Consider the following 57,671-nt stretch of genomic DNA (forward strand, 5'->3'; position numbering starts at 1 on the left):
GTATCTGAACGACGAGCTTTCTGAAGAAGAACTGGCATCTTTCGAAACAGAATTAACAAACAACCCTGATTTGGCAGCAGAACTGGAGCTTTACAAAGACATAGATTCTGCCGCACAGGAAAACGATATCATGGGCCTTCGAGCCAGACTGGATTCCATCAGCAAAGATGTAGTTAAAGAAAAACGCAAAGAGCGCTCATTTGCAGCCATGCCGGCTTCACGGGTTGCCATTGCAACGATCGCAGCCTCGCTGATGTTGATCTTAAGTATTGCAGGAATCATCAGTCGCAGCCATAAAGCTGCCAACGAAACCGAATTGTACAGTCAGTACTACGAAGCATACCAGGCAACTGGGATCTTCCGTTCAGGAGATGCCACTCTGGATACCAAGCTAACAAAGGCTTTGCACAAGTTCAATGATCAGGACTATGAAAGTGCACTGAACTTGTTCAGCGAAGTACTTGAGCAAGACAGCAACAACCCGGTTGGTAACTTCTACTCAGGAGTAGCATTCCAGGAAACCGGTAAATTCAATCAGGCCATCGAATCTTACAAAACAGTTGTCAAAAACAAAGACAACCTCTTTGTAGAGCAGGCAGAATGGTACATTGGACTGTGTTACCTGCAAACAGAAAACAGGAAAAAAGCTTATAAACAGTTCAAAAAGATAGCCGGAAGCGATAGTTTCTACCAGGAAAAAGCATCAGCAGTACTGAGAAAAATAAAATATTTCGAATAAAATTTTAAACCTGAATTCTAATAAGAAAAATAATATAAAAGATTGTTAGCAAAAATGAACGGTTAATACTTACAATAATCCTTAGTTCAAAGTTCCTTAGTTCAATTATCATCGTTCAACGTTCATTTTTTTCACGGTATCTGAAATGAAATTCCAAATTATCCTTAACGTTCAGGAGTAGTAATAACGGATACCTTCCTTTGCAAATAAAGTTTTATAAAATAAATGGTTAATGGCTAAAAGCCCGGTTTACGCCGGGCTTTATTTTTGCGGTAAAATTGATCGACGATAAATAATATTACTAATCCAATGATTACTAAAATGAAGTAAATTTCCTTTCCAAAATACAATGGATCCGGATTACCAACCGCCACATAACCAAGCCAATAATGAGGATGAGCCTTTAATGGATCAGCTTTTTTAATATGTGCAAGTTTAGCTAATCGTAATGCTTCATTTTTTCCTTTTCCTTTTGAGATTAATCGATAGAAATCATGCATTATCTGTGCTCCTGATTCATCTTCAACCTCCCAGAGCGTCATCACAATTGAAGGACAACCAGCATATAAAAAGCCGCGAGCTAAGCTCATAACACCTTCTCCCTTTTGTAATTTACCACTTCCCGTGTTACATGCGCTTAAAACGGCCATACGAGCCTTTAAATCCATTGTGTATATCTCATTGGTATTCAACCACCCGTCTTCCGAATCTCCTGAATGTGGGCTTGAAAACGCCAATTTTGAAAACATTGGCAGTGTATCATTGATAATAGTGTGCATGGCCAGGTGTAAAATATCGTATTCAGGAGCTAACTTTTTAAACTCTCCTTCCAACGCCATGGAATCTCTGAACACATCTGCAGAAAGAAAATCCCCAATAGAAGCAACCTCCTTGTCTATACCTGGTATGGGTAGCAATGATGTTCGAACAGAATCTGAACTACCTGACGATGTGTAACTTGGAGCGAATGCTAATAAATCTTTTGAAGCCTGTTTGTCGTTTTCAAAATAATTAAACAACAAGGTCGCTGAGTAGGTATAACTTATAGAATAATCGTTAACCAAATATGGTAAATTCCTAAAATTCAATTTAGTAGTATCGGAAAGTGAAGAAAGCATCGCATCAAAAGGAATGTAAGATAATTTATCATCTGGCACTACAATGAGCTGTTTTCCTTCAAAAACTTCCGCTTGAGGTTTAATGAGTTCTGAATAAAGATTATAAGCCGATTTTACATACCCTTTGTAATCATTCAAACCTGTATACAAGTAATTAGGACTCGCCAGAAAGCTATATAGATACTCAATGTCTTCCACGAATCCATAATCAACGTTATTCGTAATGAAGTTTATATCATCTTTCGTGATAACAAATCTAAAAATCTGCCCTTTGTCGTCTCTGTCAATTGGCTCTCCTATTAAAAATTCTACAAGCGCTTCCTTCTCCGACAACCCCATCCTAACCTCTTCTACATCAACCACTTCATTCAAGTATTTAAATGAATAATAATTGGGAAAAGAATCTTCAAACAATTGTACCAATTGTTGATATTGCTCGCTCAACTGAAATATTTTTGAATTATAAAACGCAATTTGAGCTGAATCTGGATCATCATTTTGATTCTCTTCGAATAACATTTCTCGGTAGTTTGAAATATTTATCTTGAAGTAGTCTTCTCTATTTAATAAACTATCAGGAATACCGCCAAATTCTTTTGCTTTAGAGTCACGAGCTGCAGCCAGAAAACTAGCAGATTTACTTTTTTCCGCAAATTCAAATCCCTTCTCCGCATATGCCTGATCTCCGGTAAGTTGAAATAATTTGTAGGTAATATTAACGGCTTCAATAAACGTAGCATCCTGATTTTCAGCCAAAAAGAATTTACTATCTTCGGATACAAAACCAGTCCTTATTTGATGCACTAATTCTGTAGCTAATGAAATTGATTCCAGTGCAGACAAGTAATTATTTAAGGCTTCTTCCTTATTTGCTCCAGATAAATCCAAATCAGCTAAAACCTCAAAACTATGAGCCTTTTTTTTCATAATTTTCAATAACTGAATCTCTGAAATTGCAAGATTAATTGCGGGATTCTCATTAATATTCCGTGATTCAAAATTTTCCGTTGCAGAGATAATAGCCTCTTGGTAATACTCCATGGCCGTCAACAAATCCTCTCTCTTTTTGCTGTTAAAATCTTGAATACCTGCAGCTTCCGAATTTCTTGAAAAATAATAATCAGCATAATTAATCATCACATCACTATACTGCAAACTCTTTTTAGTGAAATATTTTTCAAGAATACCTGCAGACAATTCATTGTATTCAAATGCATCCTTAAAATCACCAATTGATAAAAGGAAGCTAGAATAATTAACATATTCAAGACCAAGTTCGTAGTGATCATCCCCTTTTATTTTCTTTAAAATATTTAGTGTCTTTTGATAATACTCATCCGCTAATTCAAGTTCATTCATCTCATTATAAATACGAGCTAACAAACTATAATAAAACGACTTAACCTCATCATCCACAAATTCAATATTTTTTTTGCAGCTCTGAATTGCACGATCATACTGATTTAATAAAAACAGCCCTTCAGCAATATTATAAGTAACGTTCTCGATTTGACTTTCATAGCGAATTGAGTCATTTTTCAAAACTCTCAAGGCAGCACGTTGAAATTCATTGCTTTTGACATAATCACCTTGAAGCTTATAGACTGTACCAAGATTAGTATATACTAACCCAAGCCGTGGATAATTCTCTGAGAAATTACTAATTAAAATGCTTTCAGCTTTAAGATAGTTTTCAATAGCTTTATCATATTCACCCAGATTTTTCAGTGGAATCCCAAGATTTATAAGCGGAGTAACAATCTGGGTGCTGTTTTCGCCAAAAATCTTTGTTGTATAAAAAAGACTTTTATTAAAAGAACTAATTGATTCTTCAAAATCTCCCTTCCTAAATGCTTGAACTCCTTTTCGGTTATATTCTAGAGACTGTAAACTATCCCTATTAAAGGTTGAAGTTTCATCAGACACACCGTAGGAAAAGAAAAATTTCAGAAAAAAAACAAAAAAAACAACAACACCCAATAATCTCTTTTTCAAACACTTACACATATTCGCCAAATTATTTTTACTTTTTTTTCATTTTTGGTGGGGTTACCTTTTTTCCTTAATCGGGATAAAGAAGCGAACAAAGGATAATTAAGGAATTTAAAAGTATTAACCATTAAAACTTAAAAGTAATGAAAACTTTATTTGCTAACAACGAAAACAACGTATTTGCTTCTTTTGAAACATTAACTAAAGAAGAATTAAGTGAAGTAAAAGGTGGTATTTCTCGTGATCTTGACACATTCGTAGAAGATTTTGAATAAACATCACTAAAGTTATCAAAACTATAAAACGCACAATATTTGTTGACTAAGCTCCTGTATGATAGGAATTAATGAGTCCACTGTGTATTTTATCATTTTCAATCGTTCTTTGAGCAGAGTTCTTGTAAAGAGAATCATGCAGAGCAGAAAAGCAAGGTGTATATAGTTAAGATAATAACAACAAAGTTTACTAAGAAGATTTTTTAGAGCCCTTATAAAGCTCATATTTTCTAAAGCTACATTGTAGCGAACCGTTAAGAAGAGGAATTTTTACCGTGGGTTTTAACCCAATTGATTTTAAACAGGCATTTGTACTAATCATCCAGGCAGTATAACCATTAAAATGGTGTTTCAAACGCTCGCCGATCATTGAGTAAAATGCTTCATCACCAGACAAAATTCGTTCTCCGTATGGAGGATTAAAAAGCAAAAAAGAAACGTCATTTTTCTTTTCTGCAACGCGAAAATCGGCAATATTAAGCCGTAAAATAGAATCAACATTAGCTTTTTCGGCATTTCTATATGCCAAATCAATATTTTCGCGGGAAATATCTGATCCATAAATTGAAAAATTCAACGACTTGTGATCTTTTTCATTTTTAATTTCTTCAAAAACTTCAGAATTAAAGTTTTTCCATTGCTGAAAAGCATATTTCTTTCGAATTTCACCAGGTAAAATATTTTTAGCCAACATTGCAGCTTCAATTGCAATTGTACCAGAACCACACATTGGATCCCAAAGTGATTCATTTTGATTCCATCCCGAAAGCTTAATCATACCAGCAGCAAGCACTTCACTAATCGGAGCTTCATGATTTCCTGAACGATACCCCCGTTTATGTAGAGAATCGCCACTACTATCAAGCGATATAGAACATTGATTATTAGAAACATGCAAAGTAATTACAACATCAGGATTTTTGGGATCAATTGAAGGACGCTTCCCGCTAACTCTACGAAACCGATCAACAATAGCATCTTTTACTTTCAATGAAGCAAACATTGAATTGCGAAACATGTCTCCAAAAACCTTACTCTGAACCGCAAATGTACGATTCGGATCAAAAAAATCTTCCCACCGTATTTTACCAGCCTGGTAATACAAATCATCAACCTTATAAATTTTAAAGTCGCGTAATGGAACTAAGATTTTCAATGCCGTGCGCAATGAGTAATTTGCACGGTAAACCATTTCCAGATCTCCCGAAAAATAAACAGCTCTGCGCGCTACTTCAACGTTATCTGCACTTATAGCAATAAGCTCCTCAGCTAAAACCTCTTCCAATCCAGCATAGGTAGTAGCAACAATTTGATTGTATTTTGTCATGATAATTTATATTCCAGCACCATCCGCAAAAGACGCCTCACGTGCTTTAAATTGAACAATTTTTGAATTAGGAGGTACATTATTTGTAACCCAAACGTTACCTCCAATGATTGAGTTTTTGCCAACAGTAATCCGTCCCAATATTGTAGCTTGAGCATAAATGATGACATTATCCTCAACAATTGGATGACGTGGAACTCCTTTTATTGGATTACCATCTTCATCTAATGGAAAGCTTTTTGCACCGAGTGTTACTCCCTGATACAGTTTAACGTTATTCCCTATAATACAAGTAGATCCAATAACAACGCCTGTTCCATGATCAATTGTAAATGCCTCACCAATCTGAGCTTTTGGATGAATATCAATTCCTGTTTCAGAATGTGCCATTTCACCAATAATCCGTGGGATTAACGGTACACCCAATAATAATAACTGATGCGCAATACGATAATTTGAAATTGCTCGAATTGCCGGATAGCAGAAAATTACTTCTGCCCTACTTTTAGCGGCAGGATCACCAACAAATGCAGTTTCTACATCACCCACTAACTTTCTGCGAATTTCCGGTAAAAATTCTATAAAATCAGATGCTAGTCCTTGTGCAAACCTGCTCCTTTCCTGAAAATCAACCTCCTCAGGTTTTTCGCAAGTAAAGCAGAGTCCGGCAAGAATTTGCTCGGATAGTAATTCGAAAAGTTCGTCTACATAGACGCCCATATAATGTTTTATGGTATTTGGACGAAGGCTCGTATTACCAAAATATCCAGGGAAAAGGATTTCCCGAATCATATTTACAATTTTTTCCAACTTATCAATTGAAGGAAGTGGCTCACCTAACCGATGCTCATGACATACCAAATCATAGCTACTAGGATTAGCTAATGCACCGACGGATTTATTAATTTTTGCTAATATTTTATTTTCAGATTGCATCTCTATTTTCATTAAATAAGGTTGTACTTAAATATCTCTCACCGGTATCACATATTACCACAACAATATGCTTTCCACTATTTTCTTTTCTTTTTGCAATTTCCAAGGCAGCATATACATTTGCCCCTGAGGATATTCCACAAAAAATACCTTCTTCCTTCGCCAACGCACGAGCCTGTTCGAATGCATCCTCATTCTCAACCAAAAATATTTCGTCGTAAATAGTTGTATTTAAAACTTTTGGAATAAAACCTGGCCCAATCCCTTGAATTTTATGAGATCCCGGTGCCTGTCCCGATAAAACAGCAGAATTTACTGGTTCCACAACGACACTTTGTACTGATGACTTCTTTTCTTTCAAGATTTCAGAGACACCAGTAATTGTACCTCCTGTTCCCGCTCCTGCTACAAAAATATCAACCAGACCGTCCGTGTCATTCCAAATTTCAAGCGCCGTTGTCCGACGATGCATTTCAGCATTCGCTTCATTTTCAAATTGCATGGGAATAAATGCCTTTGGAAGCTGAGAAGCCAATTCTTCACTCTTCTCAATTGCCTCACGCATTCCTCCTTTTGATGAAGTAAGAATTAATTCTGCACCGTATGCTTTTAAAATCAGTCTTCTTTCATAAGAAACACTCTCAGGCATTACAATCTTTAATTGATAACCTTTTACCGCACAAACCATTGCCAGACCAATGCCAGTATTTCCACTGGTTGGTTCAATTAAAACAGTGTCTTTATCAATCAAACCATCGCTTTCAGCAGCTTCAATCATCGCCAAAGCAAGTCGGTCCTTAACTGATCCGCCCGGATTTTGTGACTCTAATTTTGCATATACCTCGGCACAACAACCTTCTGTAACCTTATTCAGTTTCACTAGAGGAGTATTTGCAATCAGTTTTGTGATGTCAGATGCTATTTTCATGAGTCACGTTATAATTTTTTAATAATGTAATGATTGAGAATAAATATTGAGAGCTTTATATTGAAAGCAAAATTCTCCATTTTTTAAGTGAAATGCAAATGTAATTAAGCGCCGGTTTAAATAGAAACCTACTTTAATACTTTCTCGAATTGGTGAATTGCATTAATCGCACATTTTAAGCGATCTTCTCCTTCACCTGCAACTTCCATAAAACACTCTTCCCGTAAGGTTAGTTCTTGTTTATATCGATTAAATAATTTAATCCGTTCATCTCCCCCATTTTCACGCAATGGATCAGGTTTCCACTCGATATCCGGAAGACATAGCAGATACAAGTCAATTGGATTATTCGCTATCTCTTCTTCCAACCAATCGGGAAATTTATGATACACCCACTCAAACCACACTTTTGTTATAATTAACCAGGTATCGAAAAAAACATATTTCCCGTCAAAAGCTCTTGATTGCTGATACTGCTGAAGCTGTCCCCGAACGATATTCTCAACATCCTGATAGTTATAAATACTCATTTTCCTGCCATCCAAATATTCCCGAGCGTATTCAGGATAAAAGATACCACCAAAATGATCAGCCAACTGCTTTGACAAGGTACTCTTCGCTGTTGATTCAGGTCCAGTAACTGCTATTCTAATTTCATGACTCATTTGCGTTTCTCCAATCTCTTTTCCAACTGAAATAACCAAGCACTGCCATGATCGTGTACACTACAAAAAGGAATACCGTTGGCCAAAGTTCTTTCCAGGCATATAACACGGTAGACATAAAATCTACAAAAATCCAGATCACCCAATGCTCAAGATATTTGCGAGCCAACATCCAGGTAGCAACGATACTAAAAGCGGTTGTAATTGAATCTCCTACCGGAACTGGTGAATCTGTGTAATTTTTCAATCCGAAGATAAAAAGCAATACCAATAAAATACTAACGATTCCAACTGGCAAATAATATTTTTTTGGCATTTTACCAACCGGAATTTGCTCGCTGTTCTGCGCGTAACTGCCTTTTAGCCAGTGATACCAGCCATAAATACTAATACCGACATAATATACTTGCAATAGCATGTCGGCATAAAACTTCGCACTTAAAAATACATACACATACAAAGCCGATGTGAGTAGTCCGACTGGCCATGTGTAAATACTTTGACGAATTGAGAGAAATATATAAACGAGCCCAAGGACAGTCCCTGCAAGCTCAATGTAGTTTTCAGCTATCCAGCTCAAATATTGTTCAGGCATTTGCTATTTTTCAACAAGGAGTTTTTCATAAGCACTCTGATCTTTTAAAACTAAAAGTGCTTCTTTAATTACATCCGAATCATCATTTACAACCTCATAATAAAACCCTGGTCCGAACAAATCACGGGCAATAAGCGCCTTGACCTGCCTAATAATATTTGAACGTGCAAATTCCAAACTTTCCTCGTCCTTCTCAATTTCCTCTTTTTCACCTTCCGCAACCATCTTATCAATAAGAGAATCATCAACCTTAAACTTTTCACTAAAACTTGAATAATCAGCGTACTTTTTTGTCAGCTCATCTCTATTCATATCCAAATAATCCAGAACAACGGTATAAACTATATTTTTTCGAAGCAGTTGGTTGTAGTATTTATAATGAGATGAAGTGTCCATAGGAACAAAAATATCCGGCATCACACCACCACCTCCATAAACTGTACGTCCGTTTTTAAGCGTTTCAAAAACCTGGTCCTTATCAAAATGAACGCTATCTTCAGAGAACAACTCTCCGGTTTCAAAACGGTTCATGTAATCTTTCCGGTATTCTTCAACTCCATCTTCATAAGCTTTCTGAATACATCGTCCGCTTGGAGTATAGTAATGAGCTGTGGTAAGACGCACCATTGAGCCGTCATTTAAAAAATAGGGTTGTTGCACCAGTCCTTTTCCAAAAGACCTTCTTCCGATTACTACTCCCCTATCCCAATCCTGAATAGCTCCTGAAACAATTTCACTGGCCGAAGCAGATCCCTCGTCAATTAAAACGACCAACTTACCTTGTTCAAATTCACCTAAAGCAGATGCTCGATAATCTTTTCGGTTGCTATTCTCGCCTTCAGTATAAACGACCATTTTATAAGCACCTAAAAACTGGTCGGCCAATTCAATCGCTGCTTTTAAATAACCGCCACCATTTCCGCGCAAATCCAAAACTAAATTTTGAAGATTATTTTGCTTTAGTTCCTTGATTGCCTCAAAGAATTCATCAGTTGTAGTGGCTGAAAAGCGGTTCAGCTTAATGTATCCGGTTTCATCATTCAACATATATGACGCATCCAGGCTGTTAATTGGAATTTTATCCCGAATAATCAGAAAATCCAATAGATCGGCATCGCTTTTCCGCTTAATTTTCAAGTTCACTTCGGTTCCCTTATCGCCCCGAAGCATATCAAAAACATCACTGTTTTTTAAACCAATACCGGCAATATCTTTTCCATCCACGTTCATGATCCGGTCTCCTGCCCGCAAACCAACTTTCTCCGAAGGTCCGCCAGGGATTGTTGTCACCACCATCAAGGTATCCTTAAAAATATTGAAAGAGATTCCAATCCCTTCAAAGCTACCCTTCAAAGGTTCATTCATCTTTTCAACTTCCTCTTTCGAAATATAAACTGAGTGCGGGTCCAATTGTGTTAAAACTTCAACAATTGCCTTTTCGGTTAGTGACTCAATATTCGTAGTATCAACATAATAACTATCAATGAGGCGGAGTAGCCTGCCAAACTTCATGGTATTTTCAGTTACATCTTGTGCAAACACCGTAGTAACTGATGCCACCATAATTATTAATAGAATTAAGCCCTGCCTAATTTTTTTAATTTTATCCATCATCTTTCTCCTTAATAAATTTAACGCTTAAAGATATAACAATATGAACCGTTGCCCAAAAACACCTCTATTAATAAGTGTTAAAGACTTGTTTTCTTAAATTTTCAGGTAGGATTTTTCGGCTATTTATATAAACAAACAAATGGAGAAAAAGCTTAAAAACTAAAAACAAGGGAAATCCGTCTCCACCTTTTTGATTGCAATTCCTTCAATTTCGACCAACCAGGTAGGCCTACAAACCGGAGCATGCAAAATTACGTAGGGAATTTCAGGATAAAGCTTCTGCACCAACCGATCAACCTTTTCATAATCAGATTGATTTCGCAGGTACACAAGCAACATTGATAAATCGGCTACACTGCACTTGGCTTCTGTTAATAAAGCATTGATATTTTCAAATACGCGATAAGTTTGCTTTTCAACATCATCGAGAAAAATAACTTCACCTTGGGTATTAATACTGGCTGTGCCCGAAATATACACGTGTTTCCTATCCCCGTATATAACTTCGGTTCCCCGCTCAAAAGTAACACCATAACGATGAGTAGGACACATATTATCAGAAGCAAGCAAAAATCGGATTTGTTCGGGAAAAATTCCTGAAACTGAATAGGCATCCATCGTAACTTTCAAATCTGAATTTTCATGTTTGCCAGCAATACCTGTTGAAGCAATATAGTGAGTTTGCTCAGTAAGCCCCTGTTCTTCAAATATTCCTTTTCTTCCAATCACCACATCTGTGTAGTTATTGTCAATATCATCAACAAACAGCCAGGTTCGTATTGCATGATTATAAATATCTGAATCAGCTTGCTTTAAATAGCCTATATAATTATTGAAAATTGTTTCTGTTTGCTCACAAACATTTTGGTTCTCCTCACCCAGCATGTTGGCAATCCATATGTGCTTCAATCCGTTTGATTGAAAAACTTTGCCAAAACTATTTTGCTCAACCGACTGATTTCCTTTTACATCGTAAACCCATAAAACCATTCTTGCGTCAGACAATGGTTTCTGTTCTATCACGGAAATAAAATCTCGTTTTTCTTCGCCAAAATACTCAGGAAAGTTTGTTCTCAAAATTGGTAGCTGCCTTTCTGTATCGCTTAAAAGCAATCGCAAAAATAACCTGCAGCCCTTATTGAATCCATTTTTATACTCCAGTTCTTCAAGCTCTTGAATTATGGTAGTCCAGGAATCAACATCGTTCAAATTTCCCGAAGGATGAATGATCGCATGCAATTCTATGGATGAGGATTCATCCCCAAAAATTGCCAATTGAGACTTTACATTACTTTTTATGTACTCCTTTTTTGTTATTCCCTGAACATGTGTTTGGATTACATCACTTTCATCTGCCAAAAATTTGTCATCAAAACCTTTCACTCCACGTCAATTTTTTGGTCGCCAATAGGAGGCCAGTTTCTAAAAGTGTTCAAATATAAGTTTTTTATAGTGGCTGGAAGATATCATTTATCAGTTTTTGAAATCTTCACATTCAGACTGAGAATTGCCTAATTCCATTTTTCATTCTACTTTTGTCGCTGGGAAGATTGAAGGACTGATTAATTGATGGACTGAAGGATTGATGGTTCGAATTTGGAATTAAAAAAATGAAGAAAGTAGTTATAGGTTTATCTGGTGGAGTTGATTCGAGTGTTGCAGCATACTTGCTTAAGGAACAAGGGTATGATGTAACTGCTTTGTTCATGATTAACTGGCACGACCGCACCGGAACGCTTACCGGACAATGCACCTGGGAAGACGATGCGTTAATTGCTGAGATGGTTGCCAAAAAACTGGATATGCCATTTCATATTGTTGACCTAAGCAAAGACTACAAAAAGCGGGTGGTCGATTATATGTTTGATGAATACAGCAAAGGACGCACTCCAAACCCGGATGTGCTGTGTAACCGCGAAATCAAATTCGATATTTTCCTTGATGAATGCATAAAATTTGGTGCCGATTATGTGGCAACCGGGCATTATTGCAGAAAAAGCGAAATTGAAAAAGACGGAAAAACAATTCATCAATTGTTGGCCGGAGTCGACAATAATAAAGATCAGAGTTATTTTTTGTGCCAGCTCAACCAGGATCAGTTAAGCAAATCACTTTTCCCTATTGGGCATTTGGATAAACCTGAAGTACGCAAGATTGCAGCCGAACAAGAACTACCAACTGCCACTCGCAAAGATTCGCAGGGGATTTGCTTTGTTGGAAAAGTTGATTTGCCAACGTTCCTACAACAGCAACTGGAAGCAAAGACCGGTAATGTAATTGAGGTACCGGCCGGTTTCATGGAAAAGAAAAAGCAGGTTGATCAAACTCCAGACAATTTCAAGAAACTTTGCTTTGCCTATCCCTACAAGCCATGGAATGGGAAAGTGATTGGCGAGCATCGGGGTGCACATTACTACACGGTAGGCCAGCGGAAAGGCCTTAACATTGGTGGATTTCAAGAGCCTTTATTTGTAATAGGCACCGACGTAAAGCGCAACATTATTTACGTTGGCGAAGGGGCTGAGCATCCTGGCTTGTACCGTCCCGGACTGTTTATCTCGAAAGAAGAAACGCATTGGATTCGTACAGACCTTAAAATGGAAGTTGGTGAGATTCGAAAATACGATGTACGTATTCGTTACCGCCAGCCATTGGAAAAAGCCACCCTTTACCAATACGAAGAAGGTATCTACATGCTGTTTGATGATGAGCAACGGGGCATCACTTCCGGTCAATTTGCTGCCTGGTACGATGGCGACGAGTTAATTGGATCGGGAGTCATTGCCTAGATCGGAACAAGGAAAAGGGAGAAAGGAGACGGGAAAACGGAGAAATCAATCAATCAATCAATCAATCAATCAATCAATCAATCGTAATCATTTCACCTCATTTGACAACGTCATTCCGAACTTGTTTCGGAATCTCCGTCATTAAGTAACACCATATTAAATATTGAAAAACACGAGCTCCTGACACAAAAAAAAGCGGATGGCGTCCACCCCTGAATACCATCCGCAAACGATCGCTAGCACGATCGCGAAAAATCAATGAAACATTGATGACTACTTATGCCCTCACAAGAACTCCTAATTTTTCGAGTAATTGTGGTTTATCTGATAAAGCGATTTTTGAAATAGCTATTAAGTCACGGCAATAATCTTTTAATTCTTCCATTTTGGCATTTCTGTCTTGTGTTGCCTGCTGGGCCTCCCCTTCTTCAATGCTACGCTGGCTTTTCAATTGCTCCAAGGCATCCAATTCATCCATGCAGGCCTGCAAAACTTCTTCGGTTACGCCATACCTCGTTAGCAATGCAGTAGCTTTATTGTTCTTTTTCAGGTTGTCGTACATTTTATAGGCCGAAAGCTTCCAATCGTCGAAAGGAGTATAAGTCAATACCGAAGGAATCAGGTCTTGCAAGGCTGTATTTTGCCGAAATGCTACCCTGGCAAGCTTGCAAATACGGGTGTATTCATTTTCGGCCTGTTCCCTTAATTCAAAGAAACTGTCGTTTATTTCACGAACATCCTGCTGTTCTTTACTTTGAGCTGCAAAAAGGGCCAGTGTGTCCTGGTACAATGTTTCACCGCCTTGCAATTCTTCATCGGTGTAGCCAAATGGTGCCAACGCCAGTTTAATGTCGTTATCTGCCTGTGCATTTTGAACAGTAACACGGCAGTCTTCTAAAATTTCTGCTAATTTTTTTCCCATGAGGAGTGGTTTTTAAAGATTAAACATTTGTTTTTATTCTATTTAGGGTGAAAACGAGCAACTAATTTATTGATTAATAAACAAAAAGTCAATACCATTCACTAAATTCTCTCAGATAGGACAAAATAACGCCCGGCACCAACAAAATACCCCTCGGCTTCGCCTTAAAGGCATTGGGATTCGACCAAATACTGTTAAGCAACACAAAAATGCCATTCGGCTGGGAGAGAAAGGCACCCGGCGACAACGAACTGGCGTTGGGAACCGACAAAATATAGTTAAGCAACATAAAAAAGGCGTTCGGCGACGCCTCAGAGGTTCTCGGTGGCGACAAAATACCATTTGGCAACGACAGAATATAGAAAAGTCGTGAGTTGTGAATTACGAGTTGCTGGATGCTCGATACTGGATTTTGAACAACCAATCGAAGCTACGAACGCATGGTCACGACAGGTCGTGACCATATACTTTCTAATACTAAAAGTTTTATGGTTGTTATAAATGACAAACGAGGGGTAGCGGTTGGCAACGGGGTATCACTTCCGGACAGTTTGCAGCCTGGTATGATGGCGACGAGCTAATTGGCTCCGGGGTTATTGCCTAGATCGGGAACAAGGAGAACGGAGAAGGGAGACAGGAGACTGTCAATCATTGTCATTGGGTCATTTGTTGTCATTTATGGAAGATGAGCTCTGGGCACTGGGCGCTGGATGTGCGATGGAGAAAGGGAGAAAGGAGACAGGAAAACGGAGACCGCAATCAATCAATCAATCAATCAATCAATCAATCAATCAATCAATCAATCAATCAATCAATCAATCAGCAATCAATCAATCAATCAGCAATCAATCAGCAATTCAGTCCTTCAATCATTTGCATCAATCCCGGGGTTTAAACACCAATCTTAAACTAATTTTTTCCAAAGTAGTCGTTGAGCTCTTAATTTTTGGTAACCAGTTTGCTCCGGATTGAATAATCTGAATAGCTTCCTGATTATAAGCCTCATCTGTAGTTCGGAGAATCTCAAACTGTTCGGCTTCTCCATTTTCATTGACAATAAATGACAGTTTCACCACCACTTTACTGTCAGGCAATCCAATTTCAGGATTTGAACAGGCACTGTCTAAATAAGCTTGATAGTTTTTCCATCCTATTTTGGGCATTGCGTCTCTATCATTATCTCCCCTTTCGGCAGAGTCGGCGACCGTGCTTCTCTTCTGCACACCGTAACCAACGGCAACCACTTCATCCAAGGCGAGCTGAGAGGGCTCAAGACCAATAACCAGGTTGGAGTCGTCAGATGGATTAAATTCCTTTTCATCCATTCCAACAAAGCTGGCGACCAGCACACTGTCACTCTCATTCGCCAACTGGAGGGTAAAATTTCCATCTATGTCCGAAACGGTTCCATTTGATGTGGCCTTTTCAACAATGGTCACACCCGGAAGTGGTAAACTATCGTCCAATGAAATAACTTTCCCCGTAACCACCTTTGCATTCCCCTTTGCCATTTGCGGTTTATTAGCGGTCAGTTTAGCCTCAGTAACTGCTGACTCCGGAGTTTTGCGCAATGTGGCAGCTCGCTGGGCTATTGGTTGGCTGTCATTTTCGGCTGCAAAGTTTGCTTTTAGAGCAGTTGTCGTTTCTGCTTTGTCTTCCTGCATTTCAACCGTTTTTTCTTCAGCAATCATCAACTGAATTGCTTGTGCATCTTCCTCCGCTTTGGGAACAGGGGCAGACTTTAGAATTTGCGTTTTAACGATTTTCTTCTCAACCGATTCTTCAGCCATCTCATGACTTGCAGCGGCATCTTTCTCTCCAACGCCCTTCCGGGGCTCAGGAAGTTGGGGTTCAGCCTGCGAAGGTGGAATTTGCACTTCAGTCTTTTCAATTTTCTTACTCTCGGCCAGCTCCTGAACCGGTGGTTGTTCATTCAATACAAACCAGGAAACTCCCACAGTAATGAGCAAAAGCAGAATTGCTGCTGCCCGATACCAGCCGCTATTCCTTCGTTTTTTCGGAGCAATCTTTTCGGAAATATCTTTTAAATCATTGCTTAAATCCATTGGCGAAATTTGCTGAAGACCTTCCAGAGCTTCCGCTTCAAACGGATATTTCTGTAGCATCCGCTCAAAAGCGTTTCTTTCCGCATCGGTCATCTGGTTATTCAAATACCGCTGAAAATCTTCGCTACTGATATGTTTTTTATCTCCTTTCATTTTTTGCTTTCCAGGCAAATCTTCAAATTTCGTTTCCCATTCTGAATGAAACTTTTCACCTTCTTCTCTTCCATATTTAATTCAGAACAGATTTCGCGATAACTTTTGTTTTCAAAATAAAACGAACGAATACAATCTTTCTGTTCCTTTTTCAATCGTTCGATGCAATCTTTCAATGCGTCCTCGTTACGTTCGTCCGGTTCCTTGTCAATAGGATGCAATTCCACTTCATTTTCCATAAATCCGACTAGTTCATTTTCGTCACCCAACACCACTATCTTTCCCTGCTTGGATTTACGAAGTTCCATTAAACAATGATTCCTGGTAACCACGAACAACCAACTTTTAAAATTACGGATTTCGTGTTTATCAATTTCAACAACCAGTTTTTCGAACAATTGGATGAAAGCATCTTTCGATCGTTCACGGTCCTTGAAGTATTTCAGACAAACCCCATAAACCAGGTGCATGTAGCGCCCATACAACTCCCCGAGGCTATCCATATCCCTGTTCTCGATGAAATCTGCCAGTAAATTTTCATCGGATTGTTCTGCTTTCTTTTTGCGAAAAGGTATGAGTTGCATGGTTTTCGAATTCAAGCTAAAAATAGAAAAAAGAATTATTATGCAAATTTTTTATGGAATTTGACTTTGCCCTGCATCCTGTTACTGAAAAACAAATTCTAAAAAATAAATGTCATGAAAAAATTAATCTTGATTTTAGCCGTAATCATTGGATTTACAAGCTTAGCTTCTTCCAGAGAAATTTCCGGAACGGTAAAAGATGAAACTGGAAATGTAATACCGGGAGTTACTGTTTTGGTTGAAAACACAAGCAGAGGAACAGTTACCGATATTCATGGATTCTACAAAATCAGTGTTCAACCAGAAGACAAAGCACTGGTTTTCTCGTTTGTTGGGATGGATACGAAAAAAGTAAAAATTGGCTCTAAAGATAAAGTGGATGTTGTCTTAAAAGCTTTTAAATTGGGTCTTGAGGAATGTGTGGTGATTGCATATGGTACTCAAAAAGCCGCAATGGATGCAGCGATTTCCACGCCACCAGCAATGAAAAGGTCTTTCATTGCCCGCCAACCGGAATTCAATACAGAGAATTACAGCAGCATTCATGAAAATGGATACAAAGATGTTTTCAATCATCCGCTATCCACCTTTTCTATTGATGTGGATCAGGCTTCCTACTCGAATGTTCGTCGGTTTTTAAACCTCGGACAAATGCCTCCTATGGATGCCGTTCGGATTGAGGAGATGATCAACTATTTTAATTACGACTATCAACAACCTAAAAATGGAACTCCCTACTCCATTAATACCGAATTGACAAACTGCCCGTGGAATAGTGATCACCAGCTTTTAATGGTTGGCTTGCAAGCAAAGAAGATCGATAAAAGCATGCTTCCACCTTCGAATTTGGTATTTCTGCTGGATGTTTCGGGATCTATGCAAGCGCCTAACAAACTGCCGTTGGTAAAGTCGGCAATGAGAATGTTACTTAATGAACTTCGGCCAACCGACCGGGTAGCAATTGTAGTGTATGCAGGGGCTGCAGGTACAGCTCTATCGTCAACTCCAGGTAATGAAAAACAAAAAATAGAACATGCGATTCAACAACTGGAAGCTGGTGGTTCGACTGCAGGTGGTGCCGGCTTGCAACTGGCTTACAAAATCGCCAGGGAAAATTTTATAGAAGATGGTAATAACCGAATTATTCTGGCTACCGATGGCGATTTTAATTTGGGTGTTTCGAGCACTTCAGAAATGGAACGCTTGGTTGAAAAAGAAAGGGAGTCTGGTGTGTTTATGACCGTTTTGGGATTTGGCACCGGAAATTACAAAGACGATAAAATGGAAACAATTGCCGATAAAGGCAATGGGAATTACGCCTATATTGACAATCTGCAGGAAGCACGAAAAGTGTTCATTCAAGAATTTGGGGGCACCTTATTTACCGTTGCAAAAGATGTGAAGCTGCAATTGGAATTTAACCCTTATCATGTAAAAGCATATCGATTAATTGGATATGAAAACCGATTGCTGAATGATGAAGATTTTAAGAACGATAAAAAAGATGCAGGAGAAATGGGCATGGGGCATACCGTTACTGCTCTTTACGAAATCATTCCTTCCAAATCAGAGGAACAGATCCCTGAAATAGATGAGTTAAAATATCAGCAAAGGAAAAAAGAAGCAAAGCCAAAACTCACGAATGAACTTGTTACAGTTAAAACCCGCTATAAGTTACCGGACGGAAATAAAAGTATTCCTTTTGAACAGGTCGTTTCATCAGAGATTACGCCTTTACAGGACAGTTCGGATAATATTAGATTCGCCTCAGCAGTTGCAGGCTTTGGAATGTTATTGAGAGATTCGGAATACAAAGGAACCCTTACCTACGAGCGGCTAACAGATTTAGCAAAACATGCAAAGGCAAACGACGAAGATGGTTATCGAAGTGAATTTGTTCTATTGGTAAACCTGGCTGAAAATTTAGATCAATCACAAGCAGAGAAATAAGCTTTCTGCATGCTAAAAGAATCATCACTTCAAATTTCTGGTGGAGACAAATTAGAAATGCTCCTGCGGCGCATGCCAGTATTTGTTCTTTTATATACCTAACACGTGCGCCTGAAACAGATTACTCATTCAATCCCGGGGTTGCGCTCCTAAGTCGCTTACCCCGGGCTACAAATATTTCACACTGCTGGTGTGATTTTATACATGGAACAAAATAAGGTTTAAGTCCAGTTTAAAAAGAAAAACCTTATCTATTTTCTGAACCTTAGTAGCCTGGTAATATACTTTAATATCAAACCTTATTGAATTACATTCAGCTATTTCTGGCAATTTCTATTATCCAACTCCGAAAACCCCTAAATCCCCTGAAGGGGACTTCAAAGCCGTCCGTCATCTGACGGAGAGGTTTGGAGGGGTAAAACAAAAATCAAATAACAATATTAAATAGCATGAATTAATCATTTTTTTCTTGTTCTTCTTCACCATCAAAATCTTACACTTTCAGAAGTCTTTATTTATTCAAAAAAATATTCCCCTAAAAAGATATCTCCAATTGTGAATTTGATTAATTTCGGTTTCGATTAAAAATCAAAAGGTCACTGAAGTTTCACCCTTAAATCAAACAAAATGAAAAGACTTACTATTTTAGCATTTTTGCTGATTGCTGTTAGTGGTGCTGTTTTTAGCCAGACACCCACAAATCCAATCGTCATGAAAAAAGTATTTGGCGGATATTTATTTTATCAAAACGATCAACGATTAACCATGTCGAAGCTGGTTAAAGCCATGGAACCAAATGAGCAGGCTTACCAAGAAATAAAAGCTGCAAGAGGAACATTTACCTTTGCTACTATTGTTGGTGGAGCTGGTGGATTTATGCTGGGATGGCCAATTGGGGGAGCGCTTGCTGGTGACGACATGAATTGGACAATGGCCGGAATTGGTGTTGGTCTAATTGTAGTTTCAATACCAATAACCCAAAAATTTAACCGTCAGGCAAAGAGTGCTGTGAATACTTTTAATGGCGAATTAAAATCCAGTTCATTTTTCAACAGAACTGAAATTAACCTGGCAGCCAATGGCAATGGAATCGGGCTGGTAATGAAATTCTAAAAAGATTTGGGGATGATCAGTTATTTCGTCCCCAGCTTTTTTTGAGCAATCTTATTATTTGATCTGGAACTTCCTGCCTCAAAAAATGCGACCAGCTCCTTTAACATTTCAGCCTGTTCTGCCAGTTGTTCTGCGCTGGCGGCTAATTCTTCAGATGACGCTGCATTTTGATGCGTAACTATATCCAATCCACGAATTGCCTCTTTTGCAGATTCAAGAGAATGATCCTGATCTTTAGCAGCTTTTAAAACTTCCTGCATCAACTGGATAGTCTCTAAAATCGGTGGAATTGATTGTTGCAGCAAGGTGGAAGTTTCGTTCGAGCTGTCAACACTTTTCTTCGAAATATCATTAATCTCATCAGCTGCAATCTTACTTTTTTCAGCCAACTTGTGAACTTCACCGGCGACAACAGCAAAACCACGTCCGGCCTCTCCTACCCTTGCCGCCTCAACTGCTGCATTCAGTGCAATCAAATTTGTTTGAAATGCAACATCATTCACAATATTTATTTTGTCATTAATTCGTTTGATTGACTCGGTGCTATTCTCAGCCTTTTGCGACAATACAGTTAAATTATTCTGAACCTGCTTGCTTTTATTCTCAGTCTCACTGGAGTTACTAACACTTCTATGAAGATTATTGCTAATCCTTATCATATCCTCAGTTAACTTATCGGTTGTGGCTGATTGTTCGCTGGTTGCCGTTGCCAGCTGCTGTGAATTGGCACTTAACTGCTCTGAAGCAGAAGCAATATAAAGTGCTGTTTTTATAATTTCATCCACAATATTCTTCAAATTGTGAACCATCATCAATGCAGACATTGCTAATTTGCCAATTTCATCTTTTCTGGAACTGTAGTCCTTTTTGTACTTAAGATTTAAATTTCCATCAGCCAACTCCATAATACTGTTCGTCATGGAATCCAGCGGATCTTTTATTAACCTTTTTATCATTGCAAAAGAAACAATGACCATCAGAAGTCCAAGAGGGACAATCCATGCGAGCTGCATCATTCCGTATTTTCCGGCAATAAAACCAAAATTAAAAAGTACAGTAATTTCTACAATTAATATCATTCCAAATTTGAAAAGAAGCGAATCTTTCAAGAAATACCACAAGAAAAAAATGACTGTTGGTACTGGGATGAAAAATGTAAATAGCAGGTAAACCCAAATATTCATATCCTAAATTTATCTTATTAAGCACAAGCGGCTGTAAAGATAATTTTCTAATATAAATTCAGATGCTCTTTTTTGTCTAAATAACGATTTATATCACTTGAAATAAGTTATTAAGCCAAACTTTTGAAATTGAATTAATAATTTTCGATATTTTTTGAACCTTTATCATTTCAGGTGTACTGGTTTAAAAAAATGTTATTCAATAGAACGAAATATACCTGGCTCATTCTAGCGATGATTTTACTAACTTTATCATTCATATTGATGAGTGGCCCAAAACCAGGGCCGGAAGATCAATTTAATGAAGAAATTTTTAGTTTCAGGCGAATAACACTTGCACCTTTAATTACAATAGTCTCGTATATTGGATTAATATTTATAATTCTGAAGCAACCCAAGAAGAATGTTCGGAAGGACACGTAAAAAATTGACCGATGAAATCCTGATGCAGCAAATTACCTGCGGCAATCAGGAAGCATTTAATGAACTGTATAATCGGTATCAGGAACGATTATATTATTATTTCTTCAGGATGCTTGGCAACTCATCGGAGCTTGCGAACGACTTTTTACAGGAGCTTTTTCTAAAAATTATTGAAAAGCCTGAACGGTTTAATCAATCCTATTGTTTCTCCACCTGGATTTTTTCAGTTGCCCACAACATGTGTAAAAATGAATATCGACGGCAAGAAGTTCGAAAACAAGCACAAATGGAGATTCCTGTAGGCTCTGAAGAAGCGCACGAGTTGAGCGCAGTGAATCGTGAAAAATTACTGGAACAGATTTTTGAAAGTCTTAATGAACTAAAAACAGAACAACGCTCGGCATTTCTGCTGTTTTACAGAGAAGGATTTTCTATCAAAGAAATTTCTGAAATGTTGGAGCTGCCGCTAGGAACCGTTAAATCGAGGATGCATTATACGCGAAAGTTTTTGGAATCCCGGTTTAGTCATTTGAAAGATGAAATTGAACTTTAAATAGAACGCAATGAAAGATCAATTATTAAAAAAATTATTAGCCAACGATCAAGTAGGAACACCTGATCCGGGAATTCATCACAGACTGAATCAGGCTTTTTTATTGAAATCGGCAACTTATCACGTGAAGCAAAATTCGTTTGCAGGATTTGCAGCATGGCTGTTCTCGTGGAATGGGCTGGCTTTAAAAACAACTCTTGCTGCTGTTTTTGTTGCTTTCTTTTTGTTCAACCCGAACGTAGATATAAACTCCGGATCACCTATTCAACTGGACTCTACAAGAGTTACGCAAAGTTTACAAATAGACTCCGCTGTATTCATGTTGGATTCTAAAAGTCCAACGGATAGCATTTTATTATAGCAAAATTAGCTTTGTAAAAGTTGAAGATATTCGATAAACTTTTGATTCATTGCATTTCCAATTTCCTGATCATACTTTATCATCAATTCTTTCAGCGACTGATATAAGTACAATTTCATTTGCAAATCCTGATTGACTGCTTTTGCTTTTACTCCTTCAAAATCTCCCAGGTAATCGATCCATTCTTCCAAGCGGGTTTTTATTTCTTTTGAGAAAACATTTCCATCCTCAAGATCACCAATCTTAAAATAAAGCTCGGCTAATAAAATGGATTGGTAATCGACGTTCCATAAATCAAAAGGCAATATTTCCCGGATCTCTCCAATTACTTCTTTTGCCTGGTCTACTTTCCCCTCCTGAATCAGGCCATCAGCCAAACGATAAAATGCTCCGCGCATTTGGGTAACTGCAAACATCCGTCGATGGTGCCAATCAAAATATACGGTACTATCTTTCTGATTTTCCCAGGTACATTTCACCATTAAGTTTTCATATAGAATATCAGTGTCCACCTTCCCCATCTCCAAAAGCGAACTGCCTTCGGTTTCCTCTGAAATCAATTTATAAACCAATCCATCATAACGAAGATAATTTTCCAGACCATACTGACGTGGATCAGCAAACGAAGTAAAATATATTGGCCTGTTATTGATATTTGTCGCAATTATATCCCAAAATGCTAAATCACTTCTAATCAAATAGTCTTTCTTGATCGTTATTGGAACAGTCTTATCGTCAACTGACAATGAAATCTTATCAACTGGAATAAAACTTAGTTTCTCGCCAGACTGCGTGCTTACCTTAGCCTGTGAGGAATCGCTGGCTACAAAACTTAGTACTTTCTGAATTTCCTGTTCTGTTTTTATTCTGGGAACAACGGGCAAATAATCCAATTCTCCAGAATGATATTTATCGTACGGAATCGAAAATTTCACTCCCGGATTATCATGAATCTGCCTCCTTAATTGTCCCAAATACCAACCTGCATTTAAGTACGGCATTACAATAATTCGTACATCGCGCCTTATTCCTTCAACTTCCTGACAGTACCACAAAGGATAGGTATCATTATCGGCATGAGTAAAAAGAATAGCATTTGGTTCGCAACATTCGAGGTAATTTCGGGCCAAATCTCGCGCAGTATAGCGACCTGAACGATCATGATCATCGTAATTTTGTGAAATTAAAATCCCGGGGCCAGCAATAAATCCAACTACTCCTGCTATAAAAAGTGCAGTTTTGCCTGGCATGTATTTTGAAAGAAACGCTATCAATGCAAAAACACCGATACCAATCCAAATACAAAATATATAGAATGATCCTACAAAAACGTAATCGCGCTCTCTTGGCGTTATTGGGATTTCGTTGAGATAAACCATCAGTCCCACACTCATCAATCCAAAGAGTAACAAAAGTGTTATAAATGTATTTTTCTTTTTTTGATAATGATAAAACAGTCCAATGATTCCTAAAATAAAAGGTAGAAAGTAATAGCTGTTTCTTGCACGATTTTCTGACATAGCCGATGGTAGTTCCGTCTGAGATCCCAGCCGCATTTCATCGATAAAAGAAATTCCCGATTGCCAATTGCCCTTTAAGGGATCTCCATATCCCTGAATATCATCCTGTCTTCCAGAAAAATTCCACATAAAATAGCGCAGATACATATGCCCTAGTTGATACCGGATGAAAAACATGAAGTTTTCTGTAAATGTTGGAATGGTTGTTTCAACCGTTTCTCCCTTTCCATCATGAGCCCGAACTTTCTTGCCTTTCATGCTAACCCAATTTCTGTAGGCTTTTAGATGCTCACCTTCCTTGCTGTGTAATCTGGGGAAAAAGCATGTTGTATTATCATCATAAAACACTTTTGGATTAAGCTTGACCTGAAAATACTTTTCGCCATCAAACTCATAGGTATTCCGATTACGATACGACCGAACAATGGAGCCATAATTCTCACCATATAAAATAGGTCGGCTTCCGTAACTTTCACGATTCAAGTAATCAATTAGTCCAAATGTGGTTTCAGGATTCCCCTGATCCACCGGTGGATTTGCGGCTGATCGAATAAAACTGGTCATGTAGGAAGTGTAACCAAGCATCAAGAAAACGCAACAAAGTACAATCAAATTTAGGAGCTGGTTTTTACGCTGATGAGTATAATACAAGAGACCAACAAGTAGAGCAATCAACAATACGAGATAAACATAAAATCCGGAATTAACGGGCATTCCTAATTGATTAACAGCAAATAATTCCAGTGGTCCGGCTAATGAGAAAACTCCTGGAATAAAAATCTTCATCAGAAATAGAATTAATGCCCCGGAACCAAGTAATACAATAAGGAAAGACTTAAGTTTAAACGAGCTTTTTCTGAAATATATAATTAATGCCACCGTTGGCAACACCAGCAAATTCAATAAGTGAACTCCAATTGAAAGGCCTGTAAAAAAGAAGATTAACAGCAGCCATCTGCCTGAAGAGGAATGATCTGCCTCCTTTTCCCATCGTGTAGCTGCCCAAAGAATTACCGCCATAAAAAGCATGGAAAGCGCATAAACTTCGGCTTCCACTGCTGAAAACCAAAATGAATCAGTAAAAGCAAATGCAAGTGCTCCTATTGAAGAGCTAATGAATACACTGTTCGTTTTATTTTTCTCAATCTTTTGTAAAAGCCAAACAAGCGTCCAATATAAAAACATCACCGTAGCGGCACTTGCCAACGCTGAAACAAGGTTTACCATCATTGCAGCCTTCTCCGCATTATCGAAACTTAATAATGAAAACACCCGTCCTAGCAGCATAAACAATGGCGCTCCAGGAGCATGACTAATTTCTAAACGATAGGCTGAAACTAAAAACTCACCGCAATCCCAAAGGCTTAAAGTTGGTTCTAAGGTTAGTATATATACTGCTGCGGCTATAACAAAAATTAACCAGCCAAGTAAATTGTTCTTTTGATTAAAATTCATGGACGTAACGTTTTGCAATAGTATACACGCAAAACCGAAAAGGTTCAAAAAATAGCTAATACCGAACAGAAAAGCAGGTATCAATAACAAATAGCGTTTATTTTTAGAAATAGGTAATTGACCATAGAAAACACCCCCGTCATGTTTTAATTTCCTCAAATTTATTCCAAACTAATAAATTGCATTGCTTGCAAAATTCGGACAACTGGCTTTTCAATAAAATATTAATTGGGAAAAAACAGGGAAATACCCATCCTTCAATATTGAAGGAACCCTTGCGGAGGCTGGCTACGGTCAGCCTCTACCAAAGGGTATATTAAAATTCAGTGATTCCAATAGAAAGCGAATGGCTTAGTAACAATACTCAGCCGTTAAGAATGATTGGATATAATCATTCACAGAATCTTCCAGACTTGTAAATTGCTGAGTAAATCCGGATGCTCTTAATTTAGAAATATCGGCACAGGTATAATATTGATAATTCCCCCTGATGTCTGCAGGAGTATCAACAAAGCTAATATCTTCCTGAATATCCATTGCTTTAAAAACAGCACGTGTTAAGTCAAGGAAAGTACGTGCTTTTCCGGTACCTACATTGTAAATACCAGAATTTTTGCGGTTACTCATAAAGTGCATCATCACATTTGCAACATCTTCGACATAAATAAAGTCGCGCGATTGATGACCATGTCTGACATTTGGGTTGTGGGATTTAAAAAGTTCCATGCAACCATGTTCGCCTATATAGTTAAAAGCCTGATAAACAACCGAGGCCATTCTTCCTTTATGATATTCGTTTGGACCAAATACATTGAAAAATTTCAATCCGGCCCAAAAATAAGGTTGCGCGTCTTGATTCAGCGCCCAGCAATCAAAATCATGCTTTGATTGTGCATATAGGTTCAGTGGTTTTAATTGGTCTATGTTTTCATGGTCGTCACGAAATCCCAAAGTACCATCTCCATAGGTAGAAGCAGATGAAGCATAAATTAAAGGTAAACCATATTCGATACAACTTCTCCAAATGCGTTTTGAATAATCAAAATTGAGTTGCTGGTAAATTTCAGGTTCTTGTCCGATAGTATCAGTGCGAGCGCCCAGGTGAATGATAAATTGAACTTGTTGGTGATTGTCGTTTAACCATTCAAAAAACACATCACGATCAACAATTTTGGTATAGGTCTTAGAAATGTAATTGGAAATTTTTAATGGATCATCGAATTTATCAACCAATATTATATCTTGATATCCTTCCCTGTTTAGCTTACCCACCATGTAACTACCAATAAATCCGGCTGCTCCTGTTACAACTATCATAGAAATAGATTTTAAACTGCTTTACCATTCAATGTTTCATTTTCTAAAACTAAAAACCCTACATATTTATTGTATGAAAGCTCTTTTTTATAAGAAAAATTTACAATGAAGTTTAAACAAACACATCATTCTTAAAACTCACTCTTGAAATACTTTCAGCGCACAAAATTCTTTTGAAAGGTATTTTCAAGTGGCAAAGGTAAAAAAACTAGCTATATCATAAAGAACTACCAAACGAACGTTCAACATATTTCAAACTAAACCAGTTGTATCACTTACCTAAGCGTAATATTATTACCCTTAAAATCATGATTACCCCCTCCTTAAAATGAATAAATGAAAATAAAACCAGAAAATTACGACTTCAGATCAACGTATTACACAACGTCCGCAGATTCAAAAACCATGTTTTATTCGTGTTATTTACTTTTTAGTCCTAAATTTGCTTGAAAATTAATAGCAAGCCTCATCAATTTGGAAACCAAATAGTATTCGATTATCATATGTTGAAGTGCTATTTTTGATAATATATTAGGAGATACCATGGAACATTCTTTTAACGGCGACGAGGGAGGATATCAACGAATTGAACGATTTGACAAGGAATCGACACAAAAGATTAGTGACCATTACAAGGAAATCCTTTCACTATTGGGAGAAGATAATACCCGTGAAGGTTTGGAGAAGACTCCGATACGAGTAGCCAAAGCCATGCAGTTTTTACTTCAAGGTTACGACCAAAATCCTGAAGATATGCTGCGCGCTGCAATGTTTCAGGAAGATTATAAGCAAATGGTAATTGTAAAAGATATTGAGATATACTCGATGTGTGAACATCATATGTTGCCGTTTATCGGAAAAGCTCACGTTGGATATATTCCCAATGGATACATAACCGGACTCAGTAAAATTGCCAGGGTTGTTGATGCGTTTGCAAGGAGATTGCAAGTACAGGAAAGACTGACAACTCAAATAAAGGAATGCATTCAAGATACCTTAAATCCATTAGGAGTTGCGGTTGTTATTGAAGCTCAACACCTTTGCATGCAAATGAGGGGTGTTCAAAAACAACATTCCATTACAACAACATCCGATTTTACAGGAGCTTTTGAACGGGTTGCAACGCGAGAGGAATTTATACGGTTGATTAGCTCAAAACTATCGTAAAACAAAACAATTTATGCATTTATTTAGACATTCGTAACATTCGCAAAAAATCAATTGCAATTTTACAATTTGCCAATAATTTTATATTATTTTAGCATAAATTCAATGTTTAACTGTATTCGGAAGCAAAGTCGCTGACTATTAACACCAAATACAAGTTTGACGAATTAAAAAAGAGAAAAATCTAACTATAAAAAATACAAAATGAAAACACCGAAAGCGTTTAAAATCATTTCACTGGTAATTGTATCCGGATTATTGATAAGCGGCTTTTCATCTTGCAATAGCAAAAGTGCTAAAAAAGAAAGTCCTCAGATTTCTGAGAAAACAATCGAAAAGGAAGTTAAAGAATATATCTATCCTCTACCTTCAACATTCGAGGTTACTAATATGCTGAATGAAATTGAAGCAAGCTACATTGTTGGGATTTCAAACGATCCTGACAAAGCCAGCACTTATTTCACTGAAAAGAGCAAAGCTATCAACTTAGGAATCTATACAGCAGATCTTGCCTACGCAACTACTTATAACCAGAAATCTGATATTCAGAACTATTTCAAAGCAAGTGAAACATTAGTTCGTGAGTTGGATTTAACAGGTGCATTTTCTGAAGATCTTCCAGATCAGATTGAAGCAAACATGGACAACAAAGAAAAGTTGGTACAGATTGTTTCTGATATGTTTCAAAATGCGTATGCTTTCCTTAATAAGCAAGGACGTACAGAAGTTTCATATCTTGTTCTTACCGGAACCGTTTACGAAGCTTTGTATCTAACAACTCATATTTCAGAAAATACCTTTCAAAATCCTAAACTGATTGAAACGATTCTTTTCCAAAAAGAGCCATTATTGAAATTGGGAGAAATGTTGGAAGAATATAAAGATTCTGAAATGTTGAAAGAAACGTATGAAGATCTTGCTAAGGTCAATGCTATTTATGCATTAGAAGAAGGAACAACTTCAATGACTAAAGAGCAAATCGAGAAACTTACTGAAACGATTACACAGATAAGAGATAAGAACGTTAAGTAACGTTTTGAAAATGAGTTAACCTAACGGGTTTTAACGCTCTATGAAAGAACGTGAAAACCCGTTTTTTCTAATTCTTGCATTATGTACGAAGGTATTATCGAAAATTTGCTAAAGCTGTTTGCCATTGTTACCGACTATGATGACAAGCAAGCATCTGAACACGCGTCCAATTTGGTAAATTCGTACTTACAGGAAAATTTTAACCGTGAACTGGTTGAAAAATATCAAACACTTTACCACGATTTTGTACAATATTATCATACTCAGAACAAAGAAATATTGTATGAAGAAGAAGGCAGTGGTAAAAAGTTCATCAACAAATCATACATCAAGAAAATTTGCAAAGGGATTGTTGATCAATTTGATTTAGGTACCCGATTCATGATTGTGGTTCAACTCCTAAATTTTATCAATAAAGAAGACGGGGTTGATGAAAACAATTTGCTAACGGTGGATATCGTTGCAAAAGGACTCAAAATAAAATCTAAAGAATATAAAGATCTTGCTCGATTCTTCCTGAAAACCCTGCAGGATGTGAAAGAAAAAGCCAACTTATTTGTCGTAAACGGGAATGAAGAATATTCCGATAATAGAATCAAACACCTTTACCGGGAAAATCAGCAAGTAGAACTCGAATTGATAAGAGTAAGCAGCATTAACACCATATTCTTTAAATATTGGGGGCCTCGAAACATGTACCTTAACGGTCATCGTTTAACCCAAAAAAGGTTGTATGTTTTCCCTCCTGGTGGCATATTGAGAACATCGCGAATAATTCCTATTTACTACAGTAGCATCATGACACGGTTTATCCAGGAACAAGGAAAACCAAAGATTGTGTTTAATGCTGAAAATGTTGAATACCGGTTTAGCCGTAGAAATTTCGGGCTACATCCGTTAAGTTTTCAGGAACGTTCCGGTGATTTGGTTGGGATATTGGGAGGCAGTGGAGTTGGAAAAACGACCCTTCTCAATGTATTAAATGGAAAACTAAAACCACACAAAGGAAAAATTATCATTAACGGGTATGATTTACATGATCCCGAAAATAAAGAAATACTAAAAGGAACCATTGGCTATGTTCCTCAGGATGATCTACTGCTTGAAGAACTTACAGTATATGAAAACCTAAAATATAATGCTCGATTTTGCTTTGGCAATATGAGCGAAGAAGAGATTCAGAAAAAAATTGATCAAACCCTGCACGATTTTGATTTGATTGAAGCACGGGATTTGGTTGTTGGTAGTCCGTTAAAGAAAATATTAAGTGGCGGTCAACGCAAGCGTTTAAACATCGCACTTGAATTAATGCGCGAGCCCTCCATATTGTTTGTTGATGAACCAACATCAGGTCTTTCGTCTGCCGATTCCGAGAAGGTACTTTATCTGCTCAAAAGACAATGTTTAAAGGGAAAGTTAGTATTTGCCAATATTCATCAACCTTCCAGTGATATCTACAAGCTGTTCGATCGCATGATTGTGATGGACAAAGGAGGACGGGTAGTTTTCTTTGGAAATCCGATGGAAGCTATTACTTACTTTAAAAACGAGGCAAACTATATTAATCCGAATGAAAGTGAATGCCTCACTTGTGGTAACGTTAAAACAGAACAACCTCTTCGTATAATAGAAACCCGGATGGTCGATCCATTTGGAAAGAGTATACGTAAGCGTAAAATATCACCTGAAGAATGGTATCAAAAATATAAAGAGAAAGTCGAGCCAAGGGTTGTTGATTTTATGGAACTGAATCCTAATATCAGACAAAAATTCCCGGAAGTTTATTTTGAAACGCCTAAATGGTTCAAACAGCTAAAACTCTTCATCAAAAGAGATTTTGCCACAAAAAAAGCAAATCGTCAATACCTGGCAATCGCCTTACTGGAAGCGCCAATTCTTGCTGTATTATTGGGGTTCTTTTCAAAGTATAGTGATTCCAGCACCTATCTATTCCGCTACAATGATAACATACCAGCATTCCTGTTTATGAGTGTTGTAGTTGCGCTATTTATCGGATTGAGTATTAGTGCTGAGGAGATATTTAAAGATCGGAAAATTAGAACACGAGAAGAATTCCTGAACTTGAGCAGGGGTGCTTATTTGTCTTCTAAAATACTGATTTTATTTGCGTTGTCTGCCATTCAGGTACTTTCATTTGTTCTGATTGGCAATTACATGCTTGAAATCCGCGATGTGACTTTTTCAACCTGGGCCATCCTTTTCACAACGGCATGCTTTGCTAATTTACTGGGATTAAATCTTTCGGCAGGATTTAATTCAGTGGTTGCTATTTATATTCTCATCCCCTTGCTTTTGGTTCCACAGCTTTTACTTAGTGGAGTCATAATCGATTTCAATAAAATGCACAACTCCTTAAGCAGTTATAATAAAACACCATTAATCGGTGATGCAATGACTTCAAGGTGGGCATATGAAGCATTAGCAGTTAATCTCTATAAGAATAACGAATATGAAAGCAATATTTTTGATGAGGAAGTTGTGAAGAATGATTTGGGTTTTAAGGCTTTTTACATGCTTCCTGAAATTGAAAAATATCTTATTTCCTACAACGCATTTGAGCTTAACAAGCAGACAGAGGAAGCTGCATCTGTAGTTCCGTTGTTAAAAAATTCGTTTGAAGACTTGTTTACAGAAATCAAACCTAACAACGACTCCATTTCTTTGGCAATTAACCAAATTGGAACGGATTCATTTGAAAATAAATCAGCCTTATTGCTAAAGAGTTACCTAAAACAAGCAACCCAAACATATAAACAAGATTATTTCGAAGCAACTAAAACACTTGAAAACAAGTACCAGAACCTACTTTCAAAATTTGATGGAAATACGGATGCTTTAACAAACTTCAAAAATCATTACACCAACAATAAATTGGAAGTGTTGGTTCGCGATAAATATTCAACCCATAAAACTTACATCGCAAACAACAGAATACATCAGGGTGATGAGCCTATTTACAGGAAACCCGCACAAACAAACGGAAGTGCCCATTTTTATTCTGCTTACAAATACCTTGGTGATCTAAGAATTGACTCAACATTATTCAATATTATTTTCACCTGGATATTTACATTCTTATTAATGGTTGCACTATATTTCGATGTACTACGCAAAGTAATAACCTATGTTGAAAGATGGCGACTCAACCGTCAGGCACAATTACGAGATCGAATATTCTATAATCCGATGTCTTTCATGAAACCCGATCAGCATAAAAATAATAAATAGCTGAACTTAAATTGGTAATAATTACAATTCAGCCCACCAGCGTGTTTTTGGGTATGCTTCACCAATTACAAATGATTGACCAATCTGTGGTGTGGTGATTTCAGGAACGTCCGTATCAGCAGCTTTCAACAATCGTTCAACTGGTTCTTTCCACGGATGAATGCTCAATTTGTATTTTGCCCAGTGAATAGGCAACAAAGTCTTAGCGTTCAAACCTTTTGCTGCCTGTAAGGTTTCTTCAGGAGCCATGTGTATATAGGGCCAGTACGGACTGTATTGACCACATTCCAGCATCACTAAATCAAAACTTTCGAACTTCTCTCCTATCTCCTTATAACCGGGAAAATATCCAGAGTCAGCACCGAAAAATATTCGTTCGGCAGTACTTCTACTTTCAATAACCCAACTAGCCCACAAAGTAGAAAAACGATTATTAAGTCCTCGTCCTGAAAAATGACGGGCCGGTGTTGCTGTGAATTTCAAATTGTCGGTGAAATCATAAGATTCCCACCAATCCAATTCATTAATCTGACTGGCATCAATTCCCCAATGTTCAAGATGAATGCCAACACCTAGAGGCATTACAAAAGTAACCTGGGTATTTCTTAACTGTTTTATCACTTCATAATCCAAATGATCGTAGTGATCATGTGAAATCAAGACTAAATCAATTTGTGGCAAATCATTTAGCTGATAAGAATTTGTATAAGGAAATGGTTTTGTTCCCAAAAATGAATAGGGAGAAATACGTTTCCCGAATACAGGATCTGTTAAAATCCGTTTTCCATCGATTTCTAGAATAATAGTTGAATGTCCTAACCAGGTAATCCGGGCTTTATTGGAATTATCAGTTGCTTCCGAATACTTTAAAGTTGGCAATGGCTTCTCAGGAACTTTCCCCTCATTCTTGAATAAAAATTCATTGAGAACTTTAAAAAATGGCATGTCTTTGGTCTGAACATTTGTCTCAACCGGATTTTGAAACTTACCATCTTTATAATTGGGTGACTGTTGCATTCTCAACAATCGATTCCCTTCAGCTTTTCCCCCAAACGAAGGATTCAATTTTATTGCTAAAAAAATAATAAGAGTCAGAGGTGCAATTACAATTAGTGTCCACATAAGTTTTCTGTACTTCATCAATTATTCATGTCTAATAAGTTCAAGATTGGGAAAAATAAAAGAAATGTCAAAACCAGCGTTAAAATACTAGTTCTGACATTTTCAAATTTGATTTATTAGGCATTAATCAATTGGTACCAATTTTAAAATCTTCCCTGGATTTTCGATCGCCACATAAATATAATTATCCGGGCTCATCTCCACATTCCTGACCCTGCCTATTCCTTCCATCAATTTTTCATGATGGGTAACTTTATTTCCATCCAAAACAACTCGCTCCAGATATTGAAAGCGCAAAGACCCAACCAAAATATTATTTTTCCAATTTTTATATCTATCACCTTTTACAAAAGTTGTGCCACATGGAGCAATTGAGGGAACCCAATAGGTAGCAGGTTGTTCCATTCCTTCTTTCTCTGTAATATCTGTAAATTTTGTTCCATTATAGTTGATACCGTAACTAATTACCGGCCATCCATAATTTATACCTGGTTTTATTAAATTAAGTTCATCTCCTCCCATTGGACCATGCTCCGTTTCCCATATTTCACCAGTTTCCGGATTCATACATGTTCCCTGTGGGTTTCTGTGTCCATAAGAATAAATACTAGGTACTGCATTCGGTGTATCTATAAATGGATTATCAGGAGGTATTGAACCATCATCATTAATCCGATGAATTTTTCCATTAGAATTATCCAAGCTTTGTGGATTTTCGTCTCGGTTACCTCTGTCTCCAATCCCAAAGAATAAATAGCCATCCCGGTCAAATTCCAATTTACATCCCCAATGCTGTCCTTTATTGGTATCAGGAAATCCATTAAATATTTCTTCCTGTTCGATCAACGTGTTACCAGCCAATTTAGCTCTCATTACATTGGTACACCCTTCCCCCTTATTATCATCTGCGAAACCAGAATATGAGATATAAATCCAACCATTATTTTCGTAATCCGGATGCAGTTCCAAATCGAGCAAGCCTCCTTGTCCTTTGACCATGATTTCCGGCAATCCGGATATTTCCTGAAGCTCATTATTTGTAAAACGATATAACTTTGCAGAACGCTCCGCAATTAATAAATCTCCATTTGGTAAGAACTCCAATCCCCATGGTACCCCCAACCCACTAACCACGGTATCAACAATAAACTTTTGCACTTCAGACTCTTCCGAGTTTTTCGCCGAAAGTGCGGGTTTCAAATCTTCTTTATTTTCAGGAATTCCCTCCTTTACATAGCTGGCGAGTGCACTTATTTCATCAGTAGAGAAAGTAACTTGAAATGCGGGCATTCCCATTTCTTCCTGACCATAAGTGATCGTATTAATTACATTTTGAATGTCATCGCCATACATCCAATCTTTATCCTCAAATTTCTCCAGGTTATATCCATGACATCCGGCACAATAATTCTGGTAGTTTTCAGCTGCTTGTTGATTTGCTTTTTCCTTATGTCCATTTTTCATGGAGCAACTTACAACAACAAAAAAGACAATAAGAAAGGTAAATGAAATGGTAGGTAAAATTTTACTCATGGTTGAAAAGCTTTTAATTTCTATCTCTTTAACAATTACAGGATAAATAAGTTAAAGCTTTTTTTGTTAATAAACTCAAATTTCTAAAATTGAATATCTTACGCGTTAAAAGTAAATTATTAAAAAGACCTCTTCGGAAACAGCTGGTCAGATGCTTAAAATTCCGGCAAACGTTGGTTATTTATTACGAAATTTCAAACAAACAGGACTTGGCATATCAACATTAACCCCAGTAAAATCTAACATTCCAGAATTTTGATCGACTTTGAATACCGAGATATTATTGCTATTCTGATTCGCAACCAACAAATAACGACCATCGGGTGAAATACAAAAATTACGCGGCCAATCTCCCTGCACAGATTCATTCTCCAGCAAATTAAGTTTTCCGCTATTTGAGTCCCTTTTAAAAACAGCAATGGAATTGTGCCCCCTGTTCGAACTATACACAAAACGCCCATCTGCACTTACATGTATATCTGCTCCGGTGCTGGTTCCATCAAAATCTTCTGGCAATGCTGAAACACTTTCTACTGTTTTATACCTACCTTCTTCTTTTTTTAGGGTTGTAACTGTTGAATTCAATTCATTCATTATATAGATAAATTTTCCATCTGGTGAAAAATCAAAATGTCGTGGCCCAGCACCCAACTCCATTTTAATAGATGCCTGCTCCGGTGCAATGAATTCCCCATTCGCATTTAGCTTATAGAAATTCAATTCATCAGTTCCCAAGTCTGCAGAAATAAGCAAATTTCCTTCAGCATTAAACAAAGATGAATGGGCATGAGGTTCATTTTGCCTTTTAACGTTTGGCCCCGAACCTTGATGTTGAATTTGTTGAAACATCTCCGATAAACCTCCATTCTCATCAACATTGAAACAGCTCAAACTCCCACTGGAGTAATTGGATGCAACAACAAATTTCCCATCGGGTGATACCGCCACATGACAAGGATGGTCTCCTTCTGTTGACGATTTGTTTATCTTTTCTAGTTCACCATTATCTAAAATCCGGTAGGCAGTAACAGAACCACTATCAATTCCGGGTCCTTTTTTTACTTCGGAAACTGCATATAAATAGGTTTGATCTGGTGATATTGCTAAAAAGGAGGGATTTTCCTTATTATTAGTCTCGAATGCGGGTGCTAATTCCCCAGTATTCTCATTGAAATAATAGCTATAAATTCCTTTACTTTCCCCGTCGGTGTATGTTCCAACAAATAATAAGGAATCCTGCTTTGCCTGGCACGATGTTAATATTAAAATCAAGACAATGTACTGAAATACAGATTTATTCATAATATTGCAATAAGTATAAACGAAATAGATAATTGGTTGTTAATAAGGTATATCAAACTTAAAATTAATCGTCATGAATGCAAAACAAAGCATCCTGTTTTTTTCGCTTATATTTTTTACAGTGTTGTCTTATGGACAAAGTCTTGTGCAGGTTTGGGATACCGGTCCTAAACTAAAAACACCTGAATCAGTTTTATACGATCATGAAAATGGAGTTATTTATGTTTCAAACATCAATGATAGTCCGGGTGAAAAAGATGGCAATGGGTTTATTTCAATTCTGAATACTGACGGCACCATTAAAAACCTGGAGTGGATATCAGGATTAAGTGCTCCAAAAGGAATGGCTATTTTTAAGGGGAAGCTCTATGTTTCGGATATTGATGAATTAGTAGAAATCGAGATTGCAAATTCCAAAATTGTTAAGAAATATCCTGTTGAAGGCGCCACATTTTTAAATGACGTTGCGGCTTGCGGAAACGGGATGATCTTTGTTTCAGATAGCAATACCGGGAAAATTCATGTATTGAATGAGGGGGAAATATCTTTATGGATGTATGATGAGCAGATGGGGCATGTGAATGGATTAATGACCAAAATGGGAGAACTTTATATCGGCTCTGATAAGATTTTCAAAACGGACATTAAAGGTAAAAAAGCTGAAATTATTCAAACTGATTGTCAAGGCATTGATGGCTTGGAACAAGATAACAAAGGAAATTTTGTATTCTCAAACTGGCCCGGCCGAATCTTTTACTTAAAGGATGGTAAAATGATAAAATTGTTGGACTCAACTGCTGAAAAGATAAATACCGCCGATATAGATTTCGCCAAGGAGCTGGATTTATTGCTTGTTCCTACATTCTTTAAAAACAGTGTTGTGGCTTATAAAATTGAAATGTAACACGGTAATATAAATGCATTGGCTACCCATAGAAAGATGGGTGGTCTTTTGTTTTATGTAGAAGAAATTGTTGACTAGAAAGAATGTTTTTCATTTTTGCGATAAACCAATCCGTTAAAACGTGCAACAAGCCCATCATTTTCATCATTTATTAATACATCATAAGCACCAATTCGTTCGGATCAGCAACTTCCTTTGCAGCCGCATATAATACTCCTGTCGATTTTCCTTTCAGAAATGAAATATTTACATTAATTGCTAAAGCCAATTGTCCATGACTATTGGAAGCAACTGCAAAAGCAAAATCTGCAAGCGTGAAAATAGCACCTCCCTGTACGACATTTGCAGCATTTAAGTGTTGTTCACCTATTTTCAATTTAGCAACTGCATAACCTTTTCAGGCATCGACAAGCTCAATTCCTGTCATTGCTGCGTAACGATCATTTTTAAAATATTCTTTCGCTTTTTCGTAATCCATGCGTCTTAGTTTTGCTGATTATCAAAGATAAAAAAAGGCCTGTGAGAATTTCCCACAGGCCAGCATATTTTGTCAGACCGTTTTAAAAATCTGATTTTTCTTACATCATCAAACTTAACGTTACTGTTAAACCTGCCATAACTACAGAAACCATTGTCATCAATTTGATCAAGATGTTCAATGATGGACCTGAAGTATCTTTGAAAGGATCACCAACAGTATCACCAACAACACCAGCTTTGTGAGCCTCGCTACCTTTACCACCGTAGTTTCCTTTTTCGATGTACTTTTTAGCGTTATCCCACGCACCACCGGCATTATTCATAAATACCGCCAATGTGAAACCAGCTGTTAAACCACCAGCTAACAGACCAATTACACCGGCAACACCCATAAATGCTCCAACAACAACAGGTACAATAATTGCAACTAGTGAAGGAAGCAACATTTCTTTTTGAGCTCCAATAGTTGAAATCTCAACACATTTTGCATATTCCGGAGTAGCTTTACCTTCCAAGATTCCTTTAATTTCACGGAACTGACGACGAACTTCATCAACCATTGCACCAGCAGCGCGACCTACTGCTTTCATAGTCATTGCGCTAAACACAAATGCCATCATTGAACCCAAGAAGAGTCCTCCCAAGAACAATGGGTTGAAAAGTGTGATATCATAAGCAGAAGAGAAATCTTTTACTGAAGCAGCTGAAATTTTCACAGCTTTAATGCCATCCTCAACAGCAGGAGCAACATCATTATAGAATACGTATTCACCTTTAGTAATAAATCCTTCGCCAGCTTTAGCAATTTTGCCAAACCATAAACGAACTTCTTCCATATATGCAGAAATAAGCGCCATTGCAGTCAATGCGGCAGAACCAATTGCAAAACCTTTACCAGTTGCAGCAGTCGTATTTCCAAGCATATCTAAAGCATCAGTACGTTCACGAACGATTGGATCCAACTCTGCCATTTCAGCGTTACCTCCAGCGTTATCAGCAATTGGTCCAAAAGCATCAGTTGCTAATGTGATACCCAATGTTGACAGCATACCTACGGCAGCAAATCCAATTCCGTAAACTCCCATAGCAAAATGCTGAGCTCCACCGGCAGCCCAAAATGACCCCATAATACCCAAAACAATTGTCACAACAGGAATCCATGTTGAGTACATACCAACAGCTAATCCATCAATGATGGTAGTTGCTGGTCCTTGCTGAGCTTGAGCTGCAATACCTTTTGTCGGTTTATATTCGTCAGAAGTGAAATACTCAGTAGCTTGACCAATAATTACACCTGCTGCCAATCCAATAACAACAGCACCAAATACACCCCAGGTTACCCATCCTGCGTATGCCAATACTGCCATCGCGATCAGAATTAACAAGGAACTACCACCAGTACCAATAAGAAGTGCATTCAATAAATTTTTCTGTGTAGCTGATTCTTTTGTACGAACCATGAAAATACCTACAATTGAAAGAATGATTCCAATCGCTGCCACAATCATTGGAGCAGTTACAGCTTTAATAGGATCGATTCCACTATCAGCAAGAGCAATAGCAGGAAGTGCGGCACCAAGTGCTGCAGTTGCCAAAATAGAACCTGCATAACTTTCATAAAGGTCAGCTCCCATACCGGCAACATCACCAACATTATCACCAACATTATCAGCAATAGTAGCAGGGTTACGTGGATCGTCCTCTGGGATTCCAGCTTCAACTTTACCTACAAGATCAGCACCTACGTCAGCAGCTTTGGTATAAATACCACCACCTACACGTGCAAATAAGGCTTGAGTAGAAGCACCCATTCCAAAAGTAAGCATGGTAACTGTAATTTCCACCAATTTCACTTTTTGACCGGCTTCTGTGATTACACCATTTGCAACATAATCTGCACTACCGTGTACGAAATGAAGTCCCAGAAATTCAAGCCCATTCGCCATATGCTCCGGAGTAAAAATTACTTCACTCAACAATAAATACCAGGCTGCAATATCCAACAATGCAAAACCAACAACAATTAGTCCCATTACAGCACCACTGCGGAAAGCTACTTGCAGACCTTTATTCAATGATTTTGAAGCACCATGAGCAGTTCTTGCAGAAGCAAAAGTTGCTGTTTTCATTCCCAGGTAGCCACATAAACCAGAAAAGAAACCTCCAGTAAGGAAAGCTATCGGCACAAATGGATTTTGCACTCCAAAGTATGCCATGATTGTCAATAATATGAACAATATTAAAAATACAATAGCAACAACCTTGTACTGCCTTTTCAGATAGGCCATTGCTCCATCACGAACATACTGGGCGATCTCAATCATCCTGTCCGTTCCCTCTGAATTTTTCATCAGAGATTTAAAAAATATCCAAGCAAATACCAAAGCCAGAATTGAGGCAAATGGTACGATAAAGAAAATATTACTCATACAGTATAATTTTAGTGCAACGACGTTGCGGTTAGAGATTTTAGCGATCAAAAAAACAGCCCTTAAATTAGTAATTATTGTATACCATAATACTCATCACTAAATGTTATATGACAGACTGTTCATATAATTCGTTTCGAAGTGCGCAAAGATAATTGGAAAAATAAAAACAGAAACAGCAAACACCGGTTTGCTATTAATTTGAAAGTATTCTAAAGAATAGAATTGTAATTTATTAACTTTTCCTTAATAAAAGCAATAATTCCTACAATTATGTAGGAATTTCATCCTCCTTTTTAACTACAACTTTCCCTCTCCAGCGTCCTTTGTAAAAGTATAGGATTAAAATTGTCATACCAGCCAACCATGCTGTTGGTTCAGCCCACCAAATACCATTTACTCCAATTTTTGCGGATAAAAAGTAGGCTATCGGAATTCTGAACAGGTACAAAGAAGTAAAGGTAGTAATCATCGGAATCAGTGTTGCTCCAGCTCCTCGAAGAAACCCTGTAAAAGTAAACATGACTGCAAATAATAAGTAAAAGGAAGACACAATAACCAGGTAATCCTGACCGATTTCAATCACTCCTTGATCCGGAGTAAAGAGGTTCATTATATACTTTCCGAAAAGTATGATCAACAAGGATATAAATAAACAATACCCCAGCGAAAAAATAAGAGTTGAACGAAGTCCCTTTTTTGCTCGATCCTCCTGAAAAGCCCCTAAATTCTGCCCTACGAATGTTGAAAGCGCCGAGGAAAACGTAATAGCAGGCATCTTAGCGAAAGAGTCAATCCGCATAGCAGCTGTGTAGGCAGCAACGGCATTGGTACCAAATCCGTTAACGATACTCATAATCGCTATCATCCCAAAAGCAACAAATGATTGCTGAAATCCGGTAGGTAAACCGATCCGGACACAACTCTTGAAAATATCCCGATCAAAAATATATTTCCGAATGGAAAGTTTTATCACCGGATGCTTTTTATTTAAATACCAGGCTGCTGTAAAAAAAGCACCTGCATGTGCCAGAAGCGTAGCAAAAGCAACTCCCTCAATTCCCCACTTAAATACCACAACAAAAAGCAAATCGAAGACCACATTACTGATCGTTGCTATTACCATGAAATACAAAGGTGTTTTTGAATCTCCCAATCCTCTTAATATGGATGTAATTCCGGCAAAACCGAAAAAGAAAAACATTCCGGCAATGTATATATTTAAATAAGTGACAGCTTGCGGCAACATTTCTTCCGGTAGGTTTATCCATCTAAATATATGTTCGCTTAAACCAATTCCGACAATAGAAACGATAATCGAAGAAGCCAAAAAGAAGATAAAAATGGTGTCTATTGTCCGCGCTACTTTGTCCATTTGTTTGGCACCAAAATACTGCGACACAACTGTTGATGCACCTGAACCGACACCAATAACCATCGAAACCAACGTGAAAATAATTGGGAAAGACGCACCAACAGCTCCCAGAGCTTCTTTGCCCAGGTAATTCCCAACAATCACACTATCAACTATATTGTAAAGATTTTGGAAAATATTTCCAATGACCAAGGGAATTGAAAATCGAAGAATTAACCTCGCTTCGTTGCCTACTGTAAAGTCTTTCATAAAAACAGAAATGCAAAACTCATCATTTAAAACGTGATATCAAAATACTTATTGGAATACCATTTTGCAGAATATTAAATTACTCCAAACTCATAACAATAATTTATTATCTATGACTTTCATGATCCGCTAAATCATCTATTTTTGCTCTAAAATATTTGACTATGAAGCAACGGGTATTGTTTGTTTGTTTGGGTAACATTTGTCGCTCTCCCAGCGCCGAAGCTGTCTTTAATGGCTTAATTAAAAAAGAAGGCTTACAGGAAACTGTTGAGTGTGACTCAGCGGGAACTAGCGGTTATCATGTAGGTGATCAGGCTGATCAACGTATGCAGAGCCATGCTCAAAAAAGAGGTTACAATCTTACTTCAATCTCTCGCCAGGTTGATCCGGATATTGATTTTGACAAGTTCGACTGGATTATTGGCATGGATGACAATAATGTGTACGACCTGCAGGACATGGCACAAAAAACTAACGATCTTCATAAAATACATAAAATGACCGACTTCTGTTCCAGAGCTGGCCACAACTCTGTTCCCGACCCATACTATGGTGGAAGTGATGGATTTGAATTAGTGCTTGATATATTGGAAGATGCGTGTGAGGGTCTGCTCAATGAAATAAAAGGATAAGCAGCTAAGCTTTAAATACATATCCGCAATTCCGCATAAATTAAATTCATTTTTCTGAATCATTGAAACATTAAGTGATTCTATCTGTTAAAAATGGGGACGTTTCCCTTTTTAACTAAATCTGTGTTCAACCATGAAAATTGATCAGGATCACTTTTATACATCCATCGCAAATTATTACGATCAGATATTCCCTTTAAATTCCAAGCAAGTAACATTTGTTGAATCAAGCTTGCAAAGCTTATCAGGAAAAAATATTCTTGATGTTGGATGCTCAACCGGGAAATTGGCCAACGAACTGGCAAGTTTAGGCTGCGATGTAACCGGAATTGATCTTAATTCGGATATGATTCAATTGGCAAAAGAGGCCTATCCATCAACCAATTTGCATTTTCGGGAGACAAACATGTTGGATTTGGACAATGACTTCCCAGGAAAATTATTTCATGGAATTGTTTGTTTTGGGAATACACTTGTTCACCTTTCGTCATTAGGTGAAATTGGAAACTTTTTCAATACTGCCCGAAAGCATCTGGTTCCTGGAGGAAAATTAATGGTGCAGGTTCTTAATTACGATTACATACTTGAAAATGAAATCACGGATCTGCCACTAATTGATACTGAAAATATTGGTTTTATTCGGAAGTATGATTTACCGACAAAACCGAGTGGGAAGATTATTTTCAATACCGAATTAATTATTAAAGAAACCCGGGATTCTCATTTCCACGCTTCATACTTAATACCACTTCGTAAAAACGAAATTGAAACCCTATTGGAAATCAATGGATTCTCAAGAGTAAAATTCTATTCCAACTTTGACAAACGTCCCTATGGCGGTCATCATTTACCATTGGTTTTTATAGCAGAAAAAACGAGTTCCTGATATAAAGATATGTCACTTGGGACAACATACATTGACAACTAGCTCAGGCATATATCATCATATCAGTCATAGTCTTTCATTGTTTTTGGAAAAAAGAGAATATGAATTGATATATAATGCTTAAAGCTAACAACTACCAGCTCAAAGCTCATCTTCGATAGGCTTTCCACCAAATCAGAAAACCACTCACCAAAACCATGATCAGGCAAAGGCCCGACAGGGGAACATATAGTATATAAAAAGGCCCTATCAGATGCTCAAAAATCCTTCCTGTGTGGATTTCCAAAGCAGTATTCCAAAGCGACATTGGTGATTTATTGATGATTTCTTTTGGCATTTCCCAATTTGACAAACCTTTCAAATTTTGCATTCCCGAACTATAGTCAAATAAGTAGTGTTCGCTATCATTCAATTTCAAATAACCAGCAACCAAATGATCTGAAATTGGTCTGCCTGTATTCCTTTTAGGTGGTTGTTTGGTAAAAGCATCAATAACTAATTGCCTTTCTAAATCCCAAATAAACAGACCACTAAATGAACCCACCAAATATGCAGATTTGCCAACAGCCTCCAAAACATTACAGCCCATCACACTTACTGGTGGTTGAACAGCAAACCTAGTCAATGGCTGATTCAGCCCTTCATTTGCTCTATAAAAACCATCTGATGTTGAAATTATATACGAATTCAGTTTGCCATTCCATTCAACTCTTCGAAGTTTATCAAACCACGGATTGGGATTATCCAAATGAGTTCCGGGAATTAGCCCGACTTTTGAATTGGCTATTGGAATCAACAATGGCGGCCGCAAAAACATCCCAGCGGTTGTGTTTAAAATCAGAAATCCAATAAAAATATATCCAACGACATTATGCCAGCGCAGGTTAAGTTTTCGAGTCGCCGAAAGCTTTTTATTATCCTTTTGTTTCCTTCTACTCTGTTTGGCAATCTTTGGAAAGAAAAAATGAAGAAGCCCCGTAATCGCAAGCAAGATGACAACCGCTCCCAACAAATCCACAAAAAGTTTTCCTGCAACCCCAAATAACTCACCACTGTGTAATTGCCAAAGTGTTTGAAATAATCCGGCTTCTCGCCTATAACCAACTGGAGGAGGAAGTTGAATCACTTCAAACTGATCACCATCATCAGATCTCAGTAAATAATGACGAGTCATCACAACCAATGTATCTTGCTTTACCAATAAATCGGTAAGTCTGCTTTCTTTGACTGGCAGAGTAACATGATCCCAATTTCCATCACTTAATTTTCGGGTATACAAACCAAAGTGTGTTGCTGCAAACAATTGATCATGTAAGATTGCTAGCTTGTATACTTTCCGGTGATCGATACCATTTGGGAAGCCCTGAGCAAAATCAGAAAATTCGCCATTGCCAATTTTCCACATACCGATATTTCCATACAATAATGTATTAGCAGAATCCAAAGACAATCCTCCACGAACAGCTGCAAGGTTCCAATTCTTGTATTGATAATCAGATGGCAGCCAATTGCGATTAAAATCAACCGATGAGAACACGGATCGATGATTCAAAACAATTCCGGATAATGCAAAAAGAATTGCCAATAGCGCAATAACAATCCCGGGCCATTTATGAAGCTTTCTGAATAACTTTAGAGATCTGTTCTTTCCCATTAGCTGGTAATAATATTAATCAGGACATTTTGATAAATTGTTTCGTTGTCGAAAATATTCCATTATATATTCATAAAAAGTAACAGATGTTACAAACAAACAAACAAACAAACAAATATGTCAAATTTTTATTTCCAATGGAGACAGGGGGATGAGCGATAATTAGAACAAGTTTTCAAGAAATGTTCTGCATTAAATAATGCAGAAACTGACTTTTCCATCTTCCAAGAATAATTTATTCTTAATTAAAATCACTTTCCTGTCCCGAATTATCAGATTAGTTCCCAGTCCTCCTATTTTTGGCGGCTCAAATTTCAAGATGAAGCCTTATTCACCCAATTTTCATATTGAATTTTGGCTGGAAACTAAAATAATTAAAAACCAAAATCAGATGTTTAAAAAACTATTTGGGGTAATCCTCATGTTTGGATTAATTGCAGAAAGCAGTGCACAGGAGGTTAATAAGAAAAATTTTAATCTGGACTTTTACGGATTTGTTAGAAATGAAATATTCGTTGATACCTACAAAGGGATTGATGCTGCTTACGAATTGTTTTACCTGGTTCCTTATTACACAGGGCAAGATGACAATGGAAAAGATTTCAATCAACAAACAAGCTCTAATCTCTCTGCCATTGCAAGCCGCTTGGGAGTTAAAGTAAATGGACCTGAAATTTTCGGTGCCACAACATCTGCAACTCTTGAATTTGATTTTGTTGGAATTGTAAAAACAGAACCAACTCTTTTCAGAATCAGACATGCCAGCATGAGTTTTAATTGGGAAAAATCAAAACTTTTGATTGGTCAAACCTGGCATCCATTCTGGGGAGGCGGTTGCTACCCAACAGTCGGCAGCTTAAATACTGGTGCTCCATTTCAGGCCTTCAGCAGAGCTCCTCAGATTAGGTATGACGTTAAAACCGGAACCGTAACTTTTACTGGAGCTGTGGTCTATGAAAACCAATATACCAGCAAAGTAATGGAATCAAGCGTATTCACCACACCAACTCAAGCACAGCGCAATGGGGCGATGCCTGAATTTGTAGTTGCTGCTGAATACAACAAAAATGGATTAACGTTTGGTGCTGGTGCCGAAGTAAAACGTATCAAACCACGAATGACCGTTACCGGAACTGATGGTAAATTTAACGCTGAGGAATACCTTACAAGTTCTGGTTTTATGACTTATCTGAAATATAAATCAGGCATGTTCAAAATGACAGCAAAGGGTTACTATGGACAAAATATGACTCACCTCTGCTTTCTGGGAGGTTATGGTGTTGCTACTCGAAACACGGCAACTGGTGAGGAAACCTACACAAACTATAACAACTTCACCAGCTTGCTAAATTTAGTTTACGGAAAAAAATGGCAAGGAGGTTTATTCCTGGGATATGGAGATAATCTCGGAACATCTGATCCCTTACACGATAATGGAAGTGGAAAAGCAATAACAGCAGGTTTGTTTCCAAACATTCAGGACTTTTATAGAATCTCCCCACACATCGCATTGAATGTCTCAAAATTGCGTTTAGTTGCTGAATACGAAATGACTACTGCAAACTATGGTGTAGGAGGTTTTAACTTCAATGATGGACTTTTTGCAGGTACACACCAAGCAACAAACAATCGAATTATATTAATGATGACCTATTTATTTTAATTAAGAGAATAGTTAATCTAACAACTCATCATTTTAAAAAATAAGAAAATAGAAATACTTCTATTTTTGAACGAAACAGAACAGGGAGTTTAAAATTTAAGCTCCCTATTCTGTTTCTGCTTCCAATAAAATCGCCAAAACGCACCAATCTTTTGATTGTCAAATAGGATATTTTCATCCCAGTCATTTCAGTGAAATGAAAAAAATATCTTTATTTTAAAAATTACTTTCGTTCATTATCACAATACACTATAATCGACTAAATCGATAGAACCCAACCACAGAATAATTGGACAATCTATTACAATTTTTCTGATGATTATAGTATGTTTGTTACTTTCAACAATTTCCTTCTAACCAAATTGAAACAAAAAACTAACAACTAATTGAATTTAAACCTATGATTTGGAACGAAAAAGTAGAATGCGCCAGCAGGGATGAAATGAAAGCGCTGCAAAGCGAAAGACTGATTGAGACCGTTCAGCGCATTTATCACAGTATTCCCAGTTATCGCAAAAAGATGCAGGAAAAAGGGCTGGTTCCTGGTGATATCAAGTCAATTGACGATTTATCTAAACTACCATTTACCACAAAACAGGACTTAAGGGATAATTATCCATTTGGAATGTTTACCGTTCCCATGAGTGAGATCGTCAGGGTGCATGCATCATCCGGAACTACCGGAAAACCAACAGTAGTTGGATATACCCGAAAAGATTTAAATACTTGGGCAGAAGTGGTTACACGAACACTTTGCATGGCAGGAGTTCACCGAAATGACATGGTGCAAATTGCATATGGATATGGTTTATTTACCGGTGGGCTAGGAATGCATTATGGATGTGAAAATCTCGGCGCATCGGTTATTCCAATTTCAGGTGGAAATACACAGAAGCAATTACAACTCATGCAAGATTTCAGAACATCTGTAATTGCCTGTACTCCCTCCTACTCACTTTACCTGGCTGAAGCAATGGAAGAAGCCGGAATTAAAAAAGAAGACCTAAAATTGCGTGTTGGAATTTTTGGTGCCGAACCTTGGACGGAAGAAATGCGCAAGGAAATCGAATCAAAATTAGGATTAAAAGCAATTGATATATATGGGTTAAGCGAAGTAATTGGCCCCGGTGTTTCCTGCGAATGTGAACATCAATGTGGAATGCACATTAATGAGGACCATTTTGTGCCTGAGATTATTCACCCTGAAACATTAGAACCAATGCCTGCAGGTGAAATTGGTGAACTGGTATTCTCAACAATCACCAAAGAAGGAATTCCAATAATCCGCTATCGCACCAGGGATTTAACCCGTTTGATTTACGATAAATGCGAGTGTGGAAGAACCCTCGTTCGCATGGAAAAATGCAAAGGCAGAAGTGACGATATGCTCATCATTCGTGGTGTAAATGTTTTCCCCTCTCAGATTGAAAGCGTGTTACTTGAAATGAGTGAAACAGAACCTCATTACTTGCTTATCATTGAAAGAGAGGGTAACTTAGATACACTAAAACTGATGGTTGAAGTTCAGGAACAATTTTTCTCAGATGAGATAAAACAACTGGAAATACTTCGCAAAAAAATTACGCACAATATTCAAAGCACACTAGGTATTTCCGTACAGGTAAAGTTAGTGGAACCAAAAACCATCGAGCGCACAGCAGGAAAAGCAAAACGAGTAATTGACAACCGTAATTTATAGGAGACTAAAAGATGATCATTAAACAATTATCTATCTTTCTGGAAAACAAAACCGGACGCTTGAATGAAGTTTCAAAATTACTGGGAGATGCTGGCATAAACATGTCGGCATTTAGTGTGGCTGACACTTCAGAATTCGGCATATTACGACTCATTGTAACTGATCCTGACAAAGCACAGGAAATTCTCAAGAAAGCAGATTTTACAGTTCGCTTGACTGAAGTAGTTTGTCTGAACAGCCCAAATTTTCCCGGTGCTTTAGCTAAAGCTTTAGACATTTTAGCTGCGGAAGAAGTTTTTATTGAGTATCTTTACGCCTTTTCAATGGATAAGGAATCGGCAAATATTGTTTTGAAACCTGGTAACATTGAAAAATGTATAAAAATATTGCAGGATCATAAAATGGAATTGGTTCGGGCAAGTGACTTGTACAAATTATAAATCAAATGAGTAAACGCCGAAAGTTAAACACCAACGAAAAATTGTTGATTAGTTTTATCATCGTTCTGATTTTAGCAATCGCATTTAATTGGAAAAGTTTTTCGGAGCGTCTTAAAGCCTCTTTCGGAAATGAAGAACAAAAAGAAATTCCGGTAAAATGAGCAATTCAGATTCTTTTTTTGTTAATTTTTATCTGGCTATCGTCCAACCGGGAATGATATAATGAATTATGCGTAAATTGTCCCGGGCTAATAACCCGGGATTTTTTGATTAAAACAGAGAATGAAGAATCAACGGATATTTTCTTATAACTTGATTCAAAATTCTTGTATAACTAGTTGAAATGAAAAAAGTTGCCATCCAAGGAATTGCAGGTTCCTTTCACGAAGATGCTGCCCGCACCTTTTTTGGTGAGGAACAAATTGAAGTAGTCGAGTGTAAAAGTTTCAAAATGGCTTGTGATATGGTTGATACCGATCAGGCTGCCATTGTTGTCATGGCAATTGAAAACTCAATTGCTGGAAGTCTTTTACAAAATTACTCACTTATTCGTGACTATCATTTAAAGATTACCGGGGAGATTTACATTCATATTCAAATGAATTTAATGATGTTACCCGGAGCTAAAAAGAAAAACGTTACGGAAATATATTCTCATCCGGTATCATTTATGCAATGCTATGAATACCTTGAAAAATATTTCCCAAAAGCAGAACGTAAAGAGCTTGGCGATAATGCTAAAGTTGCTAAAAAAATCAGGGACGAGAAGATCGAACATGCCGCGGCAATTAGTAATTTGCGATCTGCTGAATTATATGGATTAGAGATTTTGGATAAGGGAATTGAAAGTAACAAGAAAAATTACACTCGATTCCTAATATTATCAAAGCATGGGCAAGTCATTGAAGGAGCTAACAAGGCATCAATTTGTTTTGAAGTTGGACATTACCATGGGGCTTTAGCCAGTGTATTAAACACATTTGCTGAAAACAAAATAAACCTGAATAAGATTCAATCTGTTCCAATTATTGGGAAGCCGAATGAATATACAATTCATGTAGATATTGAATGGGAGTCGATGAAAAATTATGAGCGAGCCATTCATCTAATTTTGAAAAAAGTCTCCAGTTTGTCTATCTTAGGAGAATATGTAAAAGGAGAATTATCAATGCATAATCAATAAAAATTTGATCATGAGTAAAATAGGATTATTTTTTGGACCTGAAAAAGGATCGGTACACCGTGTAGCTGAAAAAATTCAAGCTGTTATTGGTGAGGAAAAAGTAGAAATGGTATCTGTAAATGAAGCAACGACTGCGGATCTTGAGAAATACGATAAAATAATTTTTGGAATATCCACCGTTGGAAAAGAAACCTGGGATTCTGAGTATTCAAATACTGATTGGAGTAAATTTTTCCCGGAAATAAATAAGGTTGACTATTCGGGCAAAACGATAGCAATCTATGGATTGGGAGATCATATAACCTACCCCGATCATTTTGTAAATGCGATGGGTGTTTTGGCTAAAGAATTAAAGAAAAGTAACGCTAAAATAGTAGGTCAGGTAGATCCTGCTGATTATGAATTCGAAGAATCTGAAGCAATTACTGATGGAAAATTTATTGGATTGCCAATTGACGAAGATTTTGAGCCTGAACGAACAGATCAACGCATTTCAGATTGGATAGCCTCAATCAAGTCTGATTTTGGTTTTTAGAACAGATCATTAAAATACATGGTAAAATTCAGGTCATTTATTTGGCCTGTTTTTCTTTTGATTTCACAAGTTTAGATTCAAATTAGTGTTAATTTATTTCTTTGGGATTGAAAGTGTTTTCGAATTATAAAACCTGCTCAGAAATACATTTGAGACATTTGATATATCGGGAATACTTTACTTCTTTTAAAGATATTTTCGTAAAACAAGATGAATAGTACACCCATCAATCAACAAGTTGTTGATGACAAGATAGCCCAATTAAGAATTGATAATGTTGGACGCGCCTCTATTCGTGAGATAGTTGCGTTGGTGAACCTGGTTGAAGAAGAAACGAACGACCGATTTATTCGCATGGAAATGGGTGTCCCCGGACTACCTCCTGCTCAGGTAGGAACGGAAGCCGAAATTGAAGCTCTCAAATCCGGAGTTGCATCAAAATACCCCATGATGGACGGAATTAAACCTTTGAAGTATGAGGCTTCAAGGTTTGTGAAAATGTTCATGGATGTTGATGTTTCACCAGCTGGTTGTATTCCAACTGTTGGCTCGATGCAGGGCACATTTGCTTCGTTATTGGTTGCTAGCAACGTTGATCCTAAAAAAGATACGGTGTTGTTTATTGATCCGGGGTTTCCGGTTCAAAAGCAACAAATGCTGGTGTTAGGGCATAAATTTGAGACATTTGATGTTTTCAATTATCGGGGCGAAAAACTGAGAGAGAAACTTGAAAGCTATTTATCCCAGGAAAATATTAACTCCATCATCTATTCCAATCCAAACAATCCAAGCTGGATTTGTTTTACAGAGGAAGAACTTCAGATTATTGGTGAGCTTTCGAAAGAATACGACGTAATTGTAATGGAAGACCTGGCATATTTTGCCATGGATTTCAGAAAAGATTTATATACCCCGGGGAAACCGCCTTACCAGCCAACAGTTGCAAAGTATACCGATCAGTTTGTGCTGTTTGTTTCCAGCTCGAAAATATTTTCGTATGCTGGGCAACGCTGTGGTGTAATGGTTATTTCGGATGCACTTTTCAACCGCGATTACGAAAACCTGAAAACCCGTTTCAATAATAATACATTTGGAAATACTATAGTATTGAGTGTTTTATATGCTATTTCTTCGGGAACATCTCATTCGGCTCAATATGCACTTGCTGCTATGTTTAAGGCAGCTAGTGATGGCAAATTCAATTTCGTGGAGGATGTGAAAGAGTATGGAGCAAAAGCGAAAATCATGAAAGACTTATTTGTCAGCAATGGCTTCCATATTGTTTATGAAAAAGACGGTGATGAACCAATTGGTGACGGCTTTTACTTCACCATCGGTTATCCTGGTATGACAGGGGAAGAATTATTAAGCAAACTTCTATATTATGGTGTTAGTGCCATCACGTTAAAAAACACAGGTAGCAAACTGGAAGGGCTCAGAGCATGTGTATCACACGTTCACCGTGACCAGTTTGACGATCTGAAAAAAAGGCTGGAACAATTTGCAGCTGATTTTCCGGTTAATTAACAATTAAAAAATGAATCTAGAAAAGTCTTTAAAAAACAGTAACCTGGCTTTAGTTCAACTAAAGGAGTTTTTCTCAAGCCAAGCTCCTGTTAAATTAAAAAAGGGAGAAGCTTTTCTTGATTACAATGAACCCAACCAGAAGTTAGGTATACTAATGGATGGACTCATGTATGCGACCTACATTTCAGAGAGTGGACAAGAATGGATTTCAAGATTCTTTTACCCACCTGAAAATAGTATTATTAGTAGTCATGATTCATTTTTATCTGGTGAAAAATCTATGGAATCGATTCGTGCATACGAAGATTCAGAAATAATATATGTTCATAAAAACGAGTTTGATGTACTCTTGAATGAGAGTGCCGAACTTCAGCATTTAGTCAGATTAATGGCAGAGGAAAGCTATGTAATGGCAATGCGAAGAGTTCATATGCTTCAATCATTAACTGCCTCCCAGCGGGTAAAGCGGTTTATGGCTGAGCATCGTGATTTGGTGTCCAGAGTGCAAAGGCAGCATATAGCCTCCTACCTGGGAATTCACCGAAACATTTTTACGAGAATCCTTAACAAAATATGATTTCGCAACTTTTGTTGCAAAATTCAAGGACATGTTATCTTAGTTTTGTACGGTTCTCATGAAAATTTGAAAATAATTAATTGCCCGGGCCAAAATCCGGCAAAAAAATTAGAGTATCATGGCAAAAGTCAGAGGAGCTGTTGTTGTTGACAAGGAAGAATGTAAAGGTTGTGGTCTTTGCGTTGTCGCTTGTCCTCAAGACGTATTGGCTCAAAACAAACAAGTAAACAGCAGGGGTTATCATTTTTCATTTATGGAAAATCCAGAAGCCTGCATTGGTTGTTCAAACTGTGCAATTGTTTGCCCCGACACCTGCATTACCGTTTACCGGGTTAAGTTATAAATTTCGTTAACGTAAAAAATGTTATAATGGGAGAATTAAGATTAATGAAAGGGAATGAAGTGATAGCCGAAGCTGCAATTCGTTGCGGTTGCGACGGGTATTTCGGTTACCCAATCACTCCTCAATCGGAAGTAATGGAAACCCTGATGGCCCGCGAGCCTTGGGACGAAACCGGAATGGTTGTCCTACAGGCAGAAAGCGAAGTGGCCTCCATTAATATGCTGTACGGAGCAGCAGCTACCGGTAAAAAAGTGATGACTTCATCATCAAGTCCTGGCATTAGCCTGATGGCCGAAGGCATTTCATATATTGCTGGTGCTGAATTACCCTGTGTTATTGTAAATGTACAACGTGGCGGCCCTGGACTGGGAACTATCCAACCTTCGCAAGCCGACTATTTTCAGTCGGTAAAAGGAGGCGGTCACGGAGATTATAAACTCATTGTTCTTGCTCCTGCATCTGTTCAGGAGATGAACGATTTTGTGGAATTAGGTTTTCAATTAGCTTTTAAATATCGAAACCCTGCACTCATATTAACTGATGGTGCGATTGGTCAAATGATGGAGAAAGTTGAGCTTGCTGAATATATTCCAAGATTGACGGATCAGGAAATTGACACTCGTTATGGTAATTGGGCAACCAACGGTAAAAAGCCAAACCGCGAGCGCAATATTATCACTTCATTGGAAATGGAATCTGATAAGATGGAGGCTAACAATCAGCGTTTGCAAGATAAGTACATACAAATGGAAGCCGAAGAGGTTCGTTATGAAACCTTTCAATGTGAAGATGCTGATTACATTTTTGTGGCTTTTGGTTCTGCTGCACGCGTTTGTCAAAAATCAATTGAACTTGCAAGAGCCAAAGGATACAAGGTTGGACTGCTTCGTCCGATTACCTTATTCCCATTTCCTAAAAAAGTAATTGGAGAAATGGCTCAACGTGTAAAAGGATTTATGACAGTAGAAATGAATGCCGGCCAGATGGTTGAAGATGTTCAGCTTTCTGTTGCATGCGCTGGATCTGCCGTACCTGTTAAGTATTTCGGACGGATGGGTGGAATCATCCCTTCCCCTTCGGAAGTTGTTGAAGCATTGGAACAAAAATTTATAGGAGAGTAAATCATGGATATTAATGATATTATTAAACCGGAAAACCTGGTTTATGAGAAAACCAAAGTATTGACTGATACAACCATGCATTATTGTCCGGGTTGTAGTCATGGTGTGGTTCATCGATTGATTGCTGAGATTGTAGAAAATTTGGATATCCAGGAAAAAACAATAGCTGTAGCTCCTGTTGGATGCTCTGTTTTTGCGTACAAATATATTCATGTTGATTGGCAGGAAGCCGCTCACGGACGTGCTCCTGCAGTTGCCACTGGTATTGCACGCACAAATCCTGATAAAGTAGTTATGTGCTACCAGGGCGATGGAGACTTAGCATCGATAGGTACAGCAGAAATTATGCATGCCTGTAACAGGGGCGAAAATATTGTAGTTGTTTTCATTAACAACGGTATTTATGGAATGACCGGAGGACAAATGGCTCCAACAACTTTGGTTGGTCAGGTTACTTCAACAACCCCTTGTGGTCGCGATATTGACCGGAATGGTTATCCGCTAAAAATTACTGAACTAATCGCTCAACTTCCGGGTACAGCTTATGTGACTCGCCAATCGGTGCACACACCTGGGAATATTCGTAAAACCCGAAAAGCTATCACAAAAGCTTTTGAAATAGCTATGGCTAAAAAAGGAACTGCTTTTGTAGAAGTCGTTTCAACCTGTAATATGGGTTGGAAAATGACACCTGTTAAAGCCAACGAATGGATGGAAAACAATATGTTCCCATTCTATCCACTCGGAGATATGAAAGATGGCGAAAAAGCCGATCCTGAAAGCTATAAACAAAACTAAAAATTGATGTTATGACCGAAGAAATGATTATTGCCGGATTTGGAGGACAAGGTGTCTTATCTATGGGTAAAATATTAGCATATTCGGGCGTTATGGCCGATCAGGAAGTAACATGGTTTCCATCCTACGGACCAGAAATGCGTGGAGGAACTGCAAACGTAACTGTTATCGTAAGCGATAATCGTATTAGTTCTCCTATTGTTAACGAATATGATTCAGCCATCATTCTCAATCAGCAATCAATGGATAAGTTTGAGGGAATGGTGAAACCTGGCGGTACTTTATTATACGACCCAAATGGTATTACTCGCCACCCAAGCCGTACAGATATTAATGTTTACAAAATCGAAGGAACCAAAATTGCCGCTGACTTAGGCAATGTAAAAACTTTCAATATGGTGGTTTTAGGTGCTTACTTAAAGGCTAAACCAATTGTAAGCATGGATAGTATTGAAAAGGGATTGCAGAAATCCCTTCCCGAACGACACCATAAATTGATTCCACTCAATTTGGAGGCAGTTCAGGCAGGTTTTGAAAAACTTGAAACTGTGAATCAAGCTTAAAAACTTTTCATAAAATATTTTTCTAAAGCTGTCCTAACCGACAGCTTTTTTTTATTTCTGATGAATTCAAATTACGAATATAAGATTAATACCATTATACCAAATCCCATAAAAATGTGAATCTTCAGTCTAGTAGTTTAAAAAGAATGAGAAAATGAAACTGTGTCAAAGAAAATATATATCTTAGAATGCCTGTCAGAACAGAGATAGAACTATTATTCTGACGATAAATTGAATAAAAAAACCTTTAAATCGAGATAAACTGAAATGATTAATTTTGTCGGAAAATTGCGTCTGAGAAATAAACTATTGATTTATGTTTTACTGGTTTTCACTTTAGTTTATGGATTTACACTTTTCTATATCAGTTTTAATGTAAAGGCAAAAGCCTTAGAAGATGCAAAAACGATAATCAACACCAGCGTGCTTGAATACAAAAATCTGGTTAAATCTGATATCATGAAAGTATACGATGAAACAGCAGTTATTCGCAATATGTTTCAAAGCTACGCATCAATTTCAGAAGACAACCGGGACGAGTTTTATAATGAACTACTTAATAGTTGGCTGGAGAATAATCCAAACTACCTTTCAACCTGGCAAATTTGGGAGCTTAAAGCCTTAGATCCTTCCTATAAACTCAAAAACGGTCGTAAGCGAAATGTATTCTTTCGAAAAGATGGAAGAATAGGACATACTGAAACAACTGTGGATATGAATAATGATGAATTGAGCGGCATTTATTATCAAATCCGAGAGACCAACATTGATAATATCCAGGATCCATATTACGACCTACTAACTGAAGAATTAGCAGGAATTCTAATGACCTCAGTAGTCCTTCCAATACGTGACAATGGAGAATTCCAAGGAATGGTTGGTGTTGATATTAGCCTGGAAAACATGAGTTCTATAATTACAGATATGAAACCCTTTGAGGGAGCAGAATCCTACTTCCTGTCTCCTAATTCAAGCATTGTTGCCCACACTGATAATTCACTGGTTGGAAAAAAATTGTTCGATGATGCTTCAATCGATACCGTTGCATACTCCACAGCGCTTGAAAATATTAGTTATTTAAGAGACACTCATTTTCAATATAAAAAGGAAACTACCAATCAGGAGTATTATGTCTACATGACCCCAATTAAGTTTGAAGGGGTACCAAAACCATGGGCCATTGGATTGGAAGTTCCGGTTGATGTATTATTTAGTTCGGTAAATAGAATTTTCAATCAAAGTATTCTCATTGGATTGCTTGGCTTAGTTATACTATATATAGCAATATACTGGATAGCCACCAACATTGTCAAACCTGTAAATGAGAGCGTTGAATTCTCAGAGAAGATTGCTTTTGGACATTTAAACAGCCAGCTGGAAGTAACACGTGAAGATGAAGTAGGTGATCTTGGTAAAGCTTTGCAACTAATGGCCTCCAACGTAAAAGGAACTATTTTCGAGATAAAAAAAGCAGCCAACGTGATCAATCTTTCAAGTGATCATCTTTCCGATTCTGCCAATCAATTAAATGATGGTGCATCAAGTCAGGCAGCATCCGCAGAGGAGATCAGTGCCTCTATGGAAGAAATGGTGAACACCATTCATAAAAACAGCGACAATGCCAAAGAAACTGAAGTAATTGCGAACAAAGCTGTTGAAGGCATTAGTATCGGACGAGAGTTAACGCATGAAGCCACTCTGGCGATGAAACGAATAGCAGAAAAGATCAATGTTATTGATGAAATCGCCTCTCAAACGAATATACTGGCCTTGAATGCTGCAGTTGAAGCTGCACGTGCAGGAGAACATGGACGAGGTTTTGCAGTTGTAGGAAATGAAGTGAAAAAGTTAGCAGAGAAATCACAACTTGCCGCTTCTGAGATCATTAAACTAACACGCGATGGATTAAAAGTATCCAGTCGCTCAGCCGCCGAACTAGAGAAAATTATTCCTGATATTGAAAAAACAGCTCAATTAATTCGTGAGATTGTCCAGGCAAGCATAGAGCAATATTCAGAAGCCGAACAAGTAAATAATGCAATACAAGAATTAAATGTGATCACCCAGCAAAATTCTTCAGCTTCCTCCTTGTTTTCAGAGAATGCAAAGAAACTGACGGAATTGGCAAAAGAACTGGAAATGGCAACGGCCTATTTTAAGGTATAGAATTTCTATTTTCTAAAACGAAAAATAATTGAACGGGAATTACTTCAGGTAGGCCAATTCGATTAACTTATCCGCGATCTTATCGAGATTTAGCTTTATTTCAGGTTTTGCAATTTTCAATGCAAATCTTGGCATTACCGGCGATACTGCATGGCATGGATTTTCAATAACTGTCATTCCTCCAAAGCTTTTAATCATTTTCATACCATTGGCACCATCCGAATTTGCACCAGTAAGGATCACACCAATTAGCCCATCTCTGTACGCCCAGGCTGCAGATTCAAATAAGATATCAATAGATGGTCTGGAGAAATTCAACTTTTCATCGGTTGACAATGAAAAAGTATAGTCATCTTCAACCAATAAGTGATAGTTCGGGGGAGCAAAATAAACATGTCCAGCAGTAATAAGCTCTCCACTCTCCGCTTCTTTAATCGTTAACTCCGAAATTTCATTTAAC

At 37.6% G+C, this 57,671-nt stretch carries 50 protein-coding genes and 1 pseudogene (1 of these 51 cut by a window edge); 29 read left to right on the plus strand and 22 right to left on the minus strand.

Annotated elements, in window-relative coordinates:
- Positions 1-739, plus strand: a 739-nt coding sequence (locus tag ACUNWD_RS08930) for a hypothetical protein (RefSeq protein WP_445587451.1), incomplete at its 5' end; no start/stop codon positions are given.
- Between the two features lie 236 nt (positions 740-975).
- Here the strand turns inward: ACUNWD_RS08930 and ACUNWD_RS08935 are convergent.
- Positions 976-3,852 carry a CHAT domain-containing protein gene (locus ACUNWD_RS08935; protein WP_445587452.1) on the minus strand — a complete coding sequence of 959 codons (2,877 nt, stop codon included), beginning with the start codon at positions 3,850-3,852 and terminating at the stop codon, positions 976-978.
- A 140-nt stretch (positions 3,853-3,992) separates the two neighbouring features.
- Here ACUNWD_RS08935 and ACUNWD_RS08940 point away from each other — a divergent pair, with 140 nt between their 5' ends.
- Positions 3,993-4,124, plus strand: a complete 132-nt coding sequence (locus ACUNWD_RS08940) for a bacteriocin (RefSeq protein ID WP_445587453.1) — start codon at positions 3,993-3,995, stop codon at positions 4,122-4,124.
- 190 nt (positions 4,125-4,314) lie between these two features.
- On the opposite strand, the gene ACUNWD_RS08945 is transcribed toward ACUNWD_RS08940, so the two are convergent.
- The 7 genes from ACUNWD_RS08945 to ACUNWD_RS08975 form a co-directional block, all read right to left on the minus strand.
- A complete protein-coding gene (locus ACUNWD_RS08945; RefSeq protein WP_445587454.1) occupies positions 4,315-5,451 on the minus strand; it encodes a THUMP domain-containing class I SAM-dependent RNA methyltransferase in 1,137 nt (378 codons plus the stop codon).
- Positions 5,452-5,457: 6 nt separating this feature from the next.
- Positions 5,458-6,399 (minus strand): serine O-acetyltransferase EpsC, encoded by a 942-nt coding sequence (gene epsC, locus ACUNWD_RS08950; RefSeq protein ID WP_445587455.1) that lies wholly within the window; start codon positions 6,397-6,399, stop codon positions 5,458-5,460.
- Positions 6,377-7,315, minus strand: coding sequence for a cysteine synthase A (gene cysK, locus ACUNWD_RS08955; protein WP_445587456.1), 939 nt, complete (start codon positions 7,313-7,315; stop codon positions 6,377-6,379). Before cysK ends, epsC begins: the two co-directional genes overlap by 23 nt.
- Positions 7,316-7,443: 128 nt before the next feature.
- Positions 7,444-7,980 (minus strand): AAA family ATPase, encoded by a 537-nt coding sequence (locus ACUNWD_RS08960; protein ID WP_445587457.1) that lies wholly within the window; start codon positions 7,978-7,980, stop codon positions 7,444-7,446.
- Complete coding sequence (gene pnuC / locus ACUNWD_RS08965) at positions 7,970-8,575, minus strand: nicotinamide riboside transporter PnuC (RefSeq protein ID WP_445587458.1); 606 nt, start codon at positions 8,573-8,575, stop codon at positions 7,970-7,972. Before pnuC ends, ACUNWD_RS08960 begins: the two co-directional genes overlap by 11 nt.
- Positions 8,576-8,578: 3 nt before the next feature.
- Positions 8,579-10,186: a S41 family peptidase gene (locus tag ACUNWD_RS08970; protein WP_445587459.1), complete on the minus strand. Its 1,608-nt coding sequence runs from the start codon at positions 10,184-10,186 to the stop codon at positions 8,579-8,581.
- A gap of 162 nt (positions 10,187-10,348) precedes the next feature.
- Positions 10,349-11,572 (minus strand): Rid family hydrolase, encoded by a 1,224-nt coding sequence (locus ACUNWD_RS08975; RefSeq protein WP_445587460.1) that lies wholly within the window; start codon positions 11,570-11,572, stop codon positions 10,349-10,351.
- 227 nt (positions 11,573-11,799) lie between these two features.
- Here ACUNWD_RS08975 and mnmA point away from each other — a divergent pair, with 227 nt between their 5' ends.
- The gene (gene mnmA, locus ACUNWD_RS08980; protein WP_445587461.1) at positions 11,800-12,978 is read left to right on the plus strand and encodes a tRNA 2-thiouridine(34) synthase MnmA; all 1,179 of its coding nucleotides are present in this window, start codon (positions 11,800-11,802) and stop codon (positions 12,976-12,978) included.
- A 277-nt stretch (positions 12,979-13,255) separates the two neighbouring features.
- On the opposite strand, the gene ACUNWD_RS08985 is transcribed toward mnmA, so the two are convergent.
- Positions 13,256-13,900: a hypothetical protein gene (locus tag ACUNWD_RS08985; protein WP_445587462.1), complete on the minus strand. Its 645-nt coding sequence runs from the start codon at positions 13,898-13,900 to the stop codon at positions 13,256-13,258.
- Between the two features lie 535 nt (positions 13,901-14,435).
- Here ACUNWD_RS08985 and ACUNWD_RS08990 point away from each other — a divergent pair.
- Together ACUNWD_RS08990 and ACUNWD_RS08995 are read left to right on the plus strand one after the other, a co-directional pair.
- Positions 14,436-14,504, plus strand: coding sequence for an aminomethyltransferase beta-barrel domain-containing protein (locus ACUNWD_RS08990; protein WP_445587636.1), 69 nt, complete (start codon positions 14,436-14,438; stop codon positions 14,502-14,504).
- An 81-nt stretch (positions 14,505-14,585) separates the two neighbouring features.
- Positions 14,586-14,795: a hypothetical protein gene (locus ACUNWD_RS08995; protein ID WP_445587463.1), complete on the plus strand. Its 210-nt coding sequence runs from the start codon at positions 14,586-14,588 to the stop codon at positions 14,793-14,795.
- Here the strand turns inward: ACUNWD_RS08995 and ACUNWD_RS09000 are convergent.
- Together ACUNWD_RS09000 and ACUNWD_RS09005 are read right to left on the minus strand one after the other, a co-directional pair.
- Complete coding sequence (locus tag ACUNWD_RS09000; RefSeq protein WP_445587464.1) at positions 14,779-16,119, minus strand: carboxypeptidase-like regulatory domain-containing protein; 1,341 nt, start codon at positions 16,117-16,119, stop codon at positions 14,779-14,781. The two genes, ACUNWD_RS08995 and ACUNWD_RS09000, sit on opposite strands and share 17 nt — an antisense overlap.
- Complete coding sequence (locus ACUNWD_RS09005; RefSeq protein WP_445587465.1) at positions 16,116-16,703, minus strand: RNA polymerase sigma factor; 588 nt, start codon at positions 16,701-16,703, stop codon at positions 16,116-16,118. The genes ACUNWD_RS09000 and ACUNWD_RS09005 overlap by 4 nt, the downstream gene beginning before the upstream one ends.
- 114 nt (positions 16,704-16,817) lie before the next feature.
- On the opposite strand from ACUNWD_RS09005, the gene ACUNWD_RS09010 reads away from it, so the two are divergent.
- Positions 16,818-18,653, plus strand: coding sequence for a YfbK domain-containing protein (locus tag ACUNWD_RS09010; protein ID WP_445587466.1), 1,836 nt, complete (start codon positions 16,818-16,820; stop codon positions 18,651-18,653).
- A gap of 627 nt (positions 18,654-19,280) precedes the next feature.
- A complete protein-coding gene (locus ACUNWD_RS09015) occupies positions 19,281-19,766 on the plus strand; it encodes a hypothetical protein (RefSeq protein ID WP_445587467.1) in 486 nt (161 codons plus the stop codon).
- A 20-nt stretch (positions 19,767-19,786) separates the two neighbouring features.
- On the opposite strand, the gene ACUNWD_RS09020 is transcribed toward ACUNWD_RS09015, so the two are convergent.
- Positions 19,787-20,950 carry a methyl-accepting chemotaxis protein gene (locus ACUNWD_RS09020; protein WP_445587468.1) on the minus strand — a complete coding sequence of 388 codons (1,164 nt, stop codon included), beginning with the start codon at positions 20,948-20,950 and terminating at the stop codon, positions 19,787-19,789.
- A 192-nt stretch (positions 20,951-21,142) separates the two neighbouring features.
- Between ACUNWD_RS09020 and ACUNWD_RS09025 the strand changes: the two genes are divergently transcribed.
- The 3 genes from ACUNWD_RS09025 to ACUNWD_RS09035 are packed head-to-tail and all read left to right on the plus strand — an operon-like array spanning position 21,143 to position 22,287.
- Positions 21,143-21,373 carry a DUF3098 domain-containing protein gene (locus ACUNWD_RS09025; protein WP_445587469.1) on the plus strand — a complete coding sequence of 77 codons (231 nt, stop codon included), beginning with the start codon at positions 21,143-21,145 and terminating at the stop codon, positions 21,371-21,373.
- Positions 21,354-21,926: an RNA polymerase sigma factor gene (locus ACUNWD_RS09030; RefSeq protein ID WP_445587470.1), complete on the plus strand. Its 573-nt coding sequence runs from the start codon at positions 21,354-21,356 to the stop codon at positions 21,924-21,926. The genes ACUNWD_RS09025 and ACUNWD_RS09030 overlap by 20 nt, the downstream gene beginning before the upstream one ends.
- Before the next feature lie 10 nt (positions 21,927-21,936).
- The gene (locus ACUNWD_RS09035; protein ID WP_445587471.1) at positions 21,937-22,287 is read left to right on the plus strand and encodes a hypothetical protein; all 351 of its coding nucleotides are present in this window, start codon (positions 21,937-21,939) and stop codon (positions 22,285-22,287) included.
- Between the two features lie 5 nt (positions 22,288-22,292).
- On the opposite strand, the gene ACUNWD_RS09040 is transcribed toward ACUNWD_RS09035, so the two are convergent.
- A complete protein-coding gene (locus ACUNWD_RS09040; RefSeq protein ID WP_445587472.1) occupies positions 22,293-25,262 on the minus strand; it encodes a protein O-mannosyl-transferase family in 2,970 nt (989 codons plus the stop codon).
- Positions 25,263-25,613: 351 nt separating this feature from the next.
- The gene (gene rfaD, locus ACUNWD_RS09045; RefSeq protein ID WP_445587473.1) at positions 25,614-26,579 is read right to left on the minus strand and encodes an ADP-glyceromanno-heptose 6-epimerase; all 966 of its coding nucleotides are present in this window, start codon (positions 26,577-26,579) and stop codon (positions 25,614-25,616) included.
- A 543-nt stretch (positions 26,580-27,122) separates the two neighbouring features.
- Between rfaD and folE the strand changes: the two genes are divergently transcribed.
- From folE to ACUNWD_RS09060, 3 genes are all read left to right on the plus strand, one after another.
- Complete coding sequence (gene folE / locus ACUNWD_RS09050) at positions 27,123-27,746, plus strand: GTP cyclohydrolase I FolE (protein WP_445587474.1); 624 nt, start codon at positions 27,123-27,125, stop codon at positions 27,744-27,746.
- A gap of 204 nt (positions 27,747-27,950) precedes the next feature.
- Entirely contained in the window at positions 27,951-28,778 is an 828-nt protein-coding gene (locus ACUNWD_RS09055) for a hypothetical protein (protein ID WP_445587475.1), read from the plus strand.
- Positions 28,779-28,859: 81 nt separating this feature from the next.
- A complete protein-coding gene (locus tag ACUNWD_RS09060) occupies positions 28,860-32,027 on the plus strand; it encodes an ATP-binding cassette domain-containing protein (protein ID WP_445587476.1) in 3,168 nt (1,055 codons plus the stop codon).
- 21 nt (positions 32,028-32,048) lie between these two features.
- Here ACUNWD_RS09060 and ACUNWD_RS09065 read toward each other — a convergent pair whose 3' ends face one another.
- The 3 genes from ACUNWD_RS09065 to ACUNWD_RS09075 all read right to left on the minus strand — a co-directional run bounded on the left by ACUNWD_RS09065 (position 32,049) and on the right by ACUNWD_RS09075 (position 35,984).
- The gene (locus tag ACUNWD_RS09065; RefSeq protein ID WP_445587477.1) at positions 32,049-33,167 is read right to left on the minus strand and encodes an MBL fold metallo-hydrolase; all 1,119 of its coding nucleotides are present in this window, start codon (positions 33,165-33,167) and stop codon (positions 32,049-32,051) included.
- Between the two features lie 105 nt (positions 33,168-33,272).
- Entirely contained in the window at positions 33,273-34,682 is a 1,410-nt protein-coding gene (locus tag ACUNWD_RS09070; protein WP_445587478.1) for a PQQ-dependent sugar dehydrogenase, read from the minus strand.
- Between the two features lie 177 nt (positions 34,683-34,859).
- The gene (locus tag ACUNWD_RS09075; RefSeq protein WP_445587479.1) at positions 34,860-35,984 is read right to left on the minus strand and encodes a lactonase family protein; all 1,125 of its coding nucleotides are present in this window, start codon (positions 35,982-35,984) and stop codon (positions 34,860-34,862) included.
- 73 nt (positions 35,985-36,057) lie between these two features.
- Between ACUNWD_RS09075 and ACUNWD_RS09080 the strand changes: the two genes are divergently transcribed.
- Entirely contained in the window at positions 36,058-36,888 is an 831-nt protein-coding gene (locus tag ACUNWD_RS09080) for a hypothetical protein (protein ID WP_445587480.1), read from the plus strand.
- A gap of 151 nt (positions 36,889-37,039) precedes the next feature.
- Here the strand turns inward: ACUNWD_RS09080 and ACUNWD_RS09085 are convergent.
- The 3 genes and pseudogenes from ACUNWD_RS09085 to ACUNWD_RS09095 form a co-directional block, all read right to left on the minus strand.
- Positions 37,040-37,270, minus strand: a pseudogene (locus ACUNWD_RS09085) (PaaI family thioesterase); the annotation flags it as partial.
- A gap of 196 nt (positions 37,271-37,466) precedes the next feature.
- Positions 37,467-39,797: a sodium-translocating pyrophosphatase gene (locus ACUNWD_RS09090; protein WP_445587481.1), complete on the minus strand. Its 2,331-nt coding sequence runs from the start codon at positions 39,795-39,797 to the stop codon at positions 37,467-37,469.
- Between the two features lie 271 nt (positions 39,798-40,068).
- Positions 40,069-41,421, minus strand: coding sequence for an MATE family efflux transporter (locus tag ACUNWD_RS09095; protein ID WP_445587482.1), 1,353 nt, complete (start codon positions 41,419-41,421; stop codon positions 40,069-40,071).
- A 164-nt stretch (positions 41,422-41,585) separates the two neighbouring features.
- Here ACUNWD_RS09095 and ACUNWD_RS09100 point away from each other — a divergent pair, with 164 nt between their 5' ends.
- Positions 41,586-42,056 carry a low molecular weight protein-tyrosine-phosphatase gene (locus ACUNWD_RS09100; RefSeq protein ID WP_445587483.1) on the plus strand — a complete coding sequence of 157 codons (471 nt, stop codon included), beginning with the start codon at positions 41,586-41,588 and terminating at the stop codon, positions 42,054-42,056.
- 133 nt (positions 42,057-42,189) lie between these two features.
- Complete coding sequence (locus ACUNWD_RS09105) at positions 42,190-42,942, plus strand: class I SAM-dependent methyltransferase (protein WP_445587484.1); 753 nt, start codon at positions 42,190-42,192, stop codon at positions 42,940-42,942.
- A 148-nt stretch (positions 42,943-43,090) separates the two neighbouring features.
- Here ACUNWD_RS09105 and ACUNWD_RS09110 read toward each other — a convergent pair whose 3' ends face one another.
- Complete coding sequence (locus tag ACUNWD_RS09110; RefSeq protein WP_445587485.1) at positions 43,091-44,596, minus strand: PepSY domain-containing protein; 1,506 nt, start codon at positions 44,594-44,596, stop codon at positions 43,091-43,093.
- Between the two features lie 391 nt (positions 44,597-44,987).
- Here ACUNWD_RS09110 and ACUNWD_RS09115 point away from each other — a divergent pair, with 391 nt between their 5' ends.
- The 13 genes from ACUNWD_RS09115 to ACUNWD_RS09175 all read left to right on the plus strand — a co-directional run bounded on the left by ACUNWD_RS09115 (position 44,988) and on the right by ACUNWD_RS09175 (position 57,211).
- Positions 44,988-46,259 carry a hypothetical protein gene (locus tag ACUNWD_RS09115; RefSeq protein WP_445587486.1) on the plus strand — a complete coding sequence of 424 codons (1,272 nt, stop codon included), beginning with the start codon at positions 44,988-44,990 and terminating at the stop codon, positions 46,257-46,259.
- 400 nt (positions 46,260-46,659) lie between these two features.
- The gene (locus ACUNWD_RS09120; RefSeq protein WP_445587487.1) at positions 46,660-47,958 is read left to right on the plus strand and encodes a phenylacetate--CoA ligase family protein; all 1,299 of its coding nucleotides are present in this window, start codon (positions 46,660-46,662) and stop codon (positions 47,956-47,958) included.
- 11 nt (positions 47,959-47,969) lie between these two features.
- Positions 47,970-48,398: an ACT domain-containing protein gene (locus tag ACUNWD_RS09125; protein WP_445587488.1), complete on the plus strand. Its 429-nt coding sequence runs from the start codon at positions 47,970-47,972 to the stop codon at positions 48,396-48,398.
- Between the two features lie 5 nt (positions 48,399-48,403).
- Positions 48,404-48,559, plus strand: coding sequence for a hypothetical protein (locus ACUNWD_RS09130; RefSeq protein ID WP_445587489.1), 156 nt, complete (start codon positions 48,404-48,406; stop codon positions 48,557-48,559).
- A 182-nt stretch (positions 48,560-48,741) separates the two neighbouring features.
- On the plus strand, positions 48,742-49,581 hold the full coding sequence (locus ACUNWD_RS09135; RefSeq protein ID WP_445587490.1) for a prephenate dehydratase: 840 nt from the start codon (positions 48,742-48,744) through the stop codon (positions 49,579-49,581).
- 10 nt (positions 49,582-49,591) lie between these two features.
- On the plus strand, positions 49,592-50,116 hold the full coding sequence (locus tag ACUNWD_RS09140) for a flavodoxin (protein ID WP_445587491.1): 525 nt from the start codon (positions 49,592-49,594) through the stop codon (positions 50,114-50,116).
- Positions 50,117-50,326: 210 nt separating this feature from the next.
- On the plus strand, positions 50,327-51,643 hold the full coding sequence (locus ACUNWD_RS09145) for an aminotransferase class I/II-fold pyridoxal phosphate-dependent enzyme (RefSeq protein ID WP_445587492.1): 1,317 nt from the start codon (positions 50,327-50,329) through the stop codon (positions 51,641-51,643).
- A 10-nt stretch (positions 51,644-51,653) separates the two neighbouring features.
- On the plus strand, positions 51,654-52,220 hold the full coding sequence (locus ACUNWD_RS09150; RefSeq protein WP_445587493.1) for a Crp/Fnr family transcriptional regulator: 567 nt from the start codon (positions 51,654-51,656) through the stop codon (positions 52,218-52,220).
- Between the two features lie 118 nt (positions 52,221-52,338).
- Entirely contained in the window at positions 52,339-52,563 is a 225-nt protein-coding gene (locus tag ACUNWD_RS09155) for a 4Fe-4S binding protein (RefSeq protein WP_445587494.1), read from the plus strand.
- Positions 52,564-52,589: 26 nt separating this feature from the next.
- On the plus strand, positions 52,590-53,684 hold the full coding sequence (locus ACUNWD_RS09160; protein WP_445587495.1) for a 3-methyl-2-oxobutanoate dehydrogenase subunit VorB: 1,095 nt from the start codon (positions 52,590-52,592) through the stop codon (positions 53,682-53,684).
- Positions 53,685-53,687: 3 nt separating this feature from the next.
- Positions 53,688-54,482, plus strand: a complete 795-nt coding sequence (locus ACUNWD_RS09165) for a thiamine pyrophosphate-dependent enzyme (protein ID WP_445587496.1) — start codon at positions 53,688-53,690, stop codon at positions 54,480-54,482.
- A gap of 11 nt (positions 54,483-54,493) precedes the next feature.
- Positions 54,494-55,045 (plus strand): 2-oxoacid:acceptor oxidoreductase family protein, encoded by a 552-nt coding sequence (locus ACUNWD_RS09170; protein ID WP_445587497.1) that lies wholly within the window; start codon positions 54,494-54,496, stop codon positions 55,043-55,045.
- 267 nt (positions 55,046-55,312) lie between these two features.
- Positions 55,313-57,211 carry a methyl-accepting chemotaxis protein gene (locus tag ACUNWD_RS09175; RefSeq protein WP_445587498.1) on the plus strand — a complete coding sequence of 633 codons (1,899 nt, stop codon included), beginning with the start codon at positions 55,313-55,315 and terminating at the stop codon, positions 57,209-57,211.
- 39 nt (positions 57,212-57,250) lie between these two features.
- Here the strand turns inward: ACUNWD_RS09175 and ACUNWD_RS09180 are convergent, their stop codons facing one another.
- Positions 57,251-57,671, minus strand: the 3' portion of a protein-coding gene (locus tag ACUNWD_RS09180) for a chemotaxis protein CheB (RefSeq protein WP_445587499.1). The gene runs 146 nt beyond the window's last position; only the last 421 of its 567 coding nucleotides appear in the window; its start codon lies off the right edge, out of view; it ends in the stop codon at positions 57,251-57,253.

The organism is Sunxiuqinia sp. A32, assembly GCF_052690465.1.

Excerpts from the sequence above, each read along its gene's own strand:
- ACUNWD_RS08940 (WP_445587453.1), top strand. The coding sequence starts at position 3,993 with ATGAAAACTTTATTTGCTAACAACGAAAACAACGTATTTGCTTCTTTT.
- ACUNWD_RS08945 (WP_445587454.1), bottom strand. The coding sequence starts at position 5,451 with ATGACAAAATACAATCAAATTGTTGCTACTACCTATGCTGGATTGGAA.
- epsC (WP_445587455.1), bottom strand. The coding sequence starts at position 6,399 with ATGAAAATAGAGATGCAATCTGAAAATAAAATATTAGCAAAAATTAAT.
- cysK (WP_445587456.1), bottom strand. The coding sequence starts at position 7,315 with ATGAAAATAGCATCTGACATCACAAAACTGATTGCAAATACTCCTCTA.
- ACUNWD_RS08960 (WP_445587457.1), bottom strand. The coding sequence starts at position 7,980 with ATGAGTCATGAAATTAGAATAGCAGTTACTGGACCTGAATCAACAGCG.
- pnuC (WP_445587458.1), bottom strand. The coding sequence starts at position 8,575 with ATGCCTGAACAATATTTGAGCTGGATAGCTGAAAACTACATTGAGCTT.
- ACUNWD_RS08970 (WP_445587459.1), bottom strand. The coding sequence starts at position 10,186 with ATGGATAAAATTAAAAAAATTAGGCAGGGCTTAATTCTATTAATAATT.
- mnmA (WP_445587461.1), top strand. The coding sequence starts at position 11,800 with ATGAAGAAAGTAGTTATAGGTTTATCTGGTGGAGTTGATTCGAGTGTT.
- ACUNWD_RS08985 (WP_445587462.1), bottom strand. The coding sequence starts at position 13,900 with ATGGGAAAAAAATTAGCAGAAATTTTAGAAGACTGCCGTGTTACTGTT.
- ACUNWD_RS08995 (WP_445587463.1), top strand. The coding sequence starts at position 14,586 with ATGAGCTCTGGGCACTGGGCGCTGGATGTGCGATGGAGAAAGGGAGAA.
- ACUNWD_RS09000 (WP_445587464.1), bottom strand. The coding sequence starts at position 16,119 with ATGAAAGGAGATAAAAAACATATCAGTAGCGAAGATTTTCAGCGGTAT.
- ACUNWD_RS09005 (WP_445587465.1), bottom strand. The coding sequence starts at position 16,703 with ATGCAACTCATACCTTTTCGCAAAAAGAAAGCAGAACAATCCGATGAA.
- ACUNWD_RS09010 (WP_445587466.1), top strand. The coding sequence starts at position 16,818 with ATGAAAAAATTAATCTTGATTTTAGCCGTAATCATTGGATTTACAAGC.
- ACUNWD_RS09015 (WP_445587467.1), top strand. The coding sequence starts at position 19,281 with ATGAAAAGACTTACTATTTTAGCATTTTTGCTGATTGCTGTTAGTGGT.
- ACUNWD_RS09020 (WP_445587468.1), bottom strand. The coding sequence starts at position 20,950 with ATGAATATTTGGGTTTACCTGCTATTTACATTTTTCATCCCAGTACCA.
- ACUNWD_RS09025 (WP_445587469.1), top strand. The coding sequence starts at position 21,143 with ATGTTATTCAATAGAACGAAATATACCTGGCTCATTCTAGCGATGATT.
- ACUNWD_RS09030 (WP_445587470.1), top strand. The coding sequence starts at position 21,354 with ATGTTCGGAAGGACACGTAAAAAATTGACCGATGAAATCCTGATGCAG.
- ACUNWD_RS09035 (WP_445587471.1), top strand. The coding sequence starts at position 21,937 with ATGAAAGATCAATTATTAAAAAAATTATTAGCCAACGATCAAGTAGGA.
- ACUNWD_RS09040 (WP_445587472.1), bottom strand. The coding sequence starts at position 25,262 with ATGAATTTTAATCAAAAGAACAATTTACTTGGCTGGTTAATTTTTGTT.
- rfaD (WP_445587473.1), bottom strand. The coding sequence starts at position 26,579 with ATGATAGTTGTAACAGGAGCAGCCGGATTTATTGGTAGTTACATGGTG.
- folE (WP_445587474.1), top strand. The coding sequence starts at position 27,123 with ATGGAACATTCTTTTAACGGCGACGAGGGAGGATATCAACGAATTGAA.
- ACUNWD_RS09055 (WP_445587475.1), top strand. The coding sequence starts at position 27,951 with ATGAAAACACCGAAAGCGTTTAAAATCATTTCACTGGTAATTGTATCC.
- ACUNWD_RS09060 (WP_445587476.1), top strand. The coding sequence starts at position 28,860 with ATGTACGAAGGTATTATCGAAAATTTGCTAAAGCTGTTTGCCATTGTT.
- ACUNWD_RS09065 (WP_445587477.1), bottom strand. The coding sequence starts at position 33,167 with ATGAAGTACAGAAAACTTATGTGGACACTAATTGTAATTGCACCTCTG.
- ACUNWD_RS09070 (WP_445587478.1), bottom strand. The coding sequence starts at position 34,682 with ATGAGTAAAATTTTACCTACCATTTCATTTACCTTTCTTATTGTCTTT.
- ACUNWD_RS09075 (WP_445587479.1), bottom strand. The coding sequence starts at position 35,984 with ATGAATAAATCTGTATTTCAGTACATTGTCTTGATTTTAATATTAACA.
- ACUNWD_RS09080 (WP_445587480.1), top strand. The coding sequence starts at position 36,058 with ATGAATGCAAAACAAAGCATCCTGTTTTTTTCGCTTATATTTTTTACA.
- ACUNWD_RS09090 (WP_445587481.1), bottom strand. The coding sequence starts at position 39,797 with ATGAGTAATATTTTCTTTATCGTACCATTTGCCTCAATTCTGGCTTTG.
- ACUNWD_RS09095 (WP_445587482.1), bottom strand. The coding sequence starts at position 41,421 with ATGAAAGACTTTACAGTAGGCAACGAAGCGAGGTTAATTCTTCGATTT.
- ACUNWD_RS09100 (WP_445587483.1), top strand. The coding sequence starts at position 41,586 with ATGAAGCAACGGGTATTGTTTGTTTGTTTGGGTAACATTTGTCGCTCT.
- ACUNWD_RS09105 (WP_445587484.1), top strand. The coding sequence starts at position 42,190 with ATGAAAATTGATCAGGATCACTTTTATACATCCATCGCAAATTATTAC.
- ACUNWD_RS09110 (WP_445587485.1), bottom strand. The coding sequence starts at position 44,596 with ATGGGAAAGAACAGATCTCTAAAGTTATTCAGAAAGCTTCATAAATGG.
- ACUNWD_RS09115 (WP_445587486.1), top strand. The coding sequence starts at position 44,988 with ATGTTTAAAAAACTATTTGGGGTAATCCTCATGTTTGGATTAATTGCA.
- ACUNWD_RS09120 (WP_445587487.1), top strand. The coding sequence starts at position 46,660 with ATGATTTGGAACGAAAAAGTAGAATGCGCCAGCAGGGATGAAATGAAA.
- ACUNWD_RS09125 (WP_445587488.1), top strand. The coding sequence starts at position 47,970 with ATGATCATTAAACAATTATCTATCTTTCTGGAAAACAAAACCGGACGC.
- ACUNWD_RS09130 (WP_445587489.1), top strand. The coding sequence starts at position 48,404 with ATGAGTAAACGCCGAAAGTTAAACACCAACGAAAAATTGTTGATTAGT.
- ACUNWD_RS09135 (WP_445587490.1), top strand. The coding sequence starts at position 48,742 with ATGAAAAAAGTTGCCATCCAAGGAATTGCAGGTTCCTTTCACGAAGAT.
- ACUNWD_RS09140 (WP_445587491.1), top strand. The coding sequence starts at position 49,592 with ATGAGTAAAATAGGATTATTTTTTGGACCTGAAAAAGGATCGGTACAC.
- ACUNWD_RS09145 (WP_445587492.1), top strand. The coding sequence starts at position 50,327 with ATGAATAGTACACCCATCAATCAACAAGTTGTTGATGACAAGATAGCC.
- ACUNWD_RS09150 (WP_445587493.1), top strand. The coding sequence starts at position 51,654 with ATGAATCTAGAAAAGTCTTTAAAAAACAGTAACCTGGCTTTAGTTCAA.
- ACUNWD_RS09155 (WP_445587494.1), top strand. The coding sequence starts at position 52,339 with ATGGCAAAAGTCAGAGGAGCTGTTGTTGTTGACAAGGAAGAATGTAAA.
- ACUNWD_RS09160 (WP_445587495.1), top strand. The coding sequence starts at position 52,590 with ATGGGAGAATTAAGATTAATGAAAGGGAATGAAGTGATAGCCGAAGCT.
- ACUNWD_RS09165 (WP_445587496.1), top strand. The coding sequence starts at position 53,688 with ATGGATATTAATGATATTATTAAACCGGAAAACCTGGTTTATGAGAAA.
- ACUNWD_RS09170 (WP_445587497.1), top strand. The coding sequence starts at position 54,494 with ATGACCGAAGAAATGATTATTGCCGGATTTGGAGGACAAGGTGTCTTA.
- ACUNWD_RS09175 (WP_445587498.1), top strand. The coding sequence starts at position 55,313 with ATGATTAATTTTGTCGGAAAATTGCGTCTGAGAAATAAACTATTGATT.